Below are 52776 nucleotides of genomic sequence, written 5' to 3'. Positions count from 1 at the left end.
TGAAACAGCATGAAGGAAAAAAAGATAGCATAGCGGGCAAACGACAATGTGCCGGATGGTCAGGAGATTTTCGTAGCGAGGTTATCTTTGGTTAATTCATCAACAAAGTAGAATCCCGCCCTGACCTAAGGATGACGTTCTATACAATAAAAATTCGCAATTTAATTTTTCTTTATCATTCAAAGCCTGAGCTAAAAGCGGTGTGGATTTATCTATTGGCTTTCTTATATCAACCGGATGAAGAGACACATTTTCCAGTCGCGTAAATTGATTCATTAACTCATATATAAAAATTTCATCCTCATGCCCTGATTGATATTTGTTACCAATCGAATCTACCGAGGATGCGCCTGCCGATATGAGGCCTTGTCTCTCACCGTTAATTTTTAAATAGATAATACTAGCCATTTACTACTCCTATTCATTCCCTTGAAAATTAATGCATCCTAACTAAATTTTTATCATAAAATATTTTAAAGATCAAAGGTAATATCATTACTGCTTTTACTTAGCAGTCATATATCTAATTAGTATGATTATGGAATGTTGAATAAATAATTTCACACATATTTATTTGGTAGCACGCTGTAGTGAATGTACTCACCAGTTTCAGGTTAATTACATCACACACAGACAATGAAATTGTTGTCTGACCACGCACCGTTAAGAGAGTAGTCAGACAAGTGCATTACTCGTCTTTATTAAACCACTGTGGCACCATCATTCCTTCTCCTTTAACGGAAAGCGGCGACGCACGACAACAAAGAACAGCGGCACGAAGAAGATGGCAAGGAAGGTGGCAGCCAGCATCCCGCCGATCACGCCCGTTCCCACCGCATGCTGACTGGCTGAGCCCGCTCCGCTGCTGGTCGCCATCGGCAGAACACCGAAGATAAACGCCAGTGACGTCATCAAGATCGGCCGCAGTCGCTGACGGGAAGCCTCCAGCGTGGCCTCAACCAAATCCTTCCCTTTCTGGTTCATCTCGTTGGCGAATTCCACGATCAGGATAGCGTTCTTCGCCGATAGTCCGACCACCGTCAGTAACCCAACCTGAAAATAGACATCGTTTTCCAGACCGCGCGCCCAGGTTGCCACCAGCGCCCCCAGCACGCCCATCGGCACCACCAGCATGACGGAGAACGGCACCGTCCAGCTTTCATAGAGCGCAGCCAGACACAGGAATACCACCAGCAGCGAAATGGCATACAGCGCCGGTGCCTGCGCCCCACTCAATCGTTCCTGCAACGACATACCCGTCCACTGTAATCCAAAGCCTTCCGGCAATTGCGCCACCAACGATTCCATGACATTCATCGCCGTGCCGGTACTGACGCCTGGCATCGCCTCGCCGACAATCTCCAGCGAGGAATAACCGTTGTAACGTTCAAGACGCGGCGAGCCGGTTTCCCAGACGGTTTGCGCAAATGCGCTGAACGGCACCATGCCGCCGCTGTTGTTGCGCACATACCATTTGCTGACATCGTCCGGCAGCATGCGGAACTTCGCCGCCGCCTGAACGTAGACTTTCTTCACCCTACCGCGGTCGAGGAAGTCATTCACATAGGTCGAGCCCCAGCCCGTTTTCAACGTGCTGTTAATGTCATCTACCGACACACCCAGCGCCTGTGCTTTGCGCTGATCGATATGAATGCGCAGCTGCGCGCTATCATCCAGACCGTTGTGGCGCACGCGCGTCAGTTCGGGATTGCTGTCAGCCATATTTAACAGCTGATCCCGTGCGGCCATCAGCGCATCGTGTCCCAGTCCCGCGCGATCCTGTAGCTGCATGGCAAAACCGGCGGCACTCCCCAGCCCGTTAATTGACGGCGGGCTACTGGCGAACACGCGCGCTTCTTGAATATGACGAAAGGCTTTGGTCGCGCGTTCGATAATCGCAAACGAGCTGCTCTCCGGCGTGGTGCGTTCATCCCAGTCTTTAAGACGCACAAACAACCGCGCTACGTTCTGCCCGTTTCCACCCGGCCCCGAGCCGATGGTAGAAAACACGGACGTCACGGTGTCTTTTTCCTGCGTGAGATAGTACTGCTCAATCTTGTTGACCACCTGTAGGGTCTGCTGCTGCGTCGAGCCCGGCGGGAGCTGCACTTGTGTCGTGAACACACCGCGATCTTCCTGCGGCAGAAACGAGGTCGGCAGCCGGAAAAACAGGAAGGCCATAATTCCGATGATGCCCATATACAGCAGCAGCCAGCGCCCGCTGCTGATCAATATCTTGCCGACGCCGCGTTCATACTTCAGCGACGTGCGGGTAAAGCTCCGGTTAAACCAGCCAAAGAACCCTTTGCGGCCATGATGCTGCCCCTTGGCAAGCGGCTTGAGCAACGTCGCGCACAGCGCGGGCGTCAGAATCATCGCCACCAGCACCGACAGAATCATTGAGGTCACAATCGTGATGGAGAACTGGCGGTAAATCGCTCCCGTCGTGCCGCCAAAGAAGGCCATCGGCACAAATACGGCGGACAGCACCAGCGCGATCCCGACCAGCGCCCCTTGCACCTGCCCCATCGATTTTCGCGTCGCCTCGCGTGGTGAGAGCCCTTCCTCGCTCATCACACGCTCTACGTTTTCCACTACCACAATGGCATCGTCGACCAGCAGACCAATCGCCAGCACCATCGCGAACATCGTCAGCGTATTCAGGCTAAAACCGAAGGCATACAGCACGGCAAACGTGCCGAGTAGCACCACCGGCACCGCAATCGTAGGAATCAGCGTGGCGCGGAAATTCTGCAGGAACAGGTACATCACCAGAAAGACCAGCAGCACCGCTTCGAACAGAGTTTTCACCACATCGGTGATAGAGGCTTTAACAAAAGGGGAAGTTTCAAAAGCGATTTTGGCTTCCAGACCGTGCGGGAAGTACTGCGACAGTTCCTCGATACGTTCTCTGACCCGCTTATCGGTTTCCAGCTCATTCGCACCGGACGCCAGCGTCACGCCCAGACCAGAAGCAGACTGGCCGTTGAAACGACTGAGAAAATCGTAGCGTTCAGCGCCCAGTTCGACTTCCGCAACGTTCGCTAACGTCACGGCGGAACCATCCTGCTTGACGCGCAGCGTGATATCGCGAAACTGCTGCGGCGTCTCTAACAGCGACTGCGCATTGATTGTCGCATTAAGCACCTGATTATCCACAGACGGCACGCCGCCGACCTGCCCTACCGAAACCTGACTGTTCTGCGATTCAATCGCCCGCACTACGTCGCTGGTGGTCAGCGCATAATCCATCAGTTTGGCCGGATCCAGCCAGATACGCATTGCATACTGCGATCCATACGCAGAAACCTCACCCACCCCGCTGATACGGCTAATCGGTTCCTGAATATTCGTCGCGACATAATCGGCGATATCCTGTTTGTCCATGCTGCCATCGGTAGAGACAAACGCGACCATCAGAATATTGGTATCGCCGGTTTTACTCACGGTGACGCCCTGCTGCTGGACGTCCTGCGGCAGCTTGCGGATAGCGGATTGAAGCTGGTTTTGCACCTGCTGGCGGGCTTCGTCGGGGTCGGTGCCTGCCTCGAAGGTCAGCATGACTCTGGCTTGCCCGGTGTTGCTGCTGTCCGAGGACATGTACATCAGGTTATCCAGCCCGGTCATGCTTTGCTCGATAACCTGTGTGACGGTATTTTCCAGCGTCTGCGCCGATGCGCCGGGGTAGCTCGCGGTGATTCGCACGCTGGGCGGGGCCAGATCGGGATACTGTTCCAGCGGCAATGACTTGATCGCCAACATACCACACAGGCTGAGAAGGATAGCCAGCACCCACGCAAAAATGGGACGGTCGACAAAAAAGTTCGCCATCTCTCCAACACTCCTCAGCCATATTTTAACGTGGCTGCTTCACGAGCAGCCTACTTATGAACAATCTGAATAAGATTCACAAAACCCAGAGAATCCCCTGCGCACAGGGTGCTGAATTACCTTAACTGTCGATGTCGGCTAAATCGTGGAGAAATTGAGGAGAAAATGTAAATTATCGTCGGCTACGCCTGCGCGAACGCGATCACCTGCTCAGCAAAGGCATCAGGGTGCGAGATAAACGGTGCATGCGCAGCCTTTGAGATGACGACCGAAGTTGAGTTCGGCCACTGGTCATCCAGCAATCCGGCAACCTTGCGCGGCACCAGCCCGTCTAACGCACCATAGAGCCGCAGGAACGGCACGGCCAAGTCGGCTAACGGCTGCCGTAAATCCGCTTCACGCAAAATCGCCAGCCCGCCGTTTAATACCTCGACTGACGGCATCGGCTGTTCCAGCACCACGCTTTTTAACAGTCGGGCATCCTGACGTGCGCTCTCCGTTCCCAGCGTTTGCAGCGCCAGAAATCGCTCGACCGTACGCTGGAAATCTTCACTAAGCTGCTGCTGAAACCCCAGCAAGACATCTGGCTTGATGCCCGGCCAGCCGTCCTGTGCGCTGAAACAGGGGGATGACGCCACGGTAATCAGCTTGTCCACCCGCGCAGGGGCGCTCAATGCAATCTGGCTGGCAACCAGTCCACCCAGCGACCACCCTAGCCAGACGGCGTGTTCCGGCGCCTGCGCCAGTACGATGTTCGCCATGTCACTCAGCGACATCGGCCCAAATCCCTGACTTCTGCCATAGCCCGGCAGATCGACTACATGCAGACGAAAATGCGGGGCGAGTCGCGCGATCATGCTTTGCCATACCTGCGCATTCAATCCCCATCCGTGCAGCAACACAAGATCCGTATTTCCTGCACCTTCAGTCTGCCAATACAACGCTGCCATCCGTTATCTTCCTTCCTCAGGAAACCCCTTCACGTTTGCATGGGGTCAATATATTTCAGGGAAAACGATCGTTAAGGAAAACAATGTTAACCATCTCCGCACGCTGCTGGCTATGCTTATTGCCGCTTCATCACAGCCAGCAGGGAATTTGCTCGTACTGCCAGCGCCACTTGCCGCGTTTGCCCCTCTGCTGCCCGCGCTGTGGCTTGCCCTCCGGTGACACAACACATCAGTGCGGGCGCTGCCTGCAAAACCCGCCGCCCTGGCAGTCAATCACGTTTATCAGCGACTACGTACCGCCATTCAACACGCTGCTGAAGCATTTTAAGTTTCACGGTAAAACCGAGCTGGCAGCGGTGCTCGCTCGACAGCTGTTGCTACGCTGGCAGATGACCTACCGCGAGCGAAAGCTCTCCGGGCGGGTTCCTCTGTTCCGCCCCGATCGTTTGTTCACCGTTCCCCTGCACCGGAACCGCCAGTGGCGACGTGGCTTCAACCAGACCGAGCTGCTCGCCCGGCCTCTCGCCCGCTGGCTGAACTGTGCTTACGAGCCACGCGAATTGCAGCGCACCCGACGCACGCCACTACAGCAAACGCTCAGCGCCAGCGCGCGGCGGCGCAATCTGCGGGGTGCATTTTCCTGTGATGTCTCACTGTCTGGGCAGCAGGTGGTTTTACTGGATGATGTTGTTACAACAGGAAGTACCGCAGCCGAAATCAGCAGGCTGCTACTGGCTCAAGGTGCAGCGGGCGTTCAGGTCTGGTGTTTGTGCCGAACCTTGTAGTTGGGGGGAGGATGGGCGTATTATAACCGATAAGTGCAGTCAACTATCGAGCTTACTATTATGATCCGTATTACCGATGCTGCTCAGGAGCATTTCCTGAAACTGTTGGCAAAACAGGAAGAAGGCACACAGATTCGCGTCTTTGTTATCAATCCAGGTACGCCAAACGCCGAGTGTGGCGTGTCGTATTGCCCGCCGGATGCTGTAGAAGCCAGCGATACCGTACTGAAGTTTGAAAAGATTTCCGCTTACGTGGACGAACTCAGTGCACCTTATCTGGAAGACGCTGAAATCGACTTCGTCACCGACCAGTTAGGTTCTCAGCTTACGCTGAAAGCACCAAACGCCAAAATGCGTAAAGTGGACGACAACGCCCCGCTGATGGAACGCGTGGAGTATGTGCTGCAATCGCAGATCAACCCACAGCTGGCTGGCCACGGCGGCCGTGTGACGCTCATGGAAATTACCGATGACGGTCTGGCGATTCTGCAATTTGGCGGCGGCTGTAACGGCTGTTCTATGGTTGACGTCACGCTGAAAGAAGGGATTGAGAAAGAGCTGCTGCAAACCTTCCCTGAGCTGAAAGGCGTGAGAGATCTCACCGAACACCAGCGCGGCGAGCACTCCTACTATTAATCCTCTCCCCTGATGATTGATATTTGCTTTTCCTCCCCGACTCTGGGGAGGAGGAGTATTCATTCTGTTATTCGGCTTTCTGCGCTTTCATCGGCGCGCCACGCCGCAAATCCATATCCCGAACCAGCCTTTCAAGGCAGCGGTCAGCGAAGATCGACTCCAGCGGACGCGTGAGCTTGCGCCGCCAGTTGGGGTATTCACGATTGGTGCCCGGCACATTGACCGGCGTCGCCATGTCCAGCCAGTCTTCCAGTTGGAACCCGACCAGCGCGCTTGCACTATCGGCAACATAGCGATGAACGCCACGGCTTAGCGGTGCACCCATCGTCGTCAGCGCCGAGTTGCGGCCAACCCGCTGCGGCAATAGCCCAAATTCATGCAACGCGTTGAGCAGCCCCTGCTTCGCTTTCTCACGCTGCTGCATTTGTTCTTGCAGTAACGCTTCCGTCGGGTACAGCCCCAATTCCCGCCCCAGCGATAAATCCACGGTTTGCCAGTAGCCGCGTAGCGTTGGCAGATCGTGCGTGGTGATCGTTGTCATGGCCTGACGCGGGTAATCTTCCGGTGCGCGGAAGTGGTTTTCTTCGTCCTTTTCAAAGAACAGCACCTTGTAAGAATAGATACCGTAGTCGTGCAGCTTGCTGACAATTTCCGGCGGCACCGTGCCTAAATCCTCACCGATAACCAGGCAGCGATGACGCTGGCTTTCCAGCGCCAGTACCGCCAGCAGATCGTCGACCGGATAATGCACGTAAGCCCCGTTGCCCGCCGGCTCCGCCTTGGGTATCCACCACAGGCGCAAGAGCGCCATCACGTGATCGATACGCAACGCGCCACAGTGCGCCATGTTGCTGCGCAGGACGTCGATAAACGGTTGATAGCCACGAAGCTGCAGCATAGTAGGGTTCATCGGTGCAAGCTGCCAGTCTTGTCCCTGCGGCCCAAGCGGATCCGGCGGTGCGCCGATAGAGGCATCAAGGCAATAGAGCTGCCGTTCGTCCCAGGTTTCCGCGCCGCCCTGTGCAACGCCAACGGCTAAATCACGATACAGACCGAGCGGCAGACCAAGCTGTTTACTGTGCGCGTAGCACTCCGCAAGTTGCTCGTGCGCCACCCATTGCAGCCAGCTGTAAAACGTAATCTCATCGCTGTTTTCACGGCGGAATGACTTCACGGTTTCACTGTGCACGTCATGGTAGCTGGCAGGCCATTGGTGCCAGTCCGCGTAATTCTCACCCTGTTTTTTCAGGTAGGCCTGCAATGCATCAAACGTCGCCTGAAGTTGCAGACTCTGCCCACCGCTAACGACAAACTGGCGAAAGGCGCTAATACGCGGATCCAGCGCACTGCGCGTCGTAAAGTAGCGGAAAGCCAGCCGCAAGGCGGTCAGCTTGAGGGCCGTCACCGGTTCATAATCGACCCAGCGTCCTGCCCGCAGCGCAGACACCGCGCTTTGCGTATCCTCACGGTGCCACCATGCTTGCGCTTCACTGCTCTGCTGGAAATCATCGATCCGATTCACATCGATATAAATAATGTTCAGCCAGTGCCGAGAGGAAGGACTATAAGGGCTTGCAGCTTCTGGTAGTGCGGGGTACAGCGAATGCAGCGGATTCAGCCCCACAAAGGCACCGCCGCGCCGGGCAATCTGTTCTATCAGTTGGCGAAGATCGCCAAAATCCCCGACGCCCCAGTTGTTCTGCGATCGCAGGGTATACAGCTGGACGGTCACGCCCCACCAGCGTTTTCCCTGTAGTAAGGATTCAGGTTCATAGCAGCGGTGCGGGGCAACAATAATCCGGCAGCTCCAGCGCTGATCGGCCTGCGTCAGCGTCAGGTAGTGGTAACCCAGCGGCAGCACGCCCGGCAGCGCCAGCGTTGAGCCGCCCGTTATCTGTCCTTGAATTTGACCGCCGTTTTCATACATCAGCGTCCAGAGGAATTCACCGTGACCAGCAAGCTCGATGACCGCATCCCGGCCTTGCAAAAAGACCCGAACAGGCGGCAAGGGTGCATTATCGCTATCAGAAACGTCCATCATTGCCTGAATCTGGTTTCTGATTGCGGTCGCAACAATGTGCTCTTTGCCATACGCATCGGTATAGCTTTCCGCGATGCCTGTCTGCTGGCTTGCCAGTTTATCCACCTTGAACACCCTCTCCTTTTCCTAACGATGCGCCTGCCAAATGCGCGTCTGGTAATCATGAATCGCCCGATCCGAACTGAACATCCCCATTCTGGCGGTATTCAGCACACAGCGGCGCGTCCATTCATCCGGCTCACGGTAAAGCGCATCAACACGCTGCTGCACCTCACAATACGGTGCAAAATCGGCCATTAACATATAGGGATCGCCCAGCTTCAGCAGGCTATCCAACAGCGGGGCAAACGCATTTTTATCCCCCTGACTGAATGCACCGCTCGCTAGCTCGTTCAGCACTTCACGCAGCAGCGGTGTCACAGCGAGGTAGTCAGACGGCTCATAGCCCTGAGCCTGTAGCGCTTTTACCTGTTCGACGGTGTGACCGAAAATGAACAGATTGTCTTCACCAACCTGCTGCGCCATTTCTACATTCGCCCCGTCCAGCGTGCCGATGGTCAGCGCGCCGTTCAGCGCCAGCTTCATATTACCCGTACCGGACGCTTCTTTACCTGCCGTTGAAATCTGTTCAGACACGTCCGCGGCAGGAATCATCCGTTCGGCCAGCGAAACGCGATAGTCCGGCGGGAAGACAACCTTCAGGCGATCGTTAACGCGGCGATCCTGATTAATGACCACAGCGACCCGATTAATGGCATAAATGATATTTTTCGCTAATACATAGCCCGGTGCCGCTTTGGCACCGAACAAAAAGACGTGCGGCACTATATCCAGATGCGGATTGTCACGCAATTGACGATATAGCGCGAGGATATGCAGCAGATTCAAATGCTGGCGTTTGTATTCATGCAATCGCTTGATTTGCACATCAAACAGCGCGTGCGGATCGATCACGATGTCGTACTGCTGGCGGAGGTAGGTCGCCAGCTGCGTTTTATTATCAGCTTTGATTTGTCGATAGCGCTCACGAAAGCCAGCATCGTCAGCATAGGTTTCCAACCCTTGCAGCGCGGGCAGATCATTCACCCACGGCGTGTGCAGCGTGTCGTCGATGAGCGCGGACAGCGCCGGATTACACTGCTTTAGCCAGCGGCGTGGTGTAATGCCGTTGGTGACGTTATGGAATTTGGTCGGCCACAGCTGGTGATATTCCGGGAACAGATCTTTCACCACCAGTTCCGAGTGCAGCGCCGCCACGCCATTGACCGCGAAGCAACTGACAACGCACAGGTTTGCCATGCGAATCTGGCGCTGGTGGCGAATCGCGAGTTTCGCCCATATCTGCCGATCGCCTGGCCATTGCTGTTCGACCTGCGCCTTAAACTGCGTATCGATTTGCCGAATGATGGACAGGTGGCGCGGAAGCAGGCGACCAAACAGCCGTTCGTCCCAGCGCTCAAGCGCTTCCGGCATTAGCGTGTGGTTGGTATAGGCAAAGGTGCGTCCGGTTATCGACCAGGCTTCATCCCACGGTATCTGATGCTCATCCAGCAGCAGCCGCATCAGTTCGGGGATCGCCAGCGTCGGGTGAGTATCATTAAGCTGGATGACTTCGTAATCCGGCAGCGTGGACAGCGCCCGCCCAGCATTAAGATGACGGCGCAGAATGTCGGCCACCGAACAGGCGCAGTGGAAATACTGCTGCATCAGGCGCAGGCGTTTGCCCGCCGCGTGATTGTCATTCGGATACAGCACGCTGGTCAGGCTGGCGGCGGAAATCTCCGCCTGTGCCGCACGCAGATAGTGCCCTTCGTTGAATAGCGTCAGATCAAACGGCTCGCGATGCGTCGCACGCCACAGACGCAGCGGCTGCGCCGCACCGTTGTGATAGCCAATCACCGGCAGGTCACAGGCTTCACCTCTGAAAACGGTATCCGGCAGCCAGCGCAAGGTTCCGTCAGTTTGAGGTTGCAGACGCCCGCCAAACCCGACATCCACCGCCAGCTCCACGCGCGGTAAAAACCACGGATAGGTATCGCGCTGCCAGTCATCGGCCGTTTCCTGCTGCTTTTCCTGCGCAAAATGCTGACGGAACAGGCCGTATTGGTAATTGAGGCCGTAACCCGTTGCAGGCTGCCCCACCGTTGCCATTGAATCCAGAAAGCAGGATGCCAGCCGACCTAATCCACCGTTGCCTAAACCCGGATCGGTTTCCTGCTCCAGAATATCGCTCAGGTTCAGTCCCTGCTCAGCCAGCACGGCGGCTACCGCGTCATACCAGCCCAAATTCAGCAGGTTGTTGCCCGTCAGACGACCGGGCAGAAACTCCATCGATAGGTAGTTCACATGGCGCTGAGGCGAATTGGGGGACGTTGGCAAAGTGGAATGCATCAGCAGTTGTTCAGACAGAGCAAGGCTGACGGCTCGCCAGCACTGCACTGGCGTCATCGCTTTCAGGGACGCGACGCCACCGAGCCGCTGTTGGCGGCGCAGCGCGGCGGTAAATTCTGAGGCATCAAAGGCGATAGCGGGATGGGCGGAGGAAGCGGGCTGCGTTAAAGCCTCTGGCTTTTTTGCAGCCGCTGAACGTTTTGACGATCCGGATACTTTTACAGAACCCGACTTTCTTGAAGAATCTGACATGGTGCCTCCTCCTTTGTCCATCATGGAAAAGGCACATCGGGTTCAACACAACTCCAACTGTACCTTATGTTGTTCAATGATTTTCAGTACGCTGGGCGGTGGTGACTGATCGGTAAAAAGATAGTCTATCAAATCCATGTTACCCAAATTCACCATCGCATTACGACCAAACTTGGAATGGTCGGTCACCAGCATGACGCAGCGAGAATTTTCAATAATCGCCCGTTTTGTGCGCACTTCATGGTAATCAAACTCCAGTAATGACCCATCCATGTCAATACCACTGATACCCAAAATGCCGAAATCCAGACGGAACTGAGAGATAAAATCCAGCGTCGCCTCACCCATGATACCGCCATCGCGGGTACGCACTTCGCCACCAGCCAAGATCAGGCGAAAATCCTCTTTTGCCGTCAGTAGCGTGGCTACATTCAGGTTATTGGTGACCACGCGCAGATCCTTATGCTGCATCAGCGCATAGGCCACCGCTTCGGGCGTGGTACCGATATCGATAAACAAGGTAGCGCCGTCTGGAATTTGGCTCGCCACCCGACGGGCAATGCGCGCTTTTTCATCCGACCACATCATTTTACGGTCATGGTAGGCCGTGTTAACCGAGCTGGACGGCAATGCTGCACCGCCGTGGTGGCGATGGATTTTATTCTGCTCGGCCAGATCGTTCAGATCGCGACGAATGGTCTGCGGGCTCACCGCAAAATGCTCCACTAGCTCTTCAGTACTGACATAGCCCTGCTGGCGCACCAGCTCAATAATGGCGTCATGCCGTTGTGTCTGCTTCACATTTATCCCCTAAGACGCCCCGATTTACCGAGGGTTTGTTTTATTATACGTGTCCCAAAAGGCCATCAATAGCCCGACAACCAGACCAGCCACATGCGCCGCATTCGCGATCGACATGCCTAAAATATCGAAATATCCAGCGACCAGCCACAGTAAAGCGAAGGCCATCAAACTGCGCGGCATGGATAAATAACCGTCAGGCTCTCGTTCCCCTCGCAGCCAGACATAGCCCATCAGGGCATAAACCACGCCAGACAGGCCACCAAAATGGGTGCCGCTAAACCAGGACTGCGCCCAGCCGCTCACCAGCGCGGAAACCAGCGTGATGACCAGCAACTTTCCGGTTCCCAGCACTTTTTCAACCGGGCCGCCCAGATACCACCACCACATGAGATTGAACAAAATGTGCAGCAGGGAAAAGTGCAACAAAACATGACTGAACCAGCGCCACACCTCTATCTGTTGTCCCTCAGCCGGGAATGCCAGCCATACCATCACGCTCTCATAGCCCGAGATTTGCATCAGGATGAACACCGCGATCGTCACGACCATCAGGGAGAGCGTCAGCGGGCCTGCTTTTTGCTTCAGCGTTTGCAGGTAAGAGTAGCGTTGGTATTGAATACCGGTATCCATCGATCCCGTTTGCCAACTGGCCGCCAGATAGCGCGGGTTTGTCGGGTCGCGCAGAAAAATTTCCAGCTCACCCTGAACCTTGCTCAGTTGGCTTTCATCCTCCAGCCACAGTTCAGCTTCATGCCCCTGAGGCCGCATTTCCAGATGGACCTGCTGTGTACGCATGTAATCAACAAATGCCTGAGCCAGACGCGGGTTGGAGAGAGCAATAACGCGAATCATCATAGCGGGAAGCGCCAGTGAGTAGGTTGAGTTAGAAACATGATAATAAAGGTTCTTTAATCGTCATGCGATCAGGCTTGCGCCTGCGTGTCTTGCGGGTAGCGGTTTTGCCAGGCTTCAAAGCCACCATCAATACTGTACACCGAATCAAACCCCAGGCTAATTAGGTACTGTGCAGCGTTGCGGCTGCTGATACCGTGGTAGCAAATCACCATGACCGGTGCTTCGAGGTCAGCGCCGCGCACGAAGTCAGACAGCGTCTCGTTCGTCAGGTGCGTCGCGCCGGGGACATGGGCTGCGGCAAAGCTCTGTGGATCGCGAATATCAACAACAACGCCCCCTTCCTGCCAGCGGGAGTGGGCTTGCTCAATACTGATAGCTTCAAATTGTTCCATCGAAAGTGACAACCTTGTTAATAATGGACAGGATGTTAGTAACAACTGGCGTCATTGTAACCCGCCTTCAACGGCATAAAACCCATATGATTATAAGGTTATTTATAAAAACAGTGCTTCACTAATGTGGAGAGTGACGACAAAACGGCACAATCCCAGCCTAATATCCCTTCTTTTAATGTGACAACTATCATCATATTGTTAGGTTCGTCACGCATAAATGTTTTTATTTGGTTAACCGTTGGCTGATTTGTTTGTTTTCGATTATCATAATGCTCGAAAACGAACATTATGATTTATTCGAGGGTGGAGGAAGAAACGTGGAAACCAAAGATCTAATCGTTATCGGCGGCGGAATTAACGGTGCAGGCATCGCCGCAGATGCGGCTGGGCGAGGGTTATCAGTCCTGTTGTTGGAAGCGCAGGATCTTGCCTGTGCCACGTCCTCCGCCAGTTCCAAGCTGATTCACGGTGGCCTGCGTTACCTTGAGCACTATGAGTTTCGTTTGGTGAGCGAAGCACTGTCTGAACGCGAAACGCTGCTGAAAATGGCCCCGCACATTATTTTCCCTATGCGCTTTCGTTTGCCACACCAGCCGCACCTGCGTCCGGCCTGGATGATTCGTATCGGCCTGTTCATGTACGACAACATCGGCAAACGCGTCAGCCTGCCTGCCAGTAAAGGACTGAAATTCGGCGCAGATTCTGTGCTTAAGCCTGAATTGAAGCAGGGCTTTGAATATTCTGACTGCTGGGTGGACGATGCGCGTCTGGTGGTGTTAAACGCGCAGGAAGTGACAAAACGCGGCGGAGAAGTCCGTACCCGTACCAAAGTGACCCGCGCTCGCCGTGAACAAGGCGTATGGATTGTGGATGCGGTTGACTCACTGACCGGTGAAACCTTCACCTGGCGCGCCAAAGGTCTGGTGAACGCGACGGGCCCGTGGGTGAAAGAATTCTTTGATGACGGCCTGCAGCTGAAATCGCCTTACGGCATCCGTTTGATCAAAGGCAGCCACATCGTGGTGCCAAAAGTTCATAACCAGCCGCAAGCGTATATTCTGCAAAACAAAGATCACCGTATTGTGTTCGTGATTCCGTGGCAGGATGACTACTCAATCATCGGCACAACCGACGTGGAGTACAAAGGCAATCCGCACGATGTGAAGATCGATGACAACGAAGTCGCCTACCTGCTGGACGTGTATAACGACCATTTCAAACAGCAGCTTACGCGTGACGATATCGTCTGGACCTACTCTGGCGTGCGTCCGCTGTGTGATGACGAGTCCGATTCTCCGCAGGCGATTACCCGTGACTACACGCTGTCGGTCGATGATGATAACGGTCAGGCTCCACTGCTTTCCGTGTTTGGCGGCAAGCTGACGACATACCGTAAGCTAGCAGAGCACGCGCTGGACAAACTGCACAAATACTACCCGCAAGCGGGTAAGGCCTGGACAAAAGGTGCGGTACTGCCGGGTGGTGATATCGCCGGCACGCGTGATGACTACGCCGCTGCGCTGCGTCGCCGCTTCAATCTGCCAGAATCACTGACGCGCCGTTACAGCCGCACCTACGGTTCAAACAGCGAACTGATTCTGGCAAACGTGAAAGGCCTCAGCGACCTGGGTGAAGATTTCGGTCACGACCTGTATGAAGCGGAACTGCGCTATCTGGTCGAAAAAGAATGGGCCGTTATGCTTGATGACGTCATCTGGCGCCGCACCAAACTGGGCATGCGCTTCGATGATGCACAGAAACAACGCATCAGCGACTGGCTGGCAAACCATTACCAGCAGATAGCAAAAGCGGGCTAATTGCTCCAGCCTCTACTTCTCGATCAGGCATCCTGATCGAGAAGCCTTCCTACTATAAATAGCAGACACCAAACATCCGCAACATACCCTTATCGTACCCTGCTCTTAGGTAATGATGATGGAATCTTTTGATTTGCCATCTAATTTATTCTTAATGATATTATTTCAATATTAATCAATGGGCTTACTTGGTTTTAGTCCTTTTTTTGTGCTATTGGCTCTGCGAACATCTTGTTATCCTTTACGCGTATTTTCTTAAAAAGAATAGCGTCAAGGATGCCACATGGAACGTTTTCATTACTCTTCACACCGCTTCAACCCTGCAACCTTCTTGTCTCCCACGACGTGAACACACCGACTCTCTGCTCGACTTAAATGTTTTGCGCTTTGCACCCACGTTGCGTTTTTAGCCAACACGGTATCTTATCAACGTAACGCTTTATCAACATGAATGATGGTGTGAGCAGGCTCAGACCCTAACGCAGGTTTTTATTTTAATCAGGATAGCGACGTGCCGCTCCGGGAAAACCCGAGGCGTGCGGTAGCCATGGCAACGGCGAAGGAAGAAGGAGAAAGAAAACAGTGAGTGAGATAACGCGCTGGGCAATAGTGGATGCCGCGGTAGAGCCCGAATTATTTTCGATGCTGGAACAATTAGACCCACCCCATGCCAGTTTATACGCAGAGCCAGTACCGGAAGATATTGGGCGATTGGCACCGCACTTGGTGCAGGTAGATGACAGGGTCTTTCACTGGCTGAACCGAAGGAAAACACCTTGGGGTATCTTGTTGGAAACAACGTCTGAAATGAAAATATTGCGGCAACACTTGCGTAAATATCTACATGTACAGATCCCCAATGAAGAAAAACCGGTATTTTTCCGTTTTTATGATCCGAGAAATATTTGGTCTTTTTGCGATGTGATGACGGAGTGGGAACTGTTCTGCTTCATGGGGCCAATTGAAAAAATCATGACCATTTATGATGGAGCAGTACGAGAAGAGACGTTTAATTCAGTTCGTGTTCAATTTCCTATCACGGCCAAGAGTAGAATGAAACTTCTAAAATTTAGTCAATCACAAATTGATATTCTAAATATCCACTCAGAAGCTAGATATGTTGATGAGGTTTTTTCTAAAACACTTATTAAATACAAAGAAAAAATACACCATATTTCTCACAGCAGTAACCAAAGTGATCCTGAACAGGATTTTTATTTCTATAAAGACTCTCAGGAAAACTCGACAACTTTCTCAGTAAAACATATTGTCAGTGAGTGTTATTATTTTTGTAAAGAGCATAACATTAATGATGACCGCTCAATTCGTGAGTTAATTCATTTGTTAATAGAAAAGGATTATTATTCATTAGAACAAGCCCCTGAGTTTTGGAGGAATTCTTTGCTCCGTGAAGATCTACCTGGTCACTATCGTGTTAGTAATTTATTCAAAGATGTTCTAGGTGAATATTCTGCCTGAGAGGGATAGTCATGACTGGAACATCATACTTACCCACGGTTGAGTGGTCGTATAAAGTGTGGTAATTTTGGCGAAAGGACTTGTATCTTTCATTCTATCATATAGGGATATGTAATGAATAAATCATCTACTATTGGCATCTTTTTAATACCCACATTTATTTGGTTATCGCTATCATTTGTATATGCTTTTTTCTGTGGTGATAGGGATGTTGATACGTATTTTTTTAATAGCTGGGATTTTGCAGCATGGATTATCTTCTCCAGCTACCTAATAATTTGTGGGACTGTTTCTATTTTTTACGTTTAACAATGAAGAAGCATTTCATCGTTACGATGGCGATTCTTATTTCTTTATTTATCATAATAGTCACAGATTTTGATTACATAAACTCATTTTTATTTTTTACTATTATGTTCACCATTCCAATTTTTGGCTCATTTACCTTGCGGTATCTACATAAAAAATCGGCTCACCATGAATAGAGTGAAAATCAGGACAACAAAAATTAATACTGATTATTAGAAAACCTTGAAGTAATTATTTCACATCGAACTCAATTAATTAGATTTCTCATCTGTAACTTGTAGACATGGAGTCGTTAAAAAATGAAAATAATACTATTATTTATAGGTGTTTTACTCGGTACGGGAGGAGCATGGCTATACCAGTGGATGAAGCCATCTTCTGACGATCCCTATTTCTTTCTAAACCCCAAACCAAATTATATTGGAGATAAGACTTACTCAATAGAAAAAGATATAAATTTATTTAAAAAAGGTGAGGCTTTCGATTTCATCTTTTGGGATACCCCTCAGCAAAAACCAAAGCTTTTATATTTATTTCCATTATCATCACCATCGCCGCACATATTATTAAAAGTAAAGAATGAAGATTTTACAAATGGAAGCAATAGTATTATTGATACATTTAAAGAAAATATAAACCCGATAATTAACTTTGAACTATATAAAATAAAAAATGATCTTACTGAAGAGTTAATTGAAAGGAAAATAATGAGAAATTTCGAGTTTTATACAATAGATAATGGGAATTTATTTTTTTATATAACGGATCAAATCAAACAATATGGACAGTATCGGATCCACATTGACGTACTAAGTGACGATGGGAAATTGAAAGGAGATTATTTAACTTACTCTATTTATATAGAGCAAAAATTTGTAAAATAAAAAGGATTTTATATGACGCCAGAAAATAAAACTGAAGAGCTGCTTGAATATATTTCAAAGAAAGATGATCTCACTGTAGAACAAAAAAAACAAGAGATTGAAAAGTTTGCATACCCTGATAAAAGTGCTAATTATAATGCAGGTCAAGCTTGCGCTACATGCCCGCCATCCCATGCCAGAAAAGAATTTGTAGACGAGATTATTAATTCTTTAGAGCCTAGATATACGGTAACTATATATACAGCTTACCCTGGAACACCACTAAACGATGACTATGGAAATCCAGAACTTGATAAAAATACTGAGGAAAGAATAGTTTCGACAGCTGGTCATATGTGGTTTAAAATATCAATAATCTCTGATAGCAATCCCGAACAAGATTCTTATGGGTTTGCTCCCATAAAATCAGGTATGATAGGAAATGGATTTGTTACTAAAAAGGATAATATTCACTACGAAAACCCTTATTACAGTAGAGAAATCGAAGTAAAAGAATACCAATACGATAAATTAAAAGAGTTTGGGGACTCCGCAGTTAACAAATCTAATAAATATTTTGATCTTTACTATAACGGAGCAACAAATAGCTGTATTGACTTCACATGGCAAGCACTGCGCCATGCAGGGTTAATACCAACAAGTACATGGAATGATTTTAGTCGTTATAATCAAAAAAAGAAAAAAGCAGGTAAATTTGATGGTGATCTTAAAGTCATTAATAACATCCCACATGTAAAATCTATTCCTGCTCCATTTCCTGATAGCGATTTAAACTCGGAGAAATATAACGAAATACCCGATAGAACAAGACTTCAAAAGTTTTTTTCTCAAAATGATAGCGTTCAAAATGATGAAAATATAGGAATAGCAACCAGGCAACATGATAGCGCGATAAACAATGTTTGATAGCGACACAGCTCTCCCCCAACCTTAGTAAACAGGCGCTCATTGAGCGCCTGTTGTCTTTTTAAAAATTAACCCTCAATGGAGGGGTCTTATCTCATCACAACCGTATCGGTTTAATATTCCAGATATCTTCTGCATATTCGCCGATGGTGCGGTCGGACGAGAAATAGCCCATGTTGGCAATATTCTGGACGGCACAGCGCGCCCATTCGTCCTTTTTCTCGTACAGCTCATCTACCCGATCCTGCGTATCCACATAGCTGCGATAGTCTGCCAGTAGCTGGTAGTAATCGCCAAAATTCACCAGTGAATCAAACAAATCGCTGTAGCGTTGGCTATCATCAGGGCTGAAGACGCCCGTGGTAATTTGCGTCAGTACGCGGTGCAGCTCTTCGTCCTGATCGTAATATTGCCGTGGGTTGTAGCCGTTCTGACGCAGCGCTTCAACCTGATCGGCCGTGTTGCCGAAGATGAACATATTCTCTTCGCCAATATGTTCCAGCATTTCGACATTCGCCCCATCCAGCGTGCCAATCGTCAGCGCACCATTCAGGGCAAACTTCATATTGCTGGTTCCGGATGCTTCCGTGCCCGCCAGCGAGATCTGTTCAGAGAGATCCGCCGCTGGGATGATAATCTGTGCCAGACTCACGCTGTAGTTCGGGATGAAGACCACTTTCAGTCGATCGTGCACGATCGGATCGTTGTTGATCACCTTCGCGACGTCGTTGATCAAGTTAATAATGTGCTTCGCCATGTAATAGGCTGATGCGGCTTTACCCGCAAAAATGACGACACGCGGCACACGCTCAACCTCAGGGTCATCCTTAATGCGGTTATAGAGTGTGATGACGTGCAACACATTCAGCAGTTGCCGCTTGTATTCGTGAATACGCTTAATCTGCACATCAAACAGCGATTCAGGATTAACCACAATATTCAGCGTTTCCGCCATATAGGTCGCTAAACGCACCTTGTTATTCAGCTTCACCTTACGAATTTTCTGCACAAACGCCGGATAATCGATGTGCTGTTTCAATTCACTCAACTGACTCAGATCGGTGCGCCAGTTGTGGCCTATGGTGTCGTCCAGCAGTTTGGAGAGTCCCGGATTAGCCAATCCCAACCAACGACGTGGTGTTACGCCATTGGTTTTATTGCAGAATCGATTAGGGAAAAGACGGGCAAAATCGGCAAACAGAGACTGCACCATCAGATCCGAATGCAGCTCCGATACCCCATTGACCTTATGGCTGGCGACCACAGCCAGCCACGCCATACGGACTTTACGCCCGTGGTTTTCATCAATAATGGACACCCGTGCCAGCAGATCGTTGTCATTGGGAACTTCTTTCTGAACGTATTCCAGAAAATGTTCGTTAATTTCAAAAATCAATTGCAGATGGCGCGGCAGGATTTTACCCAGCATGTCGACAGGCCAGGTTTCCAGCGCTTCCTGCATCAGCGTGTGGTTGGTGTAGGAAAAGACTTTCTTCACCACCGTCCATGCCTCTATCCATTTGAACTTATGTTCATCAATCAACAGACGCATCAGTTCAGGGATCGCCAGCACCGGGTGCGTATCGTTCAGGTGGATGGCAAACTTCTCAGCCAGATTGTTGTATGTCTTATGCATCATCCAGTGACGGTTCAGGATGTCCTGTACCGTAGCGGAAACCAGAAAGTATTCCTGACGCAGACGCAGCTCGCGGCCAGAATAGGTGGAATCATCGGGATACAGCACGCGCGACACGTTTTCTGAGTGGTTTTTATCCTCTACCGCCGCAAAATAGTCGCCCTGATTGAATTTACCCAGATTGATTTCGTTACTGGCCTGCGCGCCCCACAGACGCAGTGTATTGGTGGCATCGGTATCGAAACCGGGAATAATTTGGTCGTAAGCACAGGCAATAACCTCTTCCGTTTCCAGCCAGCGCACTTTTTTGCCTTCTTGCTGAATACGGCCACCAAAGCGCACTTTGTAGCGCGTACTGTGGCGCGGGAACTCCCACGCATTACCGTATTCCAGCCAGTAGTCCGGCGATTCTGCCTGCCTGCCGTTAACAATATTCTGTTTGAACATACCGTATTCATAGCGAATACCGTAACCTCGCCCCGGCAACGCCATCGTCGCCAACGAATCCAGGAAGCAGGCCGCCAGACGCCCCAGACCACCGTTGCCTAAGCCGGGATCATTTTCTTCTCGCAATAAATCGTCTAGCTCCAACCCCATGCCGTCTAGCGCCGCTTTCAGATCGTCATACAATCCCATCGCCAGCAGTGCGTTCGACAACGTCCGCCCCAGCAAAAATTCCATCGACAGGTAATAGACCTGCCGCACATCCTGTGATAGCTGTGCGCGATTCGAACGCAGCCAGCGTTCCACCATCCTGTCACGCACGGCCAGCAACGTGGCGTTTAACCAGTCATGCTTATTCGCAATGGAAGGATCCTTCCCCACACTAAACATGAGCTTGTAAGCAATAGAGTGTTTCAGCGCTTCGACACTGATCGTTGGTGAAGTATAGATAAACGGAGAGTTCATAATATTCATTCCCAAGTGAGTGTTACCCTACCCTGTCTTTTTCAGATTGCACGAAGATGACGTGCCATCAGATCACTAGTGGGTATACAAGCGTTGGTATAGCGCACCATAAGCCTGAGCAGAGACCTGCCAACCAAAATCCATCGCCATCGCCTGACGCTGCACATATCGCCATAGCGTAGGTCTGGACCACAACACAAACACACGACGAATCGCGCGGGACAGCGATCCCACGCTGCAATCGTTAAATACAAACCCGCTTGCCAGACCATCCGCCAGATTCTCCAGCGAACAATCTGCTACCGTATCCGCCAGACCGCCAGTTCGGCGCACCAGCGGCAACGTGCCATATTTCAGGCCATAGAGCTGAGTTAACCCGCACGGTTCAAACCGGCTGGGCACCATGATGACATCCGCCCCGCCAATAATGCGGTGCGAGAAGGCCTCGTGATAGCCAATTTGTACGCCAACCTGGCCGTTATATTCTGCCGCCGCGGCCAAAAAGCCTTCCTGTAAATCCGCATCCCCTGCCCCCAGCACCACCAGTTGCCCGCCCTGCTCCAGCAGATCCGGCACGATGCTTAACGCGATATCGAGCCCTTTCTGGCTGGTCAGGCGGCTAACGATGGCGAAAATGGGCGCCTTGTCGTCCACCGTCAGCCCCATCGCCGTTTGCAAACGCCGCTTGTTTTCGGCTTTATTCGCTAACGTCTCGCGGCTGTAGTGGCTGGTGAGTAAAGGATCATTCACCGGATTCCAAATCGTTTCGTCTACGCCATTAAGGATGCCGGATAGCCGCCCTTCTTCTTCGCGCGTTTTCAGCAAGCCTTCCATACCGTAGCCATAAGCCGGCAGCGTAATCTCGTGCGCATAGGTTGGGCTCACGGTCGTAATATGGTCAGCGTAGTACAGCCCTGCCTTGAGATAAGAAATCTGGCCGTAAAACTCCAGCCCGTACACCTGAAAGAACTCGCTCGGCAGGTGGAGATTCGGCATATGCCGGGCATCGAACAACCCCTGATAGGCCAGGTTGTGAACGGTAAAGACCGATTTCGCCGGACGGTTGCGCGCCGCCAGATAGGCACAGGTCAGCCCCGCGTGCCAGTCATGGGCATGCACAACATCAGGCAGCCAGTAGCGATCCAGCCCGCATGCCATTTCACATCCCATCCACCCCAGCAGCGCAAACCGCAGGTAGTTGTCGGCATACGCATAAAGCGCCGGGTCGTGATAAGGGCTGCCCGCGCGTTCATACAGCTCAGGCACATCAATCAAATAAATACCGACGCCGTTAAAATGGCCGAACAGCAGCGTGACGTGTCCCGCGAAGGTATCCAGCTCACGCACGACCTGTAGGTTGGCGATGCCTTTTTTCAGATCGGGGAAGGCAGGCAGGATGACACGGGCATCCATCCCCGCCGCAATCTGCGCGCCGGGCAACGCACCAGCCACATCCGCCAGTCCACCGGTTTTCAATAGTGGAAATAGCTCCGAACAAACATGTAAGACCCGCATTATTACTCCCGTTTTGTTCCGATGGTGTTTACAGCTTTTCCAACATTGATCGCGTGACCAGCACGATCCCCTCTTCCGAACGGTAAAAACGACGGCTATCCTCTTCCGCGTTTTCACCAATCACCATGCCTTCCGGCAAGTGGCAGGCGCGATCGATGACACAACGGCGTAAACGGCAGGAGCGCCCCACGTTGACATCCGGCAGGATCACCGTCGAATCGATACTGCAAAACGAATTCACCCGCACGCGCGGGAACAGCACAGAATGCGTGACCACAGAGCCGGAGACGATGCAGCCCCCGGATACCAGCGAGTTCATCGTCATGCCGTGACTGCCAGAACGGTCTTGAACAAATTTGGCGGGCGGCAGCGATTCAATCGCGGAACGAATCGGCCAGTGCCGATCGTACACATCCAGCTCCGGCGTGACGGATGCCAGATCGAGATTGGCGCGCCAATAGGCTTCCAGCGTGCCGACATCCCGCCAATACTGATGTTCATCTTCGCCCGACGTGACGCACGACAGCGTAAAAGGATGCGCCCAGGCCAGACGCTGCGAGACAATCTTCGGAATCAAGTCTTGCCCAAAGTCGTGGGCAGAATCCGTCACGTTACGATCCGCTTCCAGTAATTGATAAAGATAGTCCGCATTAAAAACATAGATCCCCATGCTCGCGAGCGCCATATCGGGGTTATCCGGCATCGGCGTCGGGTTATCCGGTTTTTCGGAAAAATCGAGGATGCGGTGCTGTTTGTCCACGCTCATGACGCCAAAAGCGCTGGCTTCTTCGATCGGTACGGGCAGGCAGGCGACGGTACATTCCGCCCCCTTCTCCACGTGATCGATGAGCATACGTGAGTAGTCCATCTTGTAGATGTGATCGCCCGCGAGGATCACCACATACTCCGCACGATAGCGCCGAATGATGTCGAGATTCTGACACACCGCATCCGCCGTTCCCCGATACCAGTGATCGGTCGAATGGCGCTGCTGCGCAGGAAGTAAATCGACAAATTCGTTCATTTCCGCGTTCAGAAATGACCAGCCGCGCTGAATATGCTGCACCAGCGTATGCGACTGATATTGCGTAATCACGCCAATACGGCGGATGCCGGAATTCAGGCAGTTAGAGAGCGCGAAATCAATAATGCGAAATTTGCCGCCAAAATGGACGGCAGGCTTGGCACGTAATGCCGTCAACCCTTTCAGTCGCGTTCCACGGCCTCCGGCCAAAATTAATGCCACGGATTTCAAAGGGAGTTGTCTTGCCAACATCAGAGGGTCATGCTTGTCGTTATTCACCATGGCTATCTCCTGATTATTCTTTTAATGGCTTGCGCTTAGGCGGTCTGTTTTATCAAGACGCCTACCGCCTGCGCTTGTCCGTGCCAAATTCCACCTTCAGGCGGATTCGTCTCATCAAACGACGGTGAAACCTGCCAGTGGCCTTCTGGCAAAATGAACGCACCGGCATGCAGGCTGGCGTTAAACAACACGAGCCAACGACCGGAAAGTAAAATCTGTAGCTGATGCTCCCCTTGCTCCCATTGCTGCGGCGTCAAAGGCTGCCCTTCTCGGTTCAGCCACTGCACCGCACCATCCCCTTCTTGCCACCACGTTTCCTGCTGCAATGCTGGAATCGTGCGACGTAACTGGATCAAACCGGCGACAAACTCGCGCAGTTCGCGGTTCGCGTTTTCCCAGTGTAGCCAGGTCAATTCGTTATCCTGACAGTAGGCGTTGTTGTTGCCCTGCTGGCTGTGCCCCAGTTCATCGCCCGCCAGCAGCATGGGAGTTCCCTGTGACAGAATCAGCGTCGTCAGCAGCGCCTTCTGGCTGGCCAGCCGACGCTGGAGGATGTCGTCGTCCGCTTCCAAACCTTCCGTGCCATGGTTATTACTGAAGTTACTGTCGGTGCCGTCGCGGTTGCCCTCACCGTTGGCATCGTTGTGCTTGTGGTTAAAACTCACGACATCGCGCAGCGTAAAGCCGTCATGAGCCGTCAGTTTGTTGACGGAGGCGTAAGGCAGGCGGTCACGCTGCTGGAAGATGTCGCTAGAGGCAGCAAAACGGCGGGCGAACGCGCCAAGGGAAATGTCACCATGCAGCCAAAAACGGCGCATGTCGTCACGGTAGCGGTCGCTCCACTCCGCGAAGGGCGTTGGAAACTGGCCTAACTGATAACCGCCATGCCCGATGTCCCACGGTTCGGCAATCAGCTTGCAGCCCTGTAAGCGGCTATCATTTTTCATGGCGGATAGCAGCGGCGCGGCGGCGGTGAAATCCGGGGTACGCCCCAGCACCGTTGCCAAATCGAAGCGAAAACCGTCAACGTGGCAGACCTCGCGCCAGAAACGCAGGCAGTCCATCACCCAATCCATCACCGCCGGATGATTCAGGCGCAGCACATTGCCGCAGCCAGTCCAGTTATGGTATTCGCCGTTGTCACCCAGCCAGTAGTAGCTACGATTGTCGATGCCGCGCTGACACAGCGTGGGGCCTTCGACGTCCAGCTCGGCGCTGTGGTTAAACACCACATCCAGAATGACCTCGATGCCCGCGTGATGCAGCGCTTTCACCGCATCCCGAAATTCATTCAGCGCATCGTCACCCGCCGCCAGGCTGTTATCGACGGCAAACGGCAGCAGCACGTTATAGCCCCAGTAGTTACGCAGCCCCAGTTGCTGAAGCCGGGGTTCATCGGCATGCTGCTGCACCGGAAGCAGCTCCAGCGCCGTGATACCCAGCGACGTCAGATAGTCAATCATCACCGGATGGCCTAACGCCGCATAGCTACCGCGAATATCTTCGGGGATATCGGGATGCAACTGCGTCAGCCCACGGACATGCGCCTCATAAATCACCGTCTGATTCCAGGGCGTTTGCGGATGCTGGTCATCCTGCCAGTCATAATCCTCAGCCGTAACGACACACTTCGCCATAATGCCAGCGCTATCGCGCTCATCTCGTTGGTCAATCCCACCTTGCAGGCAAGCGTCATCCACCACCCAGCCATCAAGCTGGCGGGCGCACGGATCCAACAGCAGTTTATGCGGATTGAAGCGCAAACCCTGCGACGGTTCGAACGGCCCATCGACCCGGAAACCGTAGCGTAGCCCCGGCTGTGCATCAGGGAGATAGCCATGCCAGATATCGCCGCTGCGTGCAGTCAGCGCGATGCGCTGCTCCTGCTGATGTTCATCAAATACACACAGTTCAACTCGCTCGGCATCCGCCGAAAACAGGGCAAAATTCACACCCTGTCCATCAAAACTGGCTCCCAGCGGCGTCGGCTTGCCCGTCTGCAATTCTGCCATTTACGCCTCCTTCACCAGATACAGCGTGGCAAGCGGCGGAATGGTCAGAACCAGAGAATGCTGGCGCTGGTGGCTGGCATGCTCCTCGCTGTAAATCGTCCCGACATTACCCGAATCACTCCCGTTGTAGTGAACCGAATCCGTGTTGATCGCTTCTCGCCAGCCGCCTGGCTGGTTGATGCCGATCCGATAGCCATAGCGCGGCACTGGCGTGAAGTTGCTGACCACCAGTACTTCGTTGCCTTGCTCATCGCGCCGGACAAAGGCAAAGACGGAGTTTTCCCGGTCGTCCACCACCAACCATTCAAAGCCCTGCGGCTGAAAATCCAACTGATACAGTGACGGTTGCTGGCGGTAGTAGTGGTTGAGATCGCGTACCAGCGTCTGCACGCCACGGTGCCAACCTTCTGGTTCATCCAGCAGATGCCAGTCCAGACTGGCGTCGTGGTTCCACTCACGCCCTTGCGCAAATTCACCGCCCATAAACAGCAGCTTCTTGCCGGGATACGCCCACATAAAGCCGTAATAGGCGCGTAAGTTGGCAAATTTTTGCCAGACATCGCCGGGCATGCGATCCAGCAGCGAGCGCTTACCGTGTACCACTTCATCGTGAGACAGCGGCAACACGAAATTCTCGCTATAGGCGTACAACATGCCGAATGTCAGTAAATCATGATGGTATTTGCGGTGAACCGGATCGTGCTGCATATAGGCCAGCGTGTCGTGCATCCAGCCCATGTTCCACTTGTAGTGAAACCCTAACCCGTTGCAGTCCGGCGGCAGCGTGACGCCAGGATAATCAGTGGACTCTTCAGCAAGCGTAATGGCAGCGGGTGCAGCATGACCCAGCATGTGGTTGGTGTAGCGCAGAAACGCAATGGCTTCGAGGTTCTCTTTACCGCCGTAATGGTTCGGCACCCACTCGCCTTCACTGCGGCTGTAGTCGCGGTAAATCATGGAAGCCACAGCGTCGACCCGCAGGCCATCGATGCCATAGCGCTCCATCCAGAACAGCGCATTGCCCGCCAGATAGTTACGCACTTCATGGCGACCATAGTTATAAATCAGCGTGTTCCAGTCCTGATGATAGCCTTCGCGCGGATCGGCGTATTCATACAGCGCGGTGCCGTCAAACTGCGCCAGACCGTATTCATCGCCGGGAAAATGCCCCGGTACCCAGTCCAGCAGGACGTTAATACCTGCCCCATGGAGCGCATCAACAAAGGCTCTGAACTCCGACGCGGTGCCGAAACGACGCGTTGGCGCATACAGCCCCAGCGGTTGATAACCCCAACTGCCATCGAACGGGTGTTCGTTAATCGGCATCAACTCCACATGCGTGAAGCCCATGTACTGCACATAATCAATCAGCTGATTCGCCAGTTCTTCATAGCTCAGCCAAAAATTGTTATCCGTATGCCGCCGCCAGGAACCAAGGTGAACTTCATAAATGGAGATCGGTGAACGCAGACCGTTCGCTTCACGTCGGGCGTCGTTGGTCGGGACTTTCTCAGGCAGCGGTGTAATCAGCGAGGCCGTATCCGGGCGCATCTGCGCTTCGAACGCATACGGATCGGCCTTTAGCCGGACGTTGCCGTGGCTGTCGATCATTTCATATTTGTAGAGCTGCCCCGCTTTCACATCGGGCAAAAACAGTTCCCAAATACCGTTTTCCTGCCGCAGCCGCATCGGGTGACGTCGACCATCCCAGAAGTTGAACTGCCCCACCACGGAAACGCGCTGGGCATTCGGCGCCCAGACGGCAAAGCGCGTGCCTTCAACACCGTCCAGCGTTTCCAGATGTGCGCCTAACCGCTCGTAAGGCCGCAGATGGGTGCCTTCAGCCAAAAGCCAAATGTCCATATCCTGCAACAGCGGGCCAAAACGGTAAGGATCTTCAATGACCCAGGTTTCTTCACCCCAGGTCACGGCCAATTGATAACGGAAGGCATTTTTCCGGCGCGGCACTACACCACAAAAAAAACCGCGTTCGTCTATACGTTCCAGCTCGACGAGTTTTCGCCCATTGCTGGTATCCACAACCCAGACTGCCTGCGCATCCGGCAGCAGTGCCCGAACCTCAAGGCCTTTAGAAGAATGATGCATACCTAACAGCGAAAACGGGTCAGCATAGTGCCCGGAAATAAGTGAATTAATCGCCTCAGAAAACGCTGACATGGTATCCATCCTCTGATTAACCATTTGAATTAAATAAATAAGTAATATAAAAATCGCATTAGGTTGCGCTTATATTTCCCGTTACTTATTTTTAACAAAAACTCAATAAAAATAACGAGTTATTAGCTTGCTAATGAATAACAGTGACGTGTAAAAATAATGAATACTATGAAAGAGTTCTTGAACCACGCCCCCTAATTCAGCGTAGTCAAAGAATGGGGAAATATCAGAGAATTAATGAAATTTTTCCGTTTATATTTATATGAATAAGTTATGACACAGGACAATTAGCATTTTTTGTTTAATATCGATTCGTTCATAGGGAAAAAGCAGTACAATTTGGCGATTATGTATGTTGCAAATTGTGTGTGAAGAGACCCCGTCTATGGTTAGTCAGGTTGATCTGATTCTTTCCCTTTTACAGCAGATGTGTGTTTATCTGGTTATCGCTTATCTGCTCAGTAAAACACCGCTTTTTATCCCGCTGATGCAGGTCACCATCCGTCTGCCGCACAAGCTGGTGTGCTATCTGGTGTTTTCCGTTTTTTGCATTATGGGAACCTATTTCGGCCTGCATATAGACGATTCTATTGCCAATACCCGCGCGACGGGCGCCGTGCTCGGCGGTATGCTGGGCGGCCCTTCCGTCGGCTTTCTCGTCGGGTTAACGGGCGGATTACACCGCTATTCGATGGGCGGAATGACCGCGCTGGCCTGTATGCTGTCGACGATTGCTGAAGGCTTGCTCGGCGGGCTGTTACACCGCTATCTGGCACGCCGCAACCGTATCGATTTGCTCTTTAAACCCCTCGTCGTCGGCCTGACCGCACTGGTCGCGGAGATACTGCAAATGGCGATTATCCTGCTGGTCGCCCGTCCGTTTGATAATGCGGTTGAACTGGTTCGAGATATCGCTCTACCGATGATGATCACCAACACCATCGGTGCCGCCATGTTCATGCGCATCCTGCTCGACAGACGTGCCATTTTTGAAAAATACACCTCCGCGTTTTCCGCCAAGGCGCTGCAAATCGCCGCCCGCGCCGAAGGGGCGTTGCGTCAGGGATTTAACCCGCAAAACAGTATGCGCGTCGCCCGTATTTTGTATGAAGAGCTGGGAGTGGGTGCCGTAGCCATTACCGATCGCGACAAACTGTTGGCTTTCATCGGGCTGGGCGACGACCACCACAACGTCGGCGCGCCTATCACGTCATCACACACTCGTCGGGCGATAGACAACAATCAGGTGGTGTACGCCGACGGCAACGAAGTGTCTTATACCTGTTCGGTTTCATCACACTGCAAACTCGGTTCCACGCTAGTGATCCCGCTGCGTGGCGAAGATCAGCGCGTTGTCGGCACGATCAAGCTTTATGAGCCCAAGAATAAGCTATTTTCCAGCATTAACCGCACGCTGGGGGAAGGGATCGCCCACCTGCTTTCCGCTCAGATTCTGACGGGCCGCTTTGAACAGCAGAAACAGCTGCTGGCCCAGTCGGAAATCAAGCTGCTACACGCGCAGGTCAACCCGCATTTTCTGTTTAACGCACTCAACACGCTGTCCGCCGTGATACGACGCAACCCCGATCACGCTCGCCAGCTGGTGCTGTCCCTATCGACGTTTTTCCGTAAAAACCTCAAGCGCAGCAACGATGAAGTGTCGCTCAATGACGAGCTGGAACACGTTAATGCCTATCTCGCAATCGAAAAAGCGCGCTTTGCCGATCACCTGACCGTAGACATTTCGCTACCGGAGGCGCTGCGTGAAGCGCGACTACCCGCGTTTTCCCTGCAACCGATTGTCGAAAATGCGATTAAGCACGGTATCTCACAGATGATTGAAAATGGACATATCCACATTAGCGGACGCCTGCACGCCAACACGCTGGAACTGTCAGTGGAAGATAACGCGGGCACCTATCAGCCCCGCAGCGGCGGCGATGGGCTGGGCATGAATCTGGTCGACCGCCGCATCAAAGCACGCTACGGCAACCGCTATGGCATCACGGTGGTCAGCGAAGCGGATAAATTCACCCGGGTCGAAGTACGCGTCCCACTGATCTCCCCCCGTCAGGCATTGGAACAGCTGGATAGCGTGGCGTGATGTGTAAATAAAGGCGTTGTGGGCCAGATAGCAGGCTACCGTGACGACAGAGCAAAGTCAGTTTATCAATACAAGGAGGCGTTATGACCGATACCGCACTTTATGCTGCATTTGAACAGGCAGTGCCCGGATTTTCAGCACACGACATCATTACGCCAGCCTTGAATAAATCGCATGGCGAATATGCACAGATCTATTGGCTGGATGATTTATTGGGGGAAGATTTTCTTTGTTATATCGAATGGAAAGAATTTGATCTTCAGGCGCTGGAAGCGTTAATCCCTATTCAGCAAGCTGGGATCGCGTTATCTATAGACAGTTTGTTTGACGAACAGGGTTTCCCAATCGGAGACATCACTCCTGAAGAGTTCTTTTATGATGCATCCGGTTTTTACCTGCCGGTGCTACAGCAGCAGCTACAACAAGCCGAATTGCAGTTGCTTGAAGTTGGATTACTTCAGAACGGCGACGTCTATTTACATGAAAACCCACGTTTTATCTGCACCACGACGGCTAAAGATAAGGTGGATCAGCTAAATCTGTGTCTGCAACAAAGAGGTCTGGTACTTTGCTGAAAATATCAGTGAGCGATACCCGTCATACGACAAGCCGCTTGTGCACCAGCCATTCTGAAATACCCGACCCGTCGCGGTTCTCGAAGACATACGAGTGAAGAAATACGAGTAGAAATATGGCGCAACACCAAACGATGTTGCGCCAGAAAAGCAGAAGAACTATGACAAGATAACTACAGCAGGATGCGCAGCATACGGCGCAGCGGTTCAGCGGCTCCCCACAGCAGCTGATCGCCGACCGTGAAGGCGGACAGGTATTCCGGCCCCATGTTCAGCTTACGCAGACGACCCACCGGCGTGGAGAGCGTGCCCGTTACCGCAGCAGGCGTCAGCTCACGCATGGTGATATCGCGATCGTTCGGCACCACTTTCACCCAGTCATTGTGGGTTGCCAGCAGTTGTTCGATTTCCGGCAGCGCCACGTCTTTTTTCAGTTTGATGGTGAACGCCTGGCTGTGGCAGCGCAGTGCGCCGACGCGCACGCAGAGTCCGTCAACAGGAATGACGCTGCTGGTACTAAGAATCTTGTTAGTTTCCGCCTGACCTTTCCACTCTTCACGGCTCTGGCCGTTATCCAGCTGTTTGTCGATCCACGGAATCAGGCTACCTGCTAACGGTACGCCGAAGTTATCGGTCGGCAGCGAACCGCTACGGGTCAGCGCGGTCACTTTACGTTCGATATCCAGAATCGCAGAAGCCGGATCCTGCAGCTCTTTCGCCACTTCACCGTGTAACGAACCCATCTGAGTCAGCAGTTCACGCATGTGACGCGCACCGCCACCAGAAGCCGCCTGATACGTCGCGGCAGAAACCCACTCCACCAGATTGTTCGCAAACAGGCCGCCCAATGACATCAGCATCAGGCTGACGGTACAGTTGCCGCCGGCAAAGGTTTTGATACCTTTATCCAGACCCTGCTGAATCACACCGTGGTTAACCGGATCCAGAATAATAATCGCGTCATCTTTCATACGCAGTGAGGATGCGGCATCGATCCAATAACCCTGCCAGCCACTTTCACGCAGCTTTGGGTAAACTTCATTGGTATAATCGCCGCCCTGACAGGTAATGATGATGTCCAGCGCGCGCAGTGCATCGATATTATAAGCATCCTGCAACACGCCTTTATGACCGCCCAGCTCCGGAGCAGGTTCGCCGTGCTGAGAAGTCGAAAAGAATACCGGGTGAATCACATCAAAGTCGCGTTCTTCCACCATGCGCTGCATGAGAACCGAGCCGACCATACCGCGCCAGCCAATAAAACCAACATTTTTCATGGTAACTGTCCTGCTTTGGGGGTAACAAAAAGAATTCTGGCTAACGTCGATAGCGCTTAGTGATTGCTGGTTCGGTGATCTCCCGCAGAGGTCGCGCGCGTCGTGTCGTAAACCCGTAAATAATTGTGTCATTCAGCCTTACAAAATGTACCTAAAGTCGCAAGTGAATTTATTCGATAGTACGCCCTTTTTCAGCAGTCATTCTAATATCATCAACCTGACGCAGGATAATCACGTTGCTCAGCCCGTAAAGATGGCCCAGGTCAGGAAACAAGGTTTCGGGAGTAAAAAACCAAAATGACAGAAATGATCTCCGCAACAGTGCTGCTGTTGCTCATTATGGATCCACTCGGCAATCTGCCGATTTTCATGTCCGTACTCAAACACCTCGACCCCAAACGCCGACGTGTGGTGTTGATCCGTGAAATGCTGATCGCACTCGGGCTGATGCTGATCTTCCTGTTCGCCGGTGAACGCATTCTGGCATTCCTGAATCTGCGCACCGAAACCGTGTCGATTTCCGGCGGTATCGTGCTGTTCCTCATCGCGATTCGTATGATTTTCCCTTCGCAGGAAGGCAATAGCAGCGGCCTGCCGGCCGGAGAAGAGCCCTTTCTGGTGCCCATGGCGATTCCGCTGGTAGCGGGGCCGTCGATCCTCGCGGCGCTGATGCTGCTGTCCCACCAGTACCCTAATCAGCTTCCCCACCTGACACTGGCGCTGTTTATCGCCTGGACGATTTCATTCATCATCCTGCTGATGTCGGATGTGTTCTTGCGCTTGCTGGGTGAGAAAGGCGTGAGTGCGCTGGAGAAATTGATGGGATTGATTCTGGTCATGCTATCGACGCAGATGTTCCTCGATGGCGTGCGTGCCTACATGAAGTTATAGCAGCTCCGTTTCCCCCCTGTGTCTTATGCATAAATGTGCAAATTAGTGTGGGGGTTGACGTTATCTGGCGTAAAAATTATGCAGCGATGGGCATGACCACCGAGTGAGCGGCAAGGACGCCGCGAAAGGCTGTGCCGCGCCGGGAGCGCGTCACAGTCGGCTCGAAAAGTGGTCATGAACGCCGATGGCACTGCGTAGCGGCATAATTTAGCCAGAAGCCTGGGGTCATGGGGCGAGCGGCGTTTGAGCCGCCCCATGTCGGGCGCGTGCTACGAAGTAGCATGAAAATAACGACATTATCGCGCACGAAACCGTCTCTTGGTCGGCATAAAAATGTGACTAAAAGCCTCCCTCCGCAAGGAGGGGGCTAAACACATCAGAGAAGAATACTTCCCACTAACGCCAGCAGGAACGCAATGGTGCCGAGCAGCGTTTCCATCACCGTCCAGGTTTTCAGGGTCGTTTTCTCATCCATTTCGAGGAAACGACTGACCAGCCAGAACCCGGAGTCGTTCACATGCGACAGCACAGTCGCCCCGCCCGCAATCGCCACCACGATAAAGCACAGGTCAAACTGGCTTAATCCCGTGGTCGCCGCCACTGTGGGTGCCATCAACGCCGCCGTGGTCGTCAGTGCCACCGTTGCAGAACCCTGCGCTACACGCAGTGCCATCGACACCACAAATGCAGCAACGATAACAGGCAAGCCCGTATCTGCCAGTGCACCGGATAGCGCGTTGCCAATTCCGCTAGCACGCAGAACGCCACCGAACATGCCACCTGCGCCAGTTACCAGAATAATGGCGCAAATTGGCCCTAATGCCCCATCACAAATTTTTTCCAGATGCGCTCGGCTTTTGCTGCCGCTAAAGACCATCAACGCAAAGAACACCGTGATCAGTAATGCAACTGGCGTTTTACCTAGCATACGCAAGAACTGCACCACGCCGTTATCACCGCTCACTACCCCCATCACCGTTAGCGTATTCAGCCCGGTATCGAGAAAAATCAGCACTAATGGCAGCAGCAGAATACTCAACACCACGGAAAAGCGCGGTGGTTTAACGGCCGTATCCGTTTCAACCGCAGACAAGAAGCTTGCAGGCAGTTTGATGTCGAATTTTTTACCTGCGTACAACCCATAGAGGTAGCCGCCGAAATACCAGGTCGGTAGCGCGATGATGCCCCCGATAATCACCAGCAGCCCGATGTTGGCACCTAACAATTCACTCGCAGCAACCGGTCCAGGATGTGGCGGTACCAAGGCGTGCATAGCGGCAAACGCGCCCGCCGCAGGAAACGCATATTTTAGCGTCGAGCCACCGAAGCGCTTTGCCACGCTGAAAATAATCGGCAGCATAACAACCAGACCTGCATCAAAAAAGATCGGGAAGCCGAACAGTAGAGAAGCAACCCCTAACGCAAAAGGTGCACGATGTTCGCCAAATTTATTGATTAGCGTATCCGCCAGCACATTCGCGCCGCCGGTCACTTCTAACAGGCGGCCAATCATTGCCCCTAGTCCAACCAGCAGGGCAACGGATGCCAGCGTACTACCGAAACCACTCAGCAGCGTCGGCACAATCTTTTCGTAAGGTGTTTTTGTTACCAATGCTGTTACCAGACTGACGAGTGTCAGCGCCAGAAACGCATGGATTTTAAAGCGCATAATCAGCACCAGTAACAGTGCGACTGCACCAGCGGCAATGGTCAACAACACACTGGCGCTATAGGCGGAGGTGATTTCTGTCATCGTTAATAATCTCTTTAGGGCACTCGGTCTGGGTTGGCTAATTGTTTGTGAGATGCATCACATCATCATTTGATACCGGTAACATGATACGGGTAACATGTTAAAGTATGGAACCATTAAGTATCATTTAATTTACAGTTTGAGATAGAGATCAAATTATGTCAGGTCGAAGCATTATTCTGATGGGCGTATCAGGCAGTGGAAAATCCTCAGTTGGCGCTGAACTTGGCCGCGCCATTCAGGCAAAATTTATTGACGGCGACGATCTGCACCCGCGCGCGAATATCCAGAAAATGGCCAGCGGTACGCCATTGAATGACGACGACCGCGCACCGTGGCTGGAGCGTCTCAGCGATGTTGCCTACAGCCTGGCGCACAAAAATGAGACGGGCATCATCGTCTGTTCCGCGCTGAAAAAGCGTTACCGCGACCGCCTGCGCGAAGGCAACGAAAAGATGGTGTTTATCTATTTGAAAGGCAGCTTTGAGCTGGTTCTGGAACGTCACAAAGCCAGAGCAGGCCACTTCATGCCGACAGACCTACTGAAAAGCCAGTTCGATGCGCTGGAAGAACCGGGTAGCGATGAGCCGGATGTCCTGAAAGTCGATATTGACGGCACCCGGGAAGACGTCGTGCAGCGCTGCGTTGACGCACTGCGTGCAGCAGGCTAACGCAGCGGCTTAGAGGCTTTCACCGTCCAGCACGGTAAAGCCGACATCGACCCTCTCCTGCGTAACTGGCTCGCCCCGCAGACGAGCCAGCAGTTGTTCGGTGCCGACGCGTCCCATGTGTTCACGCGGTGTCAGTACGCTAGCCAGCTTCGGTACCATCGCCTGACCAATGTCGTGCCCGTGGAAACCCGCTACGCCAATGTCATCCGGCACGCGCAGCCCCTGCCGCTGGCATTCGAACATCGCACCGACGGCTAAGTCGTCATTGGTGCAAAATACGCTATCAACCTGCGGGTATTCCGCCTGCGTCTGCCGCAGCAGTTCGCCACCGAGCGAATAGGACGATGCCCGCTCGCTCATCACGCAATAGCTCGTGAGCCCGCTTTCCCACATCGCCTGCTCGTAGCCCTGACTGCGCATAATCGTACGCTCATCCTGACGCGCACCGAGATAGACGATATGACGATGCCCCAGCGCGACCATACGTAGTGTCATCTGTCGAGCGGCTTCAACGTTATCAAACCCGACAGCCATATCCAGACACGGTGAGACGGAATCCATCAGCTCGACGACCGGAATGCCAGCAACGTCCAGCATCTGGCGCGTTCGAGGCGTGTGGGTACGTTCAGCCAGAATAAGCCCATCGATGTGATACGACAGCAGGGAAGTCAGACGCTGTTCTTCTCTGTCAGGATGATAGCCATAGTGCGCCAGCATGGTCTGGTAGCCGTGCGCTTCCGCCGTGCGTTCAATCCCGCGCAAGACTTCGGCGAAAACCTGATTAGTTAATGACGGCAGCAGCACGCCAATCGCCCGGCTGGTGGAGCTGGCGAGCATATTCGGCGCGAGGTTGGGGATATAGCCCAGCTCATCCAATGCAATAGCAATCTTTTCCTGCAACGCGGCGGATACCTGAGCGGGATTACGCAAATAACGGCTTACCGTCATTTTGGTAATCCCCACGCGATCAGCAACGTCCTGGAGAACGGGTCTTTTTTTCTTCATCGTCGACTAAAATGCCTGAAAAACAGTAATCTAAGTCTATCAAAAAAAGCATAAAGAAAGTAAAGGCAAAGGGGCAGAATCTGAATGATGACGTCAGGCCGCGATAAATAAAAAGCCCGCGTCCTTTCCTACGCGGGCTTCTTCACTTTTCTCACTCGCCGTTATACCGGCGGCAGATCAAACAGCAGTATTTCGCTGTCCTCGCTGGCGTGTACGGAGATCGCCGTTTCGTCCCACACTGCAAACGCATCGCTAGCTTCCGCTTTCTGGCCGTTAATCTCTACCGTACCGCGCACTACCTGAACCCAAACGCGGCGGTCAGCCTGAATCTGGTACACCGATTGTTCCTGCGCTTTCAGCGCCCAGCGCCACAGCGTCATGTCCTGAAAGACTTTCAGCGAACCTTCACGCGCATCCGGAGACAGCACCAGTTGACGCCCTTGCTGCACATCAAAGCGTTTCTGCTCGTAGCGCGGCGTCAGCCCGGTTTTTTCCGGGATAATCCAGATTTGATACAGGTGCAGCTGTTCGTCTTTGCTGGCATTGTATTCAGAGTGGCGAATGCCCGTGCCCGCACTCATAATCTGGAACTCACCCGCTGGCACCTGCTCTTTATTTCCCATGCTGTCCTGATGTTCAACCGCACCGGACAATACATAGGTCAGAATTTCCATATCTTTATGCGGATGCGTGCCAAAGCCCTGACCGCCTTCAATAAAGTCTTCATTAATGACGCGCAGTGCCGAAAACCCCATGAAATCAGGATCGTAATAATCGGCAAATGAGAACGTGTGCCAGCTGTCGAGCCAGCCGTGATTCGCATGTCCGCGATCTTGCGCTTGACGTAAATAGATCATGTTATTTCCTCCCGCGTTTTTGATAAGGAAAGTGTAACGGGCAGCGGTAAATAAGATAGCGCAAAAAACTCACCGCTCTGTTCGAAAAATCAGAACGGGATGACGGGCTGGAAGGGAATTGCAAAAAAAAAGCCAGCACCCGAGCTGGCTAAATAATACTGGAAGCAATGTGAGCAATGTCGTGCCTTCACAGGGAAGCCGAACCGTCATGAACACCACGGTTATGAACACAGGCACATGACATCGCTCCCCGGAACGCACAGCAATAATAATCATTATCATTCGCACCTGTAAAGTGCTTTTTGCGATAAATTCTTATTCTCAACAAGAGTAGGGAAATAATCTGTTTTGCTTAACACCCATCGTTTCAAGATCGAGATACTGGGGCTACCACGGTGCGAGGCATCCCTACGGGAACCTCATCACCGTGTTTCCCCTACGTTCACGCTTAAGCGATTGGCATTACACGTTTTGCTCCCTGCCACCTGTTATTCTGGCTGCGCCAGTGACCTCGCCAACAGGGTGATTGGGTGTTCACATTTTTTGCTGGTCGACATCTCAATCTGCCATTTACAGGTTTCGCAGTCCGTCACCACGATATCGACGCCGCTCTCTTCAATCTGCTGAAACAGCGGTGCGCCAATGCCTTGCGACGTGGCGTAATTCTCTTTCTTGAAACCGTAGGTGCCAGCAATACCGCAGCACTGAGAATCCAGCATCACCAGTTCCAGACCGGGGATGCGTTGCAGCAGCGCCAGGGTATACGCCGTCCAGCCCATTCGCTCCAAGTGACAAGGCGTGTGATACGCCACCCGCAGCGGCAATTTACCCAGCGGCAGCGAGCGTCCTTCTTCTTCCAGCAGACGATAGAGCTGGCGCGTCACCAGTTCGACGCCATCGCGCACATGCCCATTATCCACGCCCAGCAGATGTGGATACTCGTCCCGCAGCGTGAACGTACAGCTGGATGACGTCGCGACTACCGGCAGGGATTTCTGATTGATTGCCTCATCCAGCGATTTGATATTCGCATGTGCCTGCTTTCTGGCCTTGTCGTGAAAACCATTGGCAATCAGCGGCACGCCGCAGCACTTCTCTTTATTCAGCAACTGGACGCCAATGCCCATCGCGTTAAAGACCTGAACCAGATCTTTACCCAGCTGTGGATGGTTGTAGTTCACATAGCAGCCGTGGAAGTAGGCGATCTGCTCATCATAGGCCTGCTGCTTTGCTGCCTGTTGGCGATACCAGCGCCGGAAGGTGCCGAATGAATATTTCGGCAACTGGCGACGATGGTCGATTTTCAACGCTTTATCCAGCAGTTGGCGCACGGGTTTCAGGCTGGTCGCCGTATTCACCAGCGGCGCAAACGGCGTGGCAATTGACCCCATAAGATCGGTATGGCTCAGAATCGCATCGCGCAGCGTCGGCTTGTGGGTGCTGTGCGTCCCCTTTGCGCGCTGAATAATGTCACCAATTTTGACATCCGACGGGCACGCGACCTCACAACGTTTGCAGTTGGTGCAGTATTTCAGCGCATCATCATACAGCGCCGGATTTTTGCGCCGCAGGCGTTCACCGTCCGGCCCTGCCTGTTTCGGGCCGGGATAAAGCGGGTTCACGCGTGAAACCGGACAGTATGTGGTACACACCGTACACTTAATGCAATCTTCAAAACTGTTATCGCTAAGCAGGCTCATGGGTTGCCCTCCTTCAAAATCTGTTCGGCAACATGAAGTGCGCTGAGCAAGGAAACCCCCGCTCCACATCCCTGCACAATCGGGTCGAAGCCTTCCAGCACCGCGCCTATCGCGTACAGGTTGTTGACCGTTTCGCCCCCAATGCGCGGATGCAGGTGTTCGTCGACAATTGCACCAAATTGCATATAAGGCTGTGGCGCAAACACATCCTGCTGGCTCCAGCCCTCGCGCTGGTCAGCGACTCGAACGTCCAGCCCAAAGACCGGCTCGGTCACCCGATCGAATGTCGTCACCAATCCGTTACTGAAAAAGCTGCCGCTCGCCAGCACCGCATGCTTAGCTCGCAGCGGAATATCGCGATGATGGTGGCTATGGATCGCAATCTCCTGCGGCGACAGCGAGGCGCGCACCGCACGATCGCCCGGCATCACCATGCCGCCCAGTTGGCGAAAGCGCTGCGACAGCGCCTGATGCAGGCGTAACCCAAGCAATGACGGTGGTAATGTCGGCAGCAGCAGCACCGGTTTACCTAACGCATCAGCAAGTTCATTGATGATTTCAGGGCTGTCCAAGCCCAGACAGGCTGGCATGATGATGGCATCGTTACCGTTAGCCAGAAGCGACAATTCCTCCAGCAGCGCCGAGCGATTTTCCGGTCGGTCGAGCACGCGGGCGATATTGACCGCGCGGAATTCGCTGGGGTTCTGACGCAACCTATCCAACACGGGCAGCTTGAGTTCATCACTGCGTGCCGCGATCCCCTGCGTCTGAAGCGTACCGGCCACAATACGGGACTGAAAATCCAGAAAGCCTTCGATACCCGCAATCAGCGGATTATCACCAAAGCGGGAATCCGGCAGACCACGCGTGACGCCATCGACCGGACTCAGCCAGCAGGCGCGAAACTTACCTAGCGGTGTCATGCGCCAGTGGTTCTGCTGATGATTGCCCAGCAGAGTGATATTACTGCGTTCCAGCAGCGCCTCGACCTGTGGCAGCAGCGCCGCCACTGCCGCCGCGCCCATGCGGGAATAAGGATGATGAGGAGCCTGACGCGCCAGTTCATCCAGCGCACCGAGTGGCTGGCTCACGGGCTGCCCGTCGGGGAGATGGGAGAGTAAATCCAGCGCGCCGGAAGAAAAATGCAGCGCATTCTGCCCCGCGCTAACAATCGCACAGCGTTTTCCCTGCTCCGTCAGGCGAATACCGCAGGTCAATCCCGCCAGTCCGCCGCCGATAATCACAACGTCATAGCGCATGACGATCCTCCTGACTGTCGCTGGCCGTCAGGCCGCACAATCCCTGATAAATCCAGCTGGTAAACTCGCTTTCGCGCAGCGCATTGCCCCACGCAATCGGGCGAATGCCTTTCCAGCGTTCGTTCAAAAACTGGCTAAGCTGCGTGAGCGACTGCTCCGGCGTCGCGGTGCCCAGACGGCACAGCAGACCCGCCGCACGACAGGCACAGAGTTCACCCTGACAAGTGCCCATACCCACGCGGGTGCGCCGACGTAAATCAATCAGGTTATTCACCTGTAACGATTCCACGGCGTAGCGCACTTCTCCCGCCGTCACCGCCTCACATTCGCACACCAGACTGCGGTCCAGACGCTCACCGGACAGCATTCTTCCGGCACGTTCACCGTGGCGATAAATCGCTGAACCGCGCAGCGGCGCAGAGAGCGGTTTTGCCGCAGGGTAAGCAGACAGGGGATGAGGAGCGGACTTCACCTCCTCCAGCGATTCAGAACCGGGCAGCGGCGTCTGTGCCGTCGAGCAGGCCACGTCATGGCCCAGCTTTTTGCAAATAGCGTCAGTCACCCACTCCGCCATCAGGCGGTAGGTCATCAGCTTGCCGCCGGTGATGGTAATAAATCCTTCCAGCCCGTCGCGGCTGGCATGATCGAGCAGCACAATACCGCGGCTTACGCTACGCCCGCTCGGGTCGCTATCGCTGGCAACCAGAGGTCGGACACCGGCATAGGCGCGTAGAATGCGCGTGCTCGCCAGCGTCGGTGCCAGCATCGACCCTTCCCGCATCAGCGTTTCTACTTCGGCGGGCGTCACCAGCATATTGTCGATTTGATCGTAATCGATGTGGGTTGAGGTGGTGCCAATCAGCGAAATGGTATCGCCCGGCACCAGAATGTCGGCATCCGCCGGTTTACGGCAGCGGTTGATCACCATGTTGTTGATACGGTGCCCAAGAATCAACAGCGCACCTTTTGCCGGGAACATCCGCACGCGCAGATCGGCATATTCCGCAATGTGTTGCCCCCAGATACCGCCCGCGTTGACCACCACCTGAGCATAGATTTCTGTTTCTACACCTTTTTTATGGTCGAAAACGCGCACGCCGGTAATACGGTCGCCCTTGCGAATCAGCCCGATAACCTCATGATAGGTCAGCACTTCCGCGCCATGCTCGCAGGCATCAATCATGTTGGCCGCCGTCAGGCGAAAAGGATCGACCGAACCATCCGGCACGCGCACCGCGCCAATCAGCGCCGGATTTGCTGCCGGTTCCAGTCGTAACGCTTCCTGCGGGTCCAACGCCTGCGCGCGAATTCCCGCCTGCTGACAGGCGGTAATAAACTGTGCCTGCCAACCGAGATCGTCTTCAGGCAAGGTGATAAACAGGCCGTCAGTAGGTTCAATACAGTGGCGAGCAATCCGCCGGAGAATCTGGTTTTCTTCAATACATTCGCGGGCAGACTCGCCATCGGTTACTGCATAGCGGGCCCCGCTGTGTAATAAACCGTGATTACGCCCGGTTGCGCCGGTCGCAATGTCATAACGTTCAAGCAGCAGGCAGCGCAGTCCACGCAGGGCACAATCCCGTGCCGTTCCTGCTCCCGTTGCACCACCGCCGATGACAACCACGTCAGTTTCACGCCAGTTCCCCGTATTTTGCTTCATGTCTCGCTCCAGGCGGATGGTCTACATGTTGCTATTGGGACACAGAAAGAAGGGTTAATGTTTGATAAAGAGCAAAAACGAACACTAAACGAAAACAAAGTAGGGTTTAAAAACAATAAGTGTGATTTAGGTCACTAAAACCGCACTGTGGAATTTTTCGATTCTGTTAACATGAGCGCAAAAATCGTCACAGTTTCATAAAAGTGTAACATCAGCGTCATGAATCACACTCATTTGCACGCTATCCCCTTACAATAACGTTCGTAATAGAACAAAAAAGCTATCGTTTTTTTTCGCATTGGAGATATCTATGCTGAGTATTTTTAGGCCCGCCGCCCACCAGCCGCGCGTGTCGCAAGAACACATTGATCCGCTCTATCGCCGCCTGCGCTGGCAGATTTTCATGGGGATCTTTTTTGGCTACGCCGCCTACTATCTGGTGCGTAAAAACTTCACACTGGCCATGCCTTACCTGATTGAACAGGGCTTCTCACGCGGCGATCTTGGCTTTGCGCTGTCCGGTATCTCTATCGCCTACGGCTTTTCCAAATTCATCATGGGTTCGGTATCTGACCGTTCCAACCCGCGCGTATTCCTGCCTGCCGGTCTGATTTTGGCAGCTGCGGTCATGCTGTTCATGGGCTTTGTACCGTGGGCAACATCCAGCATTGCAGTCATGTTCGTCTTGCTGTTCCTGTGCGGCTGGTTCCAGGGTATGGGCTGGCCACCGTGCGGACGTACGATGGTTCACTGGTGGTCGCAGAAAGAGCGCGGTGGCATCGTGTCCGTATGGAACTGTGCTCACAACGTCGGCGGCGGGCTTCCGCCTCTGCTGTTCCTGTTGGGTATGGCCTGGTTTAACGACTGGAAAGCCGCACTCTATATGCCGGCCTTCGCCGCGATTCTGGTTGCGCTAATCGCATTTGCCCTGATGCGTGACACCCCGCAATCCTGTGGTCTGCCACCCGTCGAAGAGTACAAAAACGACTATCCGGTTGACTACAACGAAAAAGACGAAGAAGAACTGACGGCTAAGCAGATCTTCATGCAGTACGTTTTCCCGAACAAACTGCTGTGGTACATCGCGATCGCCAACGTCTTCGTTTACCTGCTGCGTTACGGTATCCTCGATTGGTCACCGACCTACCTGAAAGAAGTTAAACACTTCGCACTGGATAAGTCTTCCTGGGCCTATTTCTTCTACGAATACGCAGGGATTCCGGGCACGCTGCTGTGCGGCTGGATGTCCGACAAGGTCTTCAAAGGCAACCGTGGTGCAACGGGCGTGTTCTTCATGACGCTGGTGACAATAGCAACCATCGTTTACTGGATGAACCCAGCCGGTAACCCGGGTGTGGACATGGCCTGTATGATCGTCATCGGCTTCCTGATTTACGGCCCGGTCATGCTGATTGGTCTGCATGCATTGGAACTGGCACCGAAAAAAGCAGCGGGTACTGCGGCGGGCTTCACCGGCCTGTTCGGTTACCTCGGCGGTTCCGTTGCCGCTAGCGCCATCGTCGGCTACACCGTTGACTTCTTCGGTTGGGACGGCGGCTTCATGGTCATGATCGGCGGCAGCATTCTGGCGGTACTTCTGCTGGTTATTGTTATGCTGAATGAGAAAAAGCATAAAGCAGAGTTAGCCAATCGCGCCTAACCCGCTCTTGTAAGCATCCCTCTGGCGGCGTCCTGATGACGCCGCCTTCGTTTGTGCCATAAATCACAGCACAACCTCAGCGCTGATTACTTCAGAAACAGTTCCCGCAGGTAATTCGGCACCGCGCTGTCCGCGTTAGACCCAATCACTTCGCGATCCGGCAGCATATCTTTCAGGCGTTGATGCGCGTTCTGCATGACGCAGCCTTTACCCGCCATCGACAGCATTTCGTAGTCGTTCATACCATCACCAAACGCCACACACTCTTTGAGCGAGAAGCCGATAATCTTCGCCACCTGCTCCAGCGCATGGCCTTTAGACACACCGCCCGCCATCACTTCCAGACAGGTAAGCGTCGAAAAGCTCACGTTAACGCGGTCGCCCCAGCGCGCGTTGATCGCTTCTTCCAGCGGTAACAACTGCTCATGGGAATCACAGGTAAAGAACACTTTGCTGACGCCATCGGTTTCGAGCAGTGCAGGTTCGAACAGCTTGTATTTAAAGATCGACTCTTTGAAGAAGCGCTCTTCTTCCGCACGCGGACGGTTCATAAACCACTCATCATCGCGGTAAACGTGCGTCAGCATATCGGGGTTATTGTGTACGACGCTGTAAAGGTCGCGGGCGATGTCCTGATCCAGGTTGTGGCTGAAAATCAGCTCGCCCTGCGAGTTGTGCACACGCGCACCATTCGAGGTAATCATAAATGCGCTGATGCCGAGGTTATCGCGGATCTGCGCGACATCCATGTGATGCCGTCCGGTAGCAAACACAAAGTGAATCCCTTTTTCCGTCAGCAGCCTGAGGGTTTCTTTCGCATACGGGGACAACGAGTGGTCAGGTGACAGCAGTGTGCCATCTAAATCGGAAGCAACGACATGGTACATAGCGATGAGATCTCACTTCTGGTGTGTTGTGGCGGCACGCGCCGCAAAAATTAACGAGGTTGCTGGCGGCGTCCGTTGAACGGCGTGCCAACAGTCTAAAATTAATGATAACGCGCAAAGTGCGCCAAAATCAGCGCAAATGCCTGAGCGCGGAGGTTATCCGTTTCAAAGAGAATTTCATGCCGCGCACCGGGGATAACCTGCAACACGCCGTTTGAGTTAGCGTTACCGTTCTGTGCCAGCACCTGACAAAACGCATTCTGGCTGCGGTTATCCACCACGCGTTCCTCTCCCGCCTGTAGCAGCAGAAGTGGCGTGGTGACAGCGCTAGCCTGTGCCAGTAGCTGTTTTCCCGCCTGTATCGCCTCACGCACCCAATGATAGGTCGGGCCGCCGATGCGCAAATCCGGTGAGTCCGCATAAAATCGAATGCTACGCTGGTAACGCTCACGGCTGTGCGTCAGCACATTCATGCGATAGGGCAGCGGGCGCCACTGTCCGGTGCCGATGGCGTAATAATCACGAATCGCCGGGCGACGTTCCGCCCAATCGACGATCCATCCGACAACGCAATGAGGAAGCGGTAAATGAATGCCAAACATCGGCGCGCACAGCGCTACAGCATCAAACGTCTCAGGTTGGCGAATCAGCAGCTGCGCCAGAATCGCGCCACCCATCGAATGCGCTAAGGCAAACCGGCGGGTATAGTGCTTCGGGCCAATATGCTGCTGGCACAGCGTTTCAGCATCATCGACATAATCACTGAAACGCACAACATGTCCACGGTGTCCGTCTTGCAACACGCGACCCGAACGCCCTTGCCCGCGGTGATCCATGATGAGCACATCATAACCGCTATGAAATAGGTCATAAGCGACTTCGCTATATTTGACATAGCTTTCGATACGGCCTGAAAAGACAACGACAATCTTATCGTGCTGGGGTGCGGTAAAGCGAACGAACCGGATCGGCACATCATCAACGCCGGAGAATTCGCCCTCTTCGCGCTGACGCCAGAAATCCAGTAATTCTCCGGTAGCAAAAGCGGCAAACTGCGCTTCTCGCGTTAACAGGTTCGAAGTTACCCCTTCAGGCGTTAACCGTTCCGACGTAAACAACGTATTGTGGCGTTGAATCATCACACCTCTCCGGTGACGCGGGAAAACTAAAGCTAGCGGAAGAACATGACAAGCAGTGGAGCACCAGCGTATTGTGACATAAAAAACAGACAGACTCTCGTAATACAGAACGTGATTCAGGGGCATGCTTCATGACATTGGACTGGTGGTTAACCTATTTACTCACAACGCTTATTCTCAGCCTGTCGCCCGGCTCGGGCGCCATCAACACCATGAGCACGGGTATTAGCCACGGCTATCGCGGCGCGGCGGCCTCAATCTGTGGTTTACAGGTCGGGCTGGCGATTCATATCGTGCTCGTCGGCATTGGGTTAGGCGCGTTGCTTAACCAGTCGGTACTGGCTTTCGATATGCTGAAATGGCTGGGCGCGGCTTATCTGATTTGGCTGGGGATTCAGCAGTGGCGCGCCGCAGGCGCACTTGACCTTCAGGCGATCGCCAGCGCGATGCCGCGTCGTAGGCTCTTTAAACGCGCGGTGCTGGTGAATCTGACCAACCCGAAAAGCATCGTGTTTCTGGCGGCGCTGTTCCCGCAGTTCATTATTCCCCACCAGCCGCAGGCCGCACAGTATCTGGTGCTAGGCATCACCACCGTAGTAGTCGATATCATCGTGATGATTGGCTACGCCACGCTAGCCACGCGTATCGCCGGATGGCTGAAAGGTCCACGGCAGATGAAGACGCTCAACCGGATATTCGGTTCACTGTTCGTGCTGGTTGGCGCGTTACTCGCTACGGCGAGAAAGGCCTGATTAAAAGACAGCGCGTCGTATCAGATTACGGCGCGCTGTTTTTTCTCGAAAGAAAATGCTCTTAGAGAGGGATATTCTCGCAGGGAAAGATTAGCGAGAGAAAATAAGGTGCAGGCCGAAACCGGTAAACAGCACGCCCGCTACGCCATCCACCCATTTCGCCAGACGCTGATAGCCGCGACGCATTGCTGGCAAGGCAAAAACCATTGCGACCAGACTGAACCAGATCAGCGTTTCAATCGAGATCAGCGCGAACAGCCCCCAGCGGGCACCGCTGCCAACGCTATCGCCGACAAACAGCGAGAACACGCTGCCGAAATAGATCAGCGCCTTCGGGTTAGCCAGATTCGTCAATAACCCGCGCATAAAGGTTTTACCACGCTGAGGCAAGACCACCGCCGTTTCCTGCGTGGTTTCCAGCTGCGCTTTACGCCGTGCGGAGCGCAGCATCTGCCAGCCCATCCAGCACAGGTACAGCCCACCACCGACGGTAATGGCCGTATGCAGCCAGGCCATTTTTTGCAACAGCAGATGCAGCCCCAGCAGCGCGATAGCCGCCCAGACCACCACACCCAGAGAAATACCTAGTACGCCCATCATCGCTTCACGGCGGGAACGGCTGGCAGCGGTTTGTGAAACGAAAAAGAAATCCGGTCCTGGACTCATTAGTGCGATGAAATGCACCAGCGCCACCGTCAGAAATAGCATCAGCATCTTGGTTTTCCTGTTTTTTTAAATGCAATCAGATAAGGCGAGCGTTACTCGTCATCATTATCGACATGATCGCGAATCATGTTCATGAAAGGCGCACCGAAACGTTCGAGTTTACGGTGTCCAACCCCGTTGATATTCAGTAGCTCACCCGCGGTGATCGGCATCAGTTCAGCCATCTCCAGCAGCGTGGCATCACTGAACACCACGTAAGGCGGAATATTGTCTTCATCCGCGATGGATTTACGCAGTTTGCGCAATTTGGCAAACAGCTTGCGGTCGTAATTTCCACCGTACGATTTTTGATTGGCGCGCGGTTTCAGGTTAATCACGCGCGGCACGGCCAACTGTAACGGCATTTCCCCCCGCAACACGGGGCGCGCAGATTCGGTAAGCTGTACGGCGGAATGCATTGTGATGTTCTGGTTCAGTAAGCCCAGATGAATCAACTGGCGCAGCACGCTGACCCAATGCTCCTGCGATTTATCTTTACCAATACCGTAAACCGGCAGTTTGTCATGGCCGAAATCACGGATACGTTGGTTATTCGCCCCGCGCAGCACCTCGACGACATACCCTAAACCAAAGCGCTGCCCAACCCGGTATACGCAGGAGAGCGCTTTTTGCGCTTCGACCAGCCCGTCATAGCGCTTCGGCGGATCGAGACAAATATCGCAGTTGCCGCAGGCCTCCTGGCGTCCTTCACCGAAATAATTCAGCAACACCAGACGGCGGCAGGTCTGCGCTTCGGCAAACGCCCCCATCGCATTCAGCTTATGACGCTCGATATCCAACTGCGGCCCAGCCGGTTTTTCTTCCAAGCAGCGGCGCAGCCACGCCATATCCGCCGGATCGTAGAACAGCGCAGCTTCGGCGGCGAGGCCATCACGCCCAGCTCGCCCCGTTTCCTGATAGTAGGATTCGATGTTGCGCGGAATATCAAAATGCACCACGAACCGTACGTTAGGCTTGTTGATGCCCATCCCAAACGCCACGGTCGCGACCACCACCTGGAGATCGTCACGCAGAAACGCTTCCTGCACCTGCGCACGCCGTTCGTTATCCAATCCAGCGTGATAAGCCCCTGCGCTCAGCCCACGGGCCTGTAACCGTGCGCAAATATCTTCCACGCGGGAGCGACTGTTGCAGTAGATGATGCCGCTTTTTCCACGCTGCCCCTGCACGAACATCCAGAGCTGGTCGAGCGGTTTGAACTTCTCCACCAGCGTGTAGCGAATATTTGGACGGTCAAAACTGCTGATCTGAATCAGCGGCGACTGAAGATCCAACAGGCGAACGATATCGTTCCGCGTGGTCTCGTCAGCCGTAGCGGTCAGCGCGATAAAAGGAAGATGCGGGAAACGCTGTTTAATCTGCCCCAGCGCCCGGTATTCAGGGCGGAAATCGTGCCCCCATTGGGAAATACAGTGCGCTTCATCCACCGCGATCAGAGCGATCTGCCAGTGGGCGAGATGATCGAGGAAACTGTCCGTCGTCAAGCGTTCAGGCGCAATATAAAGCAGCTTGATCTGACCCGTACGACAACCGGCCATCACCTCAAGCTGCTGCTCGCGCGTCTGCGTCGAATTCAGGCAGGCTGCCGAAACACCGTAGGCCTGCAGCTGATCGACCTGATCTTTCATCAGTGAAATCAACGGGGACACCACCAGCGTCAGCCCGTCCATCACCAGCGCAGGGATTTGATAGCACAGCGATTTGCCGCCGCCTGTCGGCATGATAACCAGACAGTCCTGCCCACTGAGCGTCGCGCTGATAATTTCCTGCTGACCCGGTCGGAATTGCTGGTAGCCGAACGTGTCCCGCAGAACCTGAACCGCCAGCGCTTCCTTATTCAATACTTCCGCCGTAGACACGCCTTCCCCAATTCAATGAAATCAAACAGGCGCTATTTTCAGCGCCGTTGGGTAAAACTGCAATCGTTAGTTTGGTAAAACAACAGGGGCTAAAGCGGTAATCGCGAAAACCCCTGTCGCTAAAACATGGCCGTTAGAACATATCGTTCAGCGTGACGCCAACGCCAAAGCGGGTCTGACGGTGATTGTAGTCAATCAGGGATTCGCCGTAGCCGCTAAACACCTTGGTGTAGAAACGGACATGACGCGTCAGCGGGTAGCTCCAGCCCAGTTCACCGCCGCCGTAGCCGCTGTTCCAGTTATAGCGCCCTTCTGCGCTAAACACGCTGTCGCCCCACACATAGCCGACGCGCAAGCGATAATGGCCCATGTATTTGGTGATATCTGGATTGTCATCCTGACTGTCGGAGAAACGGATCCACGGCTTCACATCAACCTGCCAGTTGCCGTTCTGCGCCATCAGGCGGGCATAAGCGCGATTCCAACTGCGCGACGTCGGTTCGGAACGGCCGTTAGACTGGTGGTTAAAACCCATTTCCACATCCCGCAGCGTCCAGCCCGCGAAGGTGTAGTTCGTTGCCCAGCCCAAAAAGACCTGTGGCTCATAGTTGGTTTCACGGAACGGAGAAGACTCACTCTTATTAGACAACTGCCACCATGAGCGCTGCGTATAGGACGCCCCCAGCAACGAGTTATCACCCAGAATGCCACGCCAGATCGGGAACCCCAGACTCAACTGGTAATGCACTTCATCTTTACGTGCTTCATCGCCCCAGTTATAGCTCTGTATCGCCGTTTTATTGATGTTGCTGGTATAGGTATACAGTATGTAATTGCTCTCGTAAGGGTAGAGAACAAACGGGGTGTTGTGCTCTTCTAACAAGCTGGCAATAATGCTGCCACGTACCGCAGGTTGATTTGGCGCAGGGGCGTTTGTTGTGTCTTCGGCATGGGCCTGTGCTATCAGTAATGCTGCCAGTACGAATCCGATTTTATGCATTCATTTTCTCCGACATGTTTTTCTCCAGCATTCTTTTATCCAAATAAAATCTTTTATCTAAATAAACTCATTTATCTAAATAGTGATAAGCCTTCCCCACTCAAGCCCGCCATTCTACACAGTTCAGCGACATTTGAATTATCGTTCTCCCGTTTCTCGATCTTTTCTGGCAAGAAACAAAATCAATGCATAAAATAAACAATTGCATAACCTTATCGCATCAAATCACCTACATTTAATGTTTACCTCTTATTGCTCGGACGGAAAACAACGATGGCTAACCCCCCCTCATTTCAGGGAACGACATTAACCAGAGATACCGTACGCCAGCTCGTTGGCGAGATCTTCATTTACAAGATGCCATTCAACATCGAACTCGGCCTTGAACTACAGCAGTTTGAAGCCGACAAAGCCGTCCTGACGTTCACCCGGCAAGATAAGCTCATCGGCAATGCAGCACAAAAAATCCTGCATGGCGGCGTGATTGCTGCGGGGCTGGACGTTGCCGCCGGATTGGTCTGCGTCGGCAACACGCTGCTGCGCCATGAAACGATCAGCGATCAGGAATTTCACCACCGCCTCGCCCGCATGGGAACGATTGATATGCGGGTAGATTATCTGCGGCCGGGCTATGGAGAACACTTCACCATTACCAGCACGCTGCTGCGCGGCGGCAATAAAATCGCCGTCGCCCGTGCCGAATTGCATAACGAACAGGGTTCACATTTGGCCAGCGCTACCGCAACCTATATTGTCGGGTAGCCTTTCTCGTGGGCAAACAGGATTGTCATTAACACTTTACGTGAAAGCGCTCACAGTTTTGGGTAGACTTAGCGTTTTCCCGCCGTCCTTATCGAGTCACCCATGAACGCGCAACAAACCCGTGAGGGGATCTTTTTCGCCCTCGGTGCGTATTTTATTTGGGGAATTGCTCCCGTTTACTTCAAGCTGCTTGAGCACGTTCCGCCCAATGAAATACTGACGCACCGTATTATCTGGTCATTCTTCTTTATGCTGCTCCTGCTGACCATTGGCCGGAAATGGCGTCAGGTGAGCCTTGCCTGCCGTAACGTCAAGCATCTGTTTCTGTTGGCATTAACGGCGGTGCTTATCGGCGGAAACTGGCTGCTGTACATCTGGGCGGTCAACAACCATCACATGCTGGAAGCCAGCCTGGGGTATTTCATTAACCCGCTGGTTAACGTCATGCTGGGTATGATCTTTCTCGGCGAACGCTTTCGCCGTCTGCAATGGCTGGCCGTGTTGCTCGCCGTGACTGGCGTACTGGTTCAGCTGTGGACGTTTGGCTCGCTGCCGATTATCGCGCTCGGGCTGGCCTTCAGCTTTGCGTTATACGGTCTGCTGCGTAAGAAGATTGGTATCGACGGGCAAACTGGCATGCTGATCGAAACGCTGTGGCTGCTGCCGGTTGCGGTTATTTATCTGTTTTTTATTGCCGACACGCCGAGCAGCCATCTGACAGCCAATTCCTGGTCACTGAACCTGCTGCTGCTCTCGGCGGGTATCGTCACCACGGTGCCGCTGCTGTTTTTCACCGCCGCGGCGATGCGCCTGCGCCTGTCAACCCTCGGCTTCTTCCAGTATCTCGGCCCTACCATCATGTTCATACTGGCAGTGGTGTTCTACGGTGAAACATTCAGCAGCGACAAACTGATTACTTTCGCCTTCATCTGGGGTGCGCTGGCGCTGTTTATTCTGGATGCGCTTTATACGCAGCGTAAGCTACGTCGCACGCCAGCTACAGTTTCCCAGCCTCAACACGACGGGAAATAAAGCGCGATAAGATCGGGCTGAACAGCAGCGTCGAAAACAGCCGCAGCGTCTGCATGGCGATCACAAACGCCATATCGACCCGACTGCCTGCGGCAATAATCGCAATCGAATCCAGCCCGCCGGGGCTGGTCGCCAGAAAGGCGGTCAGCATATCCACCGGCATCATTTTCGTCACCATCCACGCCATTCCACCGCACAGCAGCATCAATCCGACTATCGACGCCATCATGTGCGGTAGCGTACGGATCGCCAGCAAAAAGATCGGGCGGGTGAAACATAAACCCACACTCCAGCCGATAAAGGCATAGGCCAACGCCAGCAGCCATTCCGGCGTTTGCAGATGCAAGGTGCCGCTGGCATGCAGCATCGAGCCAATAATCATCGGCCCTAACAGCGCCCCGGATGGAATGCGCAAGCGTCTTCCCAACCAGGCGCTGCCAAACGCCACGCAAAGCGTCGCCAGAAAGCGCCAGTCCAGTTCAGGGAACCAGACCAGCATCGCGCTGTTTTCCGCCGCTTCATCACCCAAACTCAGGCGAGCGACAAACGCCGCCGACGCGGTGACCATCAGCACGCGTAAATATTGCATGAAGGCGACCAGCCGTACGTCCGCGCCAAACTCCCCGGCCATCGCGACCATTGCCGACGCCCCGCCCGGCGATGCGCCCCAGGTTCCGGTCGTGCCGGGCAGTTCGCTAAATTTCACCAGCAGCCAGCCGGATAGCCCGCTGGCAACCAGCGTCGCCAGCAGAATGAACAGCACCAGCGGCCATTCACTCATCAGCGGTTTCAGGATAGAAAACGACAGGCTTTGTGCGACCAGACAGCCCAGAACGGCATTGCTGCCTGCAAAGCAGACGGGTGGGATGCGAATCGTCGCACCATTTAACCCCATGACGACGCCGACCATCATCGGCCCCAGCAACAGCGCGGCGGGAACGTGGTAAATCTGTAGCCCAAACCCAAGGGATAATGAAACCGACAGCAATATTCCCCATTGCATCCAAGGAGATATCCCTTTCATGCACACGACCTGTTTTTTTAAGGATAGAAAGTAAGAATAGAAAGACTGTCCGCCATTCTAAACAAGATGGCCGGAGAATGAACAGACGCGGAAGAATAAACAGGAAGAGTGAGTCGGGGAACGACAAGTATAGAGAAAGGCGTTTTAACGCGCCTGACGGTTAAACCCCATCAGGCGCATCGGTAAAAACTTAGAGCCAGTTCTTACGTTTGAAATAGAGGTACGGTGCCAGTCCGGCGAGAATCATCAGCACAATCGCACCCGGATAGCCAAACGACCATCTCAGCTCTGG

Annotated in this window: 40 protein-coding genes and 1 pseudogene (1 of these 41 cut by a window edge); 14 read left to right on the top strand and 27 right to left on the bottom strand. The window is 53.2% G+C overall.

The annotated features are described in order from the left end of the window. Positions 1–123: 123 nt before the first annotated feature. The 3 genes and pseudogenes from tssD to bioH form a co-directional block, all read right to left on the bottom strand. A pseudogene (gene tssD, locus Q3A88_RS11865) lies at positions 124–408 on the bottom strand (type VI secretion system tube protein TssD); the annotation flags it as partial. A gap of 312 nt (positions 409–720) precedes the next feature. Further along, on the bottom strand, positions 721–3831 hold the full coding sequence (acrD, locus tag Q3A88_RS11860; RefSeq protein ID WP_317177967.1) for a multidrug efflux RND transporter permease AcrD: 3111 nt from the start codon (positions 3829–3831) through the stop codon (positions 721–723). Between the two features lie 182 nt (positions 3832–4013). After that, positions 4014–4781, bottom strand: coding sequence for a pimeloyl-ACP methyl ester esterase BioH (gene bioH / locus Q3A88_RS11855; RefSeq protein WP_233989541.1), 768 nt, complete (start codon positions 4779–4781; stop codon positions 4014–4016). 83 nt (positions 4782–4864) lie between these two features. Here bioH and gntX point away from each other — a divergent pair, with 83 nt between their 5' ends. Both gntX and nfuA read left to right on the top strand, forming a co-directional pair. Beyond that, the gene (gene gntX, locus Q3A88_RS11850; RefSeq protein WP_039504595.1) at positions 4865–5566 is read left to right on the top strand and encodes a DNA utilization protein GntX; all 702 of its coding nucleotides are present in this window, start codon (positions 4865–4867) and stop codon (positions 5564–5566) included. A gap of 60 nt (positions 5567–5626) precedes the next feature. After that, positions 5627–6202 carry a Fe-S biogenesis protein NfuA gene (nfuA, locus tag Q3A88_RS11845; protein ID WP_010277845.1) on the top strand — a complete coding sequence of 192 codons (576 nt, stop codon included), beginning with the start codon at positions 5627–5629 and terminating at the stop codon, positions 6200–6202. Positions 6203–6269: 67 nt separating this feature from the next. On the opposite strand, the gene malQ is transcribed toward nfuA, so the two are convergent. From malQ to glpE, 5 genes are all read right to left on the bottom strand, one after another. Continuing rightward, positions 6270–8357, bottom strand: coding sequence for a 4-alpha-glucanotransferase (malQ, locus tag Q3A88_RS11840; RefSeq protein ID WP_317177966.1), 2088 nt, complete (start codon positions 8355–8357; stop codon positions 6270–6272). Positions 8358–8369: 12 nt separating this feature from the next. After that, positions 8370–10886, bottom strand: a complete 2517-nt coding sequence (gene malP, locus Q3A88_RS11835) for a maltodextrin phosphorylase (protein WP_317177965.1) — start codon at positions 10884–10886, stop codon at positions 8370–8372. A gap of 42 nt (positions 10887–10928) precedes the next feature. Next, a complete protein-coding gene (locus tag Q3A88_RS11830) occupies positions 10929–11687 on the bottom strand; it encodes a DeoR/GlpR family transcriptional regulator (protein WP_010277854.1) in 759 nt (252 codons plus the stop codon). Positions 11688–11711: 24 nt separating this feature from the next. Then, the gene (glpG, locus tag Q3A88_RS11825) at positions 11712–12545 is read right to left on the bottom strand and encodes a rhomboid family intramembrane serine protease GlpG (protein ID WP_014916895.1); all 834 of its coding nucleotides are present in this window, start codon (positions 12543–12545) and stop codon (positions 11712–11714) included. A gap of 68 nt (positions 12546–12613) precedes the next feature. Continuing rightward, a complete protein-coding gene (gene glpE / locus Q3A88_RS11820) occupies positions 12614–12937 on the bottom strand; it encodes a thiosulfate sulfurtransferase GlpE (protein ID WP_039508608.1) in 324 nt (107 codons plus the stop codon). 320 nt (positions 12938–13257) lie between these two features. On the opposite strand from glpE, the gene glpD reads away from it, so the two are divergent. The 4 genes from glpD to Q3A88_RS11800 all read left to right on the top strand — a co-directional run bounded on the left by glpD (position 13258) and on the right by Q3A88_RS11800 (position 18335). Further along, positions 13258–14757, top strand: a complete 1500-nt coding sequence (gene glpD / locus Q3A88_RS11815; protein WP_010277863.1) for a glycerol-3-phosphate dehydrogenase — start codon at positions 13258–13260, stop codon at positions 14755–14757. A 582-nt stretch (positions 14758–15339) separates the two neighbouring features. Further along, positions 15340–16236 (top strand): DUF4123 domain-containing protein, encoded by an 897-nt coding sequence (locus Q3A88_RS11810; RefSeq protein WP_110163368.1) that lies wholly within the window; start codon positions 15340–15342, stop codon positions 16234–16236. A 608-nt stretch (positions 16237–16844) separates the two neighbouring features. Then, the gene (locus Q3A88_RS11805) at positions 16845–17429 is read left to right on the top strand and encodes a hypothetical protein (protein WP_039550055.1); all 585 of its coding nucleotides are present in this window, start codon (positions 16845–16847) and stop codon (positions 17427–17429) included. Between the two features lie 12 nt (positions 17430–17441). Beyond that, positions 17442–18335, top strand: a complete 894-nt coding sequence (locus Q3A88_RS11800; protein WP_110163369.1) for a hypothetical protein — start codon at positions 17442–17444, stop codon at positions 18333–18335. A gap of 97 nt (positions 18336–18432) precedes the next feature. On the opposite strand, the gene glgP is transcribed toward Q3A88_RS11800, so the two are convergent. The 5 genes from glgP to glgB all read right to left on the bottom strand — a co-directional run bounded on the left by glgP (position 18433) and on the right by glgB (position 27891). Next, positions 18433–20880 (bottom strand): glycogen phosphorylase, encoded by a 2448-nt coding sequence (gene glgP, locus Q3A88_RS11795; RefSeq protein ID WP_110163418.1) that lies wholly within the window; start codon positions 20878–20880, stop codon positions 18433–18435. Positions 20881–20955: 75 nt separating this feature from the next. Continuing rightward, on the bottom strand, positions 20956–22395 hold the full coding sequence (gene glgA, locus Q3A88_RS11790) for a glycogen synthase GlgA (protein ID WP_317177964.1): 1440 nt from the start codon (positions 22393–22395) through the stop codon (positions 20956–20958). Positions 22396–22423: 28 nt separating this feature from the next. Then, positions 22424–23701, bottom strand: coding sequence for a glucose-1-phosphate adenylyltransferase (gene glgC, locus Q3A88_RS11785; protein ID WP_039286186.1), 1278 nt, complete (start codon positions 23699–23701; stop codon positions 22424–22426). Positions 23702–23736: 35 nt separating this feature from the next. After that, a complete protein-coding gene (gene glgX / locus Q3A88_RS11780) occupies positions 23737–25713 on the bottom strand; it encodes a glycogen debranching protein GlgX (protein ID WP_317177963.1) in 1977 nt (658 codons plus the stop codon). Next, positions 25714–27891 (bottom strand): 1,4-alpha-glucan branching enzyme, encoded by a 2178-nt coding sequence (glgB, locus tag Q3A88_RS11775; RefSeq protein WP_317177962.1) that lies wholly within the window; start codon positions 27889–27891, stop codon positions 25714–25716. Between the two features lie 385 nt (positions 27892–28276). Here glgB and Q3A88_RS11770 point away from each other — a divergent pair, with 385 nt between their 5' ends. Next, positions 28277–29995, top strand: a complete 1719-nt coding sequence (locus tag Q3A88_RS11770) for a sensor histidine kinase (protein ID WP_110163373.1) — start codon at positions 28277–28279, stop codon at positions 29993–29995. 83 nt (positions 29996–30078) lie between these two features. Beyond that, the gene (locus Q3A88_RS11765; protein WP_110163374.1) at positions 30079–30570 is read left to right on the top strand and encodes a hypothetical protein; all 492 of its coding nucleotides are present in this window, start codon (positions 30079–30081) and stop codon (positions 30568–30570) included. Between the two features lie 173 nt (positions 30571–30743). Here the strand turns inward: Q3A88_RS11765 and asd are convergent, their stop codons facing one another. Then, a complete protein-coding gene (asd, locus tag Q3A88_RS11760; protein ID WP_110163375.1) occupies positions 30744–31847 on the bottom strand; it encodes an aspartate-semialdehyde dehydrogenase in 1104 nt (367 codons plus the stop codon). A gap of 297 nt (positions 31848–32144) precedes the next feature. Between asd and Q3A88_RS11755 the strand changes: the two genes are divergently transcribed. After that, complete coding sequence (locus Q3A88_RS11755; RefSeq protein WP_014916905.1) at positions 32145–32738, top strand: YhgN family NAAT transporter; 594 nt, start codon at positions 32145–32147, stop codon at positions 32736–32738. Between the two features lie 376 nt (positions 32739–33114). Here the strand turns inward: Q3A88_RS11755 and Q3A88_RS11750 are convergent, their stop codons facing one another. Continuing rightward, complete coding sequence (locus tag Q3A88_RS11750) at positions 33115–34491, bottom strand: GntP family permease (RefSeq protein ID WP_317177961.1); 1377 nt, start codon at positions 34489–34491, stop codon at positions 33115–33117. Positions 34492–34649: 158 nt separating this feature from the next. On the opposite strand from Q3A88_RS11750, the gene Q3A88_RS11745 reads away from it, so the two are divergent. Beyond that, positions 34650–35162 carry a gluconokinase gene (locus tag Q3A88_RS11745; RefSeq protein WP_010277892.1) on the top strand — a complete coding sequence of 171 codons (513 nt, stop codon included), beginning with the start codon at positions 34650–34652 and terminating at the stop codon, positions 35160–35162. 9 nt (positions 35163–35171) lie between these two features. Here Q3A88_RS11745 and gntR read toward each other — a convergent pair whose 3' ends face one another. The 5 genes from gntR to glpA form a co-directional block, all read right to left on the bottom strand. After that, positions 35172–36167, bottom strand: coding sequence for a gluconate operon transcriptional repressor GntR (gene gntR, locus Q3A88_RS11740; protein WP_110163377.1), 996 nt, complete (start codon positions 36165–36167; stop codon positions 35172–35174). Positions 36168–36328: 161 nt separating this feature from the next. Continuing rightward, positions 36329–37024, bottom strand: coding sequence for a pirin family protein (locus tag Q3A88_RS11735; protein WP_110163378.1), 696 nt, complete (start codon positions 37022–37024; stop codon positions 36329–36331). 488 nt (positions 37025–37512) lie between these two features. Next, positions 37513–38724, bottom strand: coding sequence for an anaerobic glycerol-3-phosphate dehydrogenase subunit GlpC (gene glpC / locus Q3A88_RS11730; protein ID WP_317177960.1), 1212 nt, complete (start codon positions 38722–38724; stop codon positions 37513–37515). Further along, a complete protein-coding gene (gene glpB, locus Q3A88_RS11725; RefSeq protein ID WP_317177959.1) occupies positions 38721–39983 on the bottom strand; it encodes a glycerol-3-phosphate dehydrogenase subunit GlpB in 1263 nt (420 codons plus the stop codon). The genes glpC and glpB overlap by 4 nt, the downstream gene beginning before the upstream one ends. Continuing rightward, on the bottom strand, positions 39973–41643 hold the full coding sequence (gene glpA / locus Q3A88_RS11720) for an anaerobic glycerol-3-phosphate dehydrogenase subunit A (protein ID WP_039504616.1): 1671 nt from the start codon (positions 41641–41643) through the stop codon (positions 39973–39975). Before glpA ends, glpB begins: the two co-directional genes overlap by 11 nt. A 310-nt stretch (positions 41644–41953) precedes the next feature. Here glpA and glpT point away from each other — a divergent pair, with 310 nt between their 5' ends. Next, a complete protein-coding gene (glpT, locus tag Q3A88_RS11715) occupies positions 41954–43303 on the top strand; it encodes a glycerol-3-phosphate transporter (protein ID WP_110163381.1) in 1350 nt (449 codons plus the stop codon). 86 nt (positions 43304–43389) lie between these two features. Here glpT and yigL read toward each other — a convergent pair whose 3' ends face one another. Both yigL and pldB read right to left on the bottom strand, forming a co-directional pair. After that, positions 43390–44190 (bottom strand): sugar/pyridoxal phosphate phosphatase YigL, encoded by an 801-nt coding sequence (yigL, locus tag Q3A88_RS11710; protein WP_010294521.1) that lies wholly within the window; start codon positions 44188–44190, stop codon positions 43390–43392. A gap of 101 nt (positions 44191–44291) precedes the next feature. Continuing rightward, a complete protein-coding gene (gene pldB / locus Q3A88_RS11705) occupies positions 44292–45329 on the bottom strand; it encodes a lysophospholipase L2 (protein WP_317177958.1) in 1038 nt (345 codons plus the stop codon). A gap of 131 nt (positions 45330–45460) precedes the next feature. On the opposite strand from pldB, the gene rhtB reads away from it, so the two are divergent. Beyond that, the gene (rhtB, locus tag Q3A88_RS11700) at positions 45461–46081 is read left to right on the top strand and encodes a homoserine/homoserine lactone efflux protein (RefSeq protein ID WP_039311603.1); all 621 of its coding nucleotides are present in this window, start codon (positions 45461–45463) and stop codon (positions 46079–46081) included. A 90-nt stretch (positions 46082–46171) separates the two neighbouring features. Here rhtB and rhtC read toward each other — a convergent pair whose 3' ends face one another. The 3 genes from rhtC to pldA form a co-directional block, all read right to left on the bottom strand. After that, positions 46172–46795 carry a threonine export protein RhtC gene (rhtC, locus tag Q3A88_RS11695; RefSeq protein ID WP_010284889.1) on the bottom strand — a complete coding sequence of 208 codons (624 nt, stop codon included), beginning with the start codon at positions 46793–46795 and terminating at the stop codon, positions 46172–46174. Between the two features lie 44 nt (positions 46796–46839). After that, entirely contained in the window at positions 46840–48666 is a 1827-nt protein-coding gene (gene recQ / locus Q3A88_RS11690) for an ATP-dependent DNA helicase RecQ (RefSeq protein ID WP_010284890.1), read from the bottom strand. A gap of 133 nt (positions 48667–48799) precedes the next feature. Further along, positions 48800–49666, bottom strand: a complete 867-nt coding sequence (gene pldA, locus Q3A88_RS11685) for a phospholipase A (protein WP_110163385.1) — start codon at positions 49664–49666, stop codon at positions 48800–48802. Positions 49667–49939: 273 nt separating this feature from the next. Between pldA and Q3A88_RS11680 the strand changes: the two genes are divergently transcribed. After that, positions 49940–50428 (top strand): thioesterase family protein, encoded by a 489-nt coding sequence (locus Q3A88_RS11680; protein WP_039286215.1) that lies wholly within the window; start codon positions 49940–49942, stop codon positions 50426–50428. Between the two features lie 102 nt (positions 50429–50530). Then, complete coding sequence (gene rarD, locus Q3A88_RS11675; RefSeq protein ID WP_317177957.1) at positions 50531–51460, top strand: EamA family transporter RarD; 930 nt, start codon at positions 50531–50533, stop codon at positions 51458–51460. Here rarD and Q3A88_RS11670 read toward each other — a convergent pair. Beyond that, entirely contained in the window at positions 51426–52484 is a 1059-nt protein-coding gene (locus tag Q3A88_RS11670) for an AbrB family transcriptional regulator (RefSeq protein ID WP_039466186.1), read from the bottom strand. The genes rarD and Q3A88_RS11670 overlap by 35 nt on opposite strands. A gap of 190 nt (positions 52485–52674) precedes the next feature. After that, positions 52675–52776: the final stretch of a magnesium/cobalt transporter CorA gene (gene corA, locus Q3A88_RS11665; RefSeq protein WP_010284904.1), read on the bottom strand. It continues 849 nt past the right edge of the window; the window shows 102 of its 951 coding nt (coding positions 850–951); its start codon lies off the right edge, out of view — the gene reads right to left on this strand; its stop codon occupies positions 52675–52677.

Origin of the sequence: Pectobacterium sp. HCp5_1, from assembly GCF_032905925.1 — a bacterium.
Taxonomy (GTDB): Bacteria; Pseudomonadota; Gammaproteobacteria; order Enterobacterales; family Enterobacteriaceae; genus Pectobacterium; species Pectobacterium brasiliense_A.
The sequence above is the reverse complement of the archived record's forward strand: the minus strand, read 5'-3'. Positions and strand labels throughout refer to the sequence as shown.

Excerpts from the sequence above, each read along its gene's own strand:
- acrD (WP_317177967.1), bottom strand. The coding sequence starts at position 3,831 with ATGGCGAACTTTTTTGTCGACCGTCCCATTTTTGCGTGGGTGCTGGCT.
- bioH (WP_233989541.1), bottom strand. The coding sequence starts at position 4,781 with ATGGCAGCGTTGTATTGGCAGACTGAAGGTGCAGGAAATACGGATCTT.
- gntX (WP_039504595.1), top strand. The coding sequence starts at position 4,865 with ATGTTAACCATCTCCGCACGCTGCTGGCTATGCTTATTGCCGCTTCAT.
- nfuA (WP_010277845.1), top strand. The coding sequence starts at position 5,627 with ATGATCCGTATTACCGATGCTGCTCAGGAGCATTTCCTGAAACTGTTG.
- malP (WP_317177965.1), bottom strand. The coding sequence starts at position 10,886 with ATGTCAGATTCTTCAAGAAAGTCGGGTTCTGTAAAAGTATCCGGATCG.
- glpG (WP_014916895.1), bottom strand. The coding sequence starts at position 12,545 with ATGATGATTCGCGTTATTGCTCTCTCCAACCCGCGTCTGGCTCAGGCA.
- glpE (WP_039508608.1), bottom strand. The coding sequence starts at position 12,937 with ATGGAACAATTTGAAGCTATCAGTATTGAGCAAGCCCACTCCCGCTGG.
- Q3A88_RS11805 (WP_039550055.1), top strand. The coding sequence starts at position 16,845 with ATGAAAATAATACTATTATTTATAGGTGTTTTACTCGGTACGGGAGGA.
- Q3A88_RS11800 (WP_110163369.1), top strand. The coding sequence starts at position 17,442 with ATGACGCCAGAAAATAAAACTGAAGAGCTGCTTGAATATATTTCAAAG.
- glgP (WP_110163418.1), bottom strand. The coding sequence starts at position 20,880 with ATGAACTCTCCGTTTATCTATACTTCACCAACGATCAGTGTCGAAGCG.
- glgA (WP_317177964.1), bottom strand. The coding sequence starts at position 22,395 with ATGCGGGTCTTACATGTTTGTTCGGAGCTATTTCCACTATTGAAAACC.
- glgC (WP_039286186.1), bottom strand. The coding sequence starts at position 23,701 with ATGGTGAATAACGACAAGCATGACCCTCTGATGTTGGCAAGACAACTC.
- glgX (WP_317177963.1), bottom strand. The coding sequence starts at position 25,713 with ATGGCAGAATTGCAGACGGGCAAGCCGACGCCGCTGGGAGCCAGTTTT.
- glgB (WP_317177962.1), bottom strand. The coding sequence starts at position 27,891 with ATGTCAGCGTTTTCTGAGGCGATTAATTCACTTATTTCCGGGCACTAT.
- Q3A88_RS11770 (WP_110163373.1), top strand. The coding sequence starts at position 28,277 with ATGGTTAGTCAGGTTGATCTGATTCTTTCCCTTTTACAGCAGATGTGT.
- Q3A88_RS11765 (WP_110163374.1), top strand. The coding sequence starts at position 30,079 with ATGACCGATACCGCACTTTATGCTGCATTTGAACAGGCAGTGCCCGGA.
- asd (WP_110163375.1), bottom strand. The coding sequence starts at position 31,847 with ATGAAAAATGTTGGTTTTATTGGCTGGCGCGGTATGGTCGGCTCGGTT.
- Q3A88_RS11755 (WP_014916905.1), top strand. The coding sequence starts at position 32,145 with ATGACAGAAATGATCTCCGCAACAGTGCTGCTGTTGCTCATTATGGAT.
- Q3A88_RS11750 (WP_317177961.1), bottom strand. The coding sequence starts at position 34,491 with ATGACAGAAATCACCTCCGCCTATAGCGCCAGTGTGTTGTTGACCATT.
- Q3A88_RS11745 (WP_010277892.1), top strand. The coding sequence starts at position 34,650 with ATGTCAGGTCGAAGCATTATTCTGATGGGCGTATCAGGCAGTGGAAAA.
- gntR (WP_110163377.1), bottom strand. The coding sequence starts at position 36,167 with ATGAAGAAAAAAAGACCCGTTCTCCAGGACGTTGCTGATCGCGTGGGG.
- Q3A88_RS11735 (WP_110163378.1), bottom strand. The coding sequence starts at position 37,024 with ATGATCTATTTACGTCAAGCGCAAGATCGCGGACATGCGAATCACGGC.
- glpC (WP_317177960.1), bottom strand. The coding sequence starts at position 38,724 with ATGAGCCTGCTTAGCGATAACAGTTTTGAAGATTGCATTAAGTGTACG.
- glpB (WP_317177959.1), bottom strand. The coding sequence starts at position 39,983 with ATGCGCTATGACGTTGTGATTATCGGCGGCGGACTGGCGGGATTGACC.
- glpA (WP_039504616.1), bottom strand. The coding sequence starts at position 41,643 with ATGAAGCAAAATACGGGGAACTGGCGTGAAACTGACGTGGTTGTCATC.
- glpT (WP_110163381.1), top strand. The coding sequence starts at position 41,954 with ATGCTGAGTATTTTTAGGCCCGCCGCCCACCAGCCGCGCGTGTCGCAA.
- yigL (WP_010294521.1), bottom strand. The coding sequence starts at position 44,190 with ATGTACCATGTCGTTGCTTCCGATTTAGATGGCACACTGCTGTCACCT.
- pldB (WP_317177958.1), bottom strand. The coding sequence starts at position 45,329 with ATGATTCAACGCCACAATACGTTGTTTACGTCGGAACGGTTAACGCCT.
- rhtB (WP_039311603.1), top strand. The coding sequence starts at position 45,461 with ATGACATTGGACTGGTGGTTAACCTATTTACTCACAACGCTTATTCTC.
- rhtC (WP_010284889.1), bottom strand. The coding sequence starts at position 46,795 with ATGCTGATGCTATTTCTGACGGTGGCGCTGGTGCATTTCATCGCACTA.
- pldA (WP_110163385.1), bottom strand. The coding sequence starts at position 49,666 with ATGCATAAAATCGGATTCGTACTGGCAGCATTACTGATAGCACAGGCC.
- Q3A88_RS11680 (WP_039286215.1), top strand. The coding sequence starts at position 49,940 with ATGGCTAACCCCCCCTCATTTCAGGGAACGACATTAACCAGAGATACC.
- rarD (WP_317177957.1), top strand. The coding sequence starts at position 50,531 with ATGAACGCGCAACAAACCCGTGAGGGGATCTTTTTCGCCCTCGGTGCG.
- Q3A88_RS11670 (WP_039466186.1), bottom strand. The coding sequence starts at position 52,484 with ATGAAAGGGATATCTCCTTGGATGCAATGGGGAATATTGCTGTCGGTT.